The 55,491-nt window shown below is 72.8% G+C and carries 54 protein-coding genes and 4 tRNA genes (1 of these 58 cut by a window edge); 31 read left to right on the top strand and 27 right to left on the bottom strand.

Annotation, left to right across the window (positions count from 1 at the left end; translation table 11 throughout):
• Together AC1C2V_RS07630 and AC1C2V_RS07625 are read right to left on the bottom strand one after the other, a co-directional pair.
• A protein-coding gene (locus AC1C2V_RS07630; RefSeq protein ID WP_495388973.1) for an FUSC family protein crosses the window boundary here: on the bottom strand, nt 1–894 show its beginning. 927 nt of this gene lie to the left of the window's left edge; the window shows 894 of its 1,821 coding nt (coding positions 1–894); its start codon is at nt 892–894; its stop codon lies off the left edge, out of view.
• A 136-nt stretch (nt 895–1,030) separates the two neighbouring features.
• Nucleotides 1,031–1,507: a hypothetical protein gene (locus tag AC1C2V_RS07625; RefSeq protein WP_495388972.1), complete on the bottom strand. Its 477-nt coding sequence runs from the start codon at nt 1,505–1,507 to the stop codon at nt 1,031–1,033.
• 65 nt (nt 1,508–1,572) lie between these two features.
• Between AC1C2V_RS07625 and AC1C2V_RS07620 the strand changes: the two genes are divergently transcribed.
• Entirely contained in the window at nt 1,573–1,971 is a 399-nt protein-coding gene (locus AC1C2V_RS07620; RefSeq protein ID WP_495388971.1) for a hypothetical protein, read from the top strand.
• A 160-nt stretch (nt 1,972–2,131) separates the two neighbouring features.
• On the opposite strand, the gene AC1C2V_RS07615 is transcribed toward AC1C2V_RS07620, so the two are convergent.
• Nucleotides 2,132–4,363 (bottom strand): NADP-dependent isocitrate dehydrogenase, encoded by a 2,232-nt coding sequence (locus AC1C2V_RS07615; protein WP_495388970.1) that lies wholly within the window; start codon nt 4,361–4,363, stop codon nt 2,132–2,134.
• A 150-nt stretch (nt 4,364–4,513) separates the two neighbouring features.
• Here AC1C2V_RS07615 and AC1C2V_RS07610 point away from each other — a divergent pair, with 150 nt between their 5' ends.
• Nucleotides 4,514–6,001 (top strand): RNB domain-containing ribonuclease, encoded by a 1,488-nt coding sequence (locus AC1C2V_RS07610; protein ID WP_495388969.1) that lies wholly within the window; start codon nt 4,514–4,516, stop codon nt 5,999–6,001.
• A gap of 68 nt (nt 6,002–6,069) precedes the next feature.
• On the opposite strand, the gene AC1C2V_RS07605 is transcribed toward AC1C2V_RS07610, so the two are convergent.
• The gene (locus tag AC1C2V_RS07605) at nt 6,070–6,510 is read right to left on the bottom strand and encodes a YybH family protein (RefSeq protein WP_495388968.1); all 441 of its coding nucleotides are present in this window, start codon (nt 6,508–6,510) and stop codon (nt 6,070–6,072) included.
• A gap of 250 nt (nt 6,511–6,760) precedes the next feature.
• Between AC1C2V_RS07605 and AC1C2V_RS07600 the strand changes: the two genes are divergently transcribed.
• The 10 genes from AC1C2V_RS07600 (at nt 6,761) to purM (ending at nt 19,321) form a co-directional block, all read left to right on the top strand.
• Nucleotides 6,761–8,509 (top strand): ABC transporter substrate-binding protein, encoded by a 1,749-nt coding sequence (locus AC1C2V_RS07600; protein ID WP_495388967.1) that lies wholly within the window; start codon nt 6,761–6,763, stop codon nt 8,507–8,509.
• A gap of 130 nt (nt 8,510–8,639) precedes the next feature.
• Entirely contained in the window at nt 8,640–9,632 is a 993-nt protein-coding gene (locus AC1C2V_RS07595; RefSeq protein ID WP_495388966.1) for an ABC transporter permease, read from the top strand.
• On the top strand, nt 9,625–10,662 hold the full coding sequence (locus AC1C2V_RS07590; protein WP_495388965.1) for an ABC transporter permease: 1,038 nt from the start codon (nt 9,625–9,627) through the stop codon (nt 10,660–10,662). Before AC1C2V_RS07595 ends, AC1C2V_RS07590 begins: the two co-directional genes overlap by 8 nt.
• On the top strand, nt 10,659–11,579 hold the full coding sequence (locus tag AC1C2V_RS07585; protein WP_495388964.1) for an ABC transporter ATP-binding protein: 921 nt from the start codon (nt 10,659–10,661) through the stop codon (nt 11,577–11,579). The genes AC1C2V_RS07590 and AC1C2V_RS07585 overlap by 4 nt, the downstream gene beginning before the upstream one ends.
• Nucleotides 11,576–12,403 carry an ABC transporter ATP-binding protein gene (locus tag AC1C2V_RS07580; RefSeq protein WP_495388963.1) on the top strand — a complete coding sequence of 276 codons (828 nt, stop codon included), beginning with the start codon at nt 11,576–11,578 and terminating at the stop codon, nt 12,401–12,403. The genes AC1C2V_RS07585 and AC1C2V_RS07580 overlap by 4 nt, the downstream gene beginning before the upstream one ends.
• Before the next feature lie 140 nt (nt 12,404–12,543).
• Nucleotides 12,544–12,918, top strand: coding sequence for a sterol carrier family protein (locus AC1C2V_RS07575; RefSeq protein WP_495388962.1), 375 nt, complete (start codon nt 12,544–12,546; stop codon nt 12,916–12,918).
• Nucleotides 12,919–13,136: 218 nt separating this feature from the next.
• Nucleotides 13,137–15,971 (top strand): ExeM/NucH family extracellular endonuclease, encoded by a 2,835-nt coding sequence (locus tag AC1C2V_RS07570; RefSeq protein WP_495388961.1) that lies wholly within the window; start codon nt 13,137–13,139, stop codon nt 15,969–15,971.
• 79 nt (nt 15,972–16,050) lie between these two features.
• The gene (locus tag AC1C2V_RS07565) at nt 16,051–16,530 is read left to right on the top strand and encodes a hypothetical protein (RefSeq protein WP_495388960.1); all 480 of its coding nucleotides are present in this window, start codon (nt 16,051–16,053) and stop codon (nt 16,528–16,530) included.
• 48 nt (nt 16,531–16,578) lie between these two features.
• A complete protein-coding gene (gene purF / locus AC1C2V_RS07560; RefSeq protein WP_495388959.1) occupies nt 16,579–18,126 on the top strand; it encodes an amidophosphoribosyltransferase in 1,548 nt (515 codons plus the stop codon).
• A gap of 88 nt (nt 18,127–18,214) precedes the next feature.
• Nucleotides 18,215–19,321 carry a phosphoribosylformylglycinamidine cyclo-ligase gene (gene purM, locus AC1C2V_RS07555; protein ID WP_495388958.1) on the top strand — a complete coding sequence of 369 codons (1,107 nt, stop codon included), beginning with the start codon at nt 18,215–18,217 and terminating at the stop codon, nt 19,319–19,321.
• A gap of 75 nt (nt 19,322–19,396) precedes the next feature.
• Here the strand turns inward: purM and AC1C2V_RS07550 are convergent, their stop codons facing one another.
• Nucleotides 19,397–19,603 carry a DUF3073 domain-containing protein gene (locus AC1C2V_RS07550; protein WP_495388957.1) on the bottom strand — a complete coding sequence of 69 codons (207 nt, stop codon included), beginning with the start codon at nt 19,601–19,603 and terminating at the stop codon, nt 19,397–19,399.
• Nucleotides 19,604–20,005: 402 nt separating this feature from the next.
• On the opposite strand from AC1C2V_RS07550, the gene AC1C2V_RS07545 reads away from it, so the two are divergent.
• Nucleotides 20,006–20,212 (top strand): BldC family transcriptional regulator, encoded by a 207-nt coding sequence (locus AC1C2V_RS07545; RefSeq protein WP_344246829.1) that lies wholly within the window; start codon nt 20,006–20,008, stop codon nt 20,210–20,212.
• Between the two features lie 27 nt (nt 20,213–20,239).
• On the opposite strand, the gene AC1C2V_RS07540 is transcribed toward AC1C2V_RS07545, so the two are convergent.
• The 5 genes from AC1C2V_RS07540 to AC1C2V_RS07520 all read right to left on the bottom strand — a co-directional run bounded on the left by AC1C2V_RS07540 (nt 20,240) and on the right by AC1C2V_RS07520 (nt 21,571).
• Nucleotides 20,240–20,557: a DUF3618 domain-containing protein gene (locus AC1C2V_RS07540; RefSeq protein ID WP_495388956.1), complete on the bottom strand. Its 318-nt coding sequence runs from the start codon at nt 20,555–20,557 to the stop codon at nt 20,240–20,242.
• Complete coding sequence (locus AC1C2V_RS07535) at nt 20,554–20,973, bottom strand: phage holin family protein (RefSeq protein WP_495388955.1); 420 nt, start codon at nt 20,971–20,973, stop codon at nt 20,554–20,556. Before AC1C2V_RS07535 ends, AC1C2V_RS07540 begins: the two co-directional genes overlap by 4 nt.
• Nucleotides 20,974–21,151: 178 nt before the next feature.
• Nucleotides 21,152–21,227, bottom strand: a tRNA-Phe gene (locus AC1C2V_RS07530).
• 50 nt (nt 21,228–21,277) lie between these two features.
• Nucleotides 21,278–21,351 (bottom strand) — tRNA-Asp (locus AC1C2V_RS07525).
• A 147-nt stretch (nt 21,352–21,498) separates the two neighbouring features.
• Nucleotides 21,499–21,571, bottom strand: a tRNA-Glu gene (locus tag AC1C2V_RS07520).
• Between the two features lie 91 nt (nt 21,572–21,662).
• Between AC1C2V_RS07520 and AC1C2V_RS07515 the strand changes: the two genes are divergently transcribed.
• Nucleotides 21,663–22,025, top strand: coding sequence for a metallopeptidase family protein (locus AC1C2V_RS07515; RefSeq protein WP_495388954.1), 363 nt, complete (start codon nt 21,663–21,665; stop codon nt 22,023–22,025).
• A 77-nt stretch (nt 22,026–22,102) separates the two neighbouring features.
• On the opposite strand, the gene AC1C2V_RS07510 is transcribed toward AC1C2V_RS07515, so the two are convergent.
• Nucleotides 22,103–23,341 (bottom strand): M15 family metallopeptidase, encoded by a 1,239-nt coding sequence (locus AC1C2V_RS07510; protein ID WP_495388953.1) that lies wholly within the window; start codon nt 23,339–23,341, stop codon nt 22,103–22,105.
• A 349-nt stretch (nt 23,342–23,690) separates the two neighbouring features.
• Here AC1C2V_RS07510 and AC1C2V_RS07505 point away from each other — a divergent pair, with 349 nt between their 5' ends.
• Complete coding sequence (locus AC1C2V_RS07505) at nt 23,691–25,259, top strand: mechanosensitive ion channel family protein (protein WP_495388952.1); 1,569 nt, start codon at nt 23,691–23,693, stop codon at nt 25,257–25,259.
• On the opposite strand, the gene AC1C2V_RS07500 is transcribed toward AC1C2V_RS07505, so the two are convergent.
• Both AC1C2V_RS07500 and AC1C2V_RS07495 read right to left on the bottom strand, forming a co-directional pair.
• Entirely contained in the window at nt 25,256–26,041 is a 786-nt protein-coding gene (locus AC1C2V_RS07500; RefSeq protein ID WP_495388951.1) for a glycerophosphodiester phosphodiesterase, read from the bottom strand. The genes AC1C2V_RS07505 and AC1C2V_RS07500 overlap by 4 nt on opposite strands.
• A gap of 153 nt (nt 26,042–26,194) precedes the next feature.
• Nucleotides 26,195–26,833, bottom strand: a complete 639-nt coding sequence (locus AC1C2V_RS07495; RefSeq protein ID WP_495388950.1) for a TetR/AcrR family transcriptional regulator — start codon at nt 26,831–26,833, stop codon at nt 26,195–26,197.
• An 88-nt stretch (nt 26,834–26,921) separates the two neighbouring features.
• On the opposite strand from AC1C2V_RS07495, the gene AC1C2V_RS07490 reads away from it, so the two are divergent.
• Complete coding sequence (locus AC1C2V_RS07490) at nt 26,922–27,395, top strand: hypothetical protein (protein WP_495388949.1); 474 nt, start codon at nt 26,922–26,924, stop codon at nt 27,393–27,395.
• Nucleotides 27,396–27,432: 37 nt separating this feature from the next.
• On the opposite strand, the gene AC1C2V_RS07485 is transcribed toward AC1C2V_RS07490, so the two are convergent.
• A tRNA-Lys gene (locus tag AC1C2V_RS07485) sits at nt 27,433–27,505 on the bottom strand.
• A gap of 270 nt (nt 27,506–27,775) precedes the next feature.
• On the opposite strand from AC1C2V_RS07485, the gene AC1C2V_RS07480 reads away from it, so the two are divergent.
• Together AC1C2V_RS07480 and AC1C2V_RS07475 are read left to right on the top strand one after the other, a co-directional pair.
• Nucleotides 27,776–28,060: a Fe-S cluster assembly protein HesB gene (locus tag AC1C2V_RS07480; protein ID WP_495388948.1), complete on the top strand. Its 285-nt coding sequence runs from the start codon at nt 27,776–27,778 to the stop codon at nt 28,058–28,060.
• A gap of 184 nt (nt 28,061–28,244) precedes the next feature.
• Nucleotides 28,245–29,072: a DUF1206 domain-containing protein gene (locus tag AC1C2V_RS07475; protein ID WP_495388947.1), complete on the top strand. Its 828-nt coding sequence runs from the start codon at nt 28,245–28,247 to the stop codon at nt 29,070–29,072.
• Nucleotides 29,073–29,106: 34 nt separating this feature from the next.
• Here the strand turns inward: AC1C2V_RS07475 and AC1C2V_RS07470 are convergent, their stop codons facing one another.
• On the bottom strand, nt 29,107–29,862 hold the full coding sequence (locus tag AC1C2V_RS07470) for a M50 family metallopeptidase (RefSeq protein WP_495388946.1): 756 nt from the start codon (nt 29,860–29,862) through the stop codon (nt 29,107–29,109).
• Between the two features lie 218 nt (nt 29,863–30,080).
• On the opposite strand from AC1C2V_RS07470, the gene AC1C2V_RS07465 reads away from it, so the two are divergent.
• The 3 genes from AC1C2V_RS07465 to AC1C2V_RS07455 all read left to right on the top strand — a co-directional run bounded on the left by AC1C2V_RS07465 (nt 30,081) and on the right by AC1C2V_RS07455 (nt 32,814).
• Complete coding sequence (locus AC1C2V_RS07465; protein ID WP_495388945.1) at nt 30,081–31,529, top strand: DEAD/DEAH box helicase; 1,449 nt, start codon at nt 30,081–30,083, stop codon at nt 31,527–31,529.
• An 88-nt stretch (nt 31,530–31,617) separates the two neighbouring features.
• A complete protein-coding gene (gene msrB / locus AC1C2V_RS07460) occupies nt 31,618–32,022 on the top strand; it encodes a peptide-methionine (R)-S-oxide reductase MsrB (RefSeq protein WP_495388944.1) in 405 nt (134 codons plus the stop codon).
• An 18-nt stretch (nt 32,023–32,040) separates the two neighbouring features.
• The gene (locus tag AC1C2V_RS07455; protein WP_495388943.1) at nt 32,041–32,814 is read left to right on the top strand and encodes a tyrosine-protein phosphatase; all 774 of its coding nucleotides are present in this window, start codon (nt 32,041–32,043) and stop codon (nt 32,812–32,814) included.
• Nucleotides 32,815–32,983: 169 nt separating this feature from the next.
• Here the strand turns inward: AC1C2V_RS07455 and AC1C2V_RS07450 are convergent, their stop codons facing one another.
• The 4 genes from AC1C2V_RS07450 to AC1C2V_RS07435 all read right to left on the bottom strand — a co-directional run bounded on the left by AC1C2V_RS07450 (nt 32,984) and on the right by AC1C2V_RS07435 (nt 37,290).
• The gene (locus AC1C2V_RS07450) at nt 32,984–33,469 is read right to left on the bottom strand and encodes a MarR family winged helix-turn-helix transcriptional regulator (RefSeq protein WP_495388942.1); all 486 of its coding nucleotides are present in this window, start codon (nt 33,467–33,469) and stop codon (nt 32,984–32,986) included.
• Nucleotides 33,470–33,582: 113 nt separating this feature from the next.
• Nucleotides 33,583–35,220 carry an MDR family MFS transporter gene (locus AC1C2V_RS07445; protein WP_495388941.1) on the bottom strand — a complete coding sequence of 546 codons (1,638 nt, stop codon included), beginning with the start codon at nt 35,218–35,220 and terminating at the stop codon, nt 33,583–33,585.
• Entirely contained in the window at nt 35,217–35,660 is a 444-nt protein-coding gene (locus AC1C2V_RS07440) for a MarR family winged helix-turn-helix transcriptional regulator (RefSeq protein WP_495388940.1), read from the bottom strand. Before AC1C2V_RS07440 ends, AC1C2V_RS07445 begins: the two co-directional genes overlap by 4 nt.
• Nucleotides 35,661–35,850: 190 nt before the next feature.
• Nucleotides 35,851–37,290, bottom strand: a complete 1,440-nt coding sequence (locus AC1C2V_RS07435) for a sugar porter family MFS transporter (protein ID WP_495388939.1) — start codon at nt 37,288–37,290, stop codon at nt 35,851–35,853.
• A 129-nt stretch (nt 37,291–37,419) separates the two neighbouring features.
• Between AC1C2V_RS07435 and AC1C2V_RS07430 the strand changes: the two genes are divergently transcribed.
• The 3 genes from AC1C2V_RS07430 (at nt 37,420) to AC1C2V_RS07420 (ending at nt 39,955) form a co-directional block, all read left to right on the top strand.
• Nucleotides 37,420–38,019 (top strand): hypothetical protein, encoded by a 600-nt coding sequence (locus AC1C2V_RS07430; protein WP_495389140.1) that lies wholly within the window; start codon nt 37,420–37,422, stop codon nt 38,017–38,019.
• A 308-nt stretch (nt 38,020–38,327) separates the two neighbouring features.
• Complete coding sequence (locus AC1C2V_RS07425; protein WP_495388938.1) at nt 38,328–38,948, top strand: DUF47 domain-containing protein; 621 nt, start codon at nt 38,328–38,330, stop codon at nt 38,946–38,948.
• Between the two features lie 2 nt (nt 38,949–38,950).
• Entirely contained in the window at nt 38,951–39,955 is a 1,005-nt protein-coding gene (locus AC1C2V_RS07420; RefSeq protein WP_495388937.1) for an inorganic phosphate transporter, read from the top strand.
• 76 nt (nt 39,956–40,031) lie between these two features.
• Here AC1C2V_RS07420 and AC1C2V_RS07415 read toward each other — a convergent pair whose 3' ends face one another.
• From AC1C2V_RS07415 to AC1C2V_RS07395, 5 genes are all read right to left on the bottom strand, one after another.
• Nucleotides 40,032–41,027 (bottom strand): NUDIX hydrolase, encoded by a 996-nt coding sequence (locus AC1C2V_RS07415; RefSeq protein WP_495389139.1) that lies wholly within the window; start codon nt 41,025–41,027, stop codon nt 40,032–40,034.
• Nucleotides 41,028–41,074: 47 nt separating this feature from the next.
• Nucleotides 41,075–43,444 carry an RNA degradosome polyphosphate kinase gene (locus AC1C2V_RS07410; protein WP_495388936.1) on the bottom strand — a complete coding sequence of 790 codons (2,370 nt, stop codon included), beginning with the start codon at nt 43,442–43,444 and terminating at the stop codon, nt 41,075–41,077.
• A gap of 78 nt (nt 43,445–43,522) precedes the next feature.
• Entirely contained in the window at nt 43,523–44,473 is a 951-nt protein-coding gene (mshD, locus tag AC1C2V_RS07405; protein ID WP_495388935.1) for a mycothiol synthase, read from the bottom strand.
• 72 nt (nt 44,474–44,545) lie between these two features.
• Nucleotides 44,546–46,561, bottom strand: a complete 2,016-nt coding sequence (gene acs / locus AC1C2V_RS07400; protein ID WP_495388934.1) for an acetate--CoA ligase — start codon at nt 46,559–46,561, stop codon at nt 44,546–44,548.
• Nucleotides 46,562–46,683: 122 nt separating this feature from the next.
• Nucleotides 46,684–46,935 (bottom strand): hypothetical protein, encoded by a 252-nt coding sequence (locus tag AC1C2V_RS07395; protein ID WP_495388933.1) that lies wholly within the window; start codon nt 46,933–46,935, stop codon nt 46,684–46,686.
• Between the two features lie 154 nt (nt 46,936–47,089).
• Here AC1C2V_RS07395 and AC1C2V_RS07390 point away from each other — a divergent pair, with 154 nt between their 5' ends.
• Entirely contained in the window at nt 47,090–47,659 is a 570-nt protein-coding gene (locus AC1C2V_RS07390) for a GNAT family N-acetyltransferase (protein WP_495388932.1), read from the top strand.
• A 210-nt stretch (nt 47,660–47,869) separates the two neighbouring features.
• On the opposite strand, the gene AC1C2V_RS07385 is transcribed toward AC1C2V_RS07390, so the two are convergent.
• The 3 genes from AC1C2V_RS07385 to AC1C2V_RS07375 form a co-directional block, all read right to left on the bottom strand.
• Nucleotides 47,870–48,409 carry a hypothetical protein gene (locus AC1C2V_RS07385; RefSeq protein WP_495388931.1) on the bottom strand — a complete coding sequence of 180 codons (540 nt, stop codon included), beginning with the start codon at nt 48,407–48,409 and terminating at the stop codon, nt 47,870–47,872.
• 134 nt (nt 48,410–48,543) lie between these two features.
• Nucleotides 48,544–48,939, bottom strand: a complete 396-nt coding sequence (locus AC1C2V_RS07380) for an AlbA family DNA-binding domain-containing protein (protein ID WP_495388930.1) — start codon at nt 48,937–48,939, stop codon at nt 48,544–48,546.
• Nucleotides 48,940–49,049: 110 nt separating this feature from the next.
• On the bottom strand, nt 49,050–49,889 hold the full coding sequence (locus AC1C2V_RS07375) for an HAD family hydrolase (protein WP_495388929.1): 840 nt from the start codon (nt 49,887–49,889) through the stop codon (nt 49,050–49,052).
• 92 nt (nt 49,890–49,981) lie between these two features.
• Here AC1C2V_RS07375 and AC1C2V_RS07370 point away from each other — a divergent pair, with 92 nt between their 5' ends.
• The 6 genes from AC1C2V_RS07370 to AC1C2V_RS07345 all read left to right on the top strand — a co-directional run bounded on the left by AC1C2V_RS07370 (nt 49,982) and on the right by AC1C2V_RS07345 (nt 55,407).
• The gene (locus AC1C2V_RS07370; RefSeq protein WP_495388928.1) at nt 49,982–50,638 is read left to right on the top strand and encodes a winged helix-turn-helix domain-containing protein; all 657 of its coding nucleotides are present in this window, start codon (nt 49,982–49,984) and stop codon (nt 50,636–50,638) included.
• Complete coding sequence (locus AC1C2V_RS07365) at nt 50,635–51,963, top strand: MFS transporter (protein ID WP_495388927.1); 1,329 nt, start codon at nt 50,635–50,637, stop codon at nt 51,961–51,963. The genes AC1C2V_RS07370 and AC1C2V_RS07365 overlap by 4 nt, the downstream gene beginning before the upstream one ends.
• A 90-nt stretch (nt 51,964–52,053) precedes the next feature.
• Nucleotides 52,054–52,878, top strand: a complete 825-nt coding sequence (locus tag AC1C2V_RS07360; protein WP_495388926.1) for a P-loop NTPase — start codon at nt 52,054–52,056, stop codon at nt 52,876–52,878.
• On the top strand, nt 52,875–54,029 hold the full coding sequence (locus AC1C2V_RS07355; RefSeq protein ID WP_495388925.1) for a TadA family conjugal transfer-associated ATPase: 1,155 nt from the start codon (nt 52,875–52,877) through the stop codon (nt 54,027–54,029). The genes AC1C2V_RS07360 and AC1C2V_RS07355 overlap by 4 nt, the downstream gene beginning before the upstream one ends.
• Nucleotides 54,017–54,712 (top strand): type II secretion system F family protein, encoded by a 696-nt coding sequence (locus tag AC1C2V_RS07350; RefSeq protein WP_495388924.1) that lies wholly within the window; start codon nt 54,017–54,019, stop codon nt 54,710–54,712. The genes AC1C2V_RS07355 and AC1C2V_RS07350 overlap by 13 nt, the downstream gene beginning before the upstream one ends.
• Nucleotides 54,709–55,407, top strand: coding sequence for a type II secretion system F family protein (locus AC1C2V_RS07345; RefSeq protein WP_495388923.1), 699 nt, complete (start codon nt 54,709–54,711; stop codon nt 55,405–55,407). The genes AC1C2V_RS07350 and AC1C2V_RS07345 overlap by 4 nt, the downstream gene beginning before the upstream one ends.
• Nucleotides 55,408–55,491: the final 84 nt, after the last annotated feature.

The following is a 55,491-nucleotide window of genomic DNA, read 5'->3' as shown; positions in this document are numbered from 1 at the left end:
TCGGTCTCGATCGAGCGTGACCCTGGTGGTGTCGCGCTTCTGGATCGCCTGCTCGACGGAGTCCAGGGCACGCGAGGCGTCGGTGAAGGGGGTCTCGGTGACCGCTGATGCCGGCGAGGGCAACGGTGCCTTGACGGGCTTGTCCCGCCGGGGCTTGGCCCCCATCTCTTCGGCCAGCTCGTGAGCCCGCCCTCGGAGCGCGGCGTCGTCGGGGCCGCCCGCCGCCGCGAGGTCTGCCGTGTGCAGGGCCAGGCGGTAGCGCGAGGCCCCCTCGAGCGCGTCCGCGAGCCAGCGCCGCCTGCCGTCGCTGAGCCAGGTGCCGAACGCGGTGGCGGTGGCGGCGCTCGGATCGTCGGCGACGAGGACCGCGGCGACCTGCTCGCGGGTCTGCTTGGAAGGGTCCGAGATCCCCATCAGGATGCGCAGGAGGAGCGCCACGGCGACCCCCGCGACGGCCGCCGCGAACACCTGCCGATGATCGGCCCCACCCATCGGCGCGTAGCCGTAGCCGAACACCGTGGCCATCCCCAGCCCCATCCCCGCGTTGCCGAAGCGTGGGCCGAGCAGGGGAAGCAGTGCGGCCACGAACACGAGCACCACGACGAGCGCGATCGCCGCGGGGCGCGAGGTCTCGGCCACCAGGCGCGGGACGGCCGCGGCGAAGATCAGCAGCGGGCCCATCACCGCAGCGATGCGGAGGTCGGCCCGGAGCGGACCGCCCATGAACGCCACCAGTGCGAACATGCCCGTCAGGCCGCCGATGATCCCCACCGAGCCAGCCCCCCATGAATCGGCGAGCAGCACGGACGGGAGGACCACGATGATCATCAGCACGATCAGCATCGGGCTGCCCGGGGGGCGCTTGGGCGTCTCGGTCTTGCCAGAACCCTTCACGGGCCCTCCTCGGAGGTGTTTGTGCCGGTCATCCCTCGAAGGTACGGCGGAAGTGCAGGGGCCGCCATGCGCGGCATCCGGCATCATTCAGGCCATGCCCCGACTCATCGAGCCACCAGGAGTGCCCGAGGAGGTGTCAGGAGCCATTGAGACGATCGGCAACCGTGCGCGGACCGAGATCCTGCACGCCCTCACCACTCGTGGCCCGCTCACCACGACGGAGCTCGGGCAGCACGGTGTTGCAGCAGGCGTCGGTGGCGTCCCAGAACCGGCGGCCGTCGCTGCCTCGGGTGCCGACCGGGAGGGCGTAGAGGATGCCGCGGTCGGCGGCCTCGTCCTGGAGCCCGAGCTGGGCGTCCACGCGGACCGGGTCGGAGCCGAGGCCGTGCAGCACCACGAGCAGCGGCACGGGGTCGGCCGGGTCGTAGCCCGGCGGGACGTGGACCTCGACCCGCCGGCCACCGATCTCCACGCCGCCCGAGACGCCCGCCGCGGGTGCCGCGAGCAGTGGCGCCGGCCCCTGGGCGTGCGAGGGCATGGGAGACGCGCACGCGGACAGCAGCAGCGTCGCGAGCCCGGCGAGCGCCGCCCAGATCCGGCGGGTCACGGACATGTCGCAGATTGTCGCGTGCGGCGCGCTCCCGGCCTAGGCTGAAATCGAGCGGTGGGGGTGCTCCGATGACGTGGCAGCTGGTCTTCCTGGTGGTGGCGACCGTGCTCGTGGCGGCGGTCGCCGCACGGTCGTGGACCAGCTCGGACGCCCACCGCGAGGCCGTGGCGCGGCGCGACCTGCGCCGTCGAGCCGCGACCGCGGACCCGCTGGTCACGCTGGCGCTCCAGGTGCGGCTCGGCGAGCTGGCCGGGGAGCTGCGACGGCTGACCGACGACCCCGACGTCTTCGCCCGGGCGCACCACTGGCGGGCAGTGCAGTGTGCCTACGACGCCCTCCTGCGCGAGGCCTGCCGCCTGTCCGGGCTCACCGTCCAGGACCCGCCGCTGCGGGCCGACCAGCGGGCCGAGGCGGCCGAGCGGCTCCGGGAGGAGCTCGAGCTCAGCTCCCGCGGCTGGAACTGGTGACCCGCCGAGATAGAGAACCCGGAACGCCGAGATAGAGAAGGCGGACCCGCGAGATAGAGAAGCCCGGACGCGACCCCAGCCGGCTGGGGTCGCGTCCGAGCTTCTCTATCTCGCGGGTCCGCCTTCTCTATCTCGGCGGAGGGCCCTCTCTATCTCGGCGTCAGATGGCCTCGAGCGCCGTGTTGAACGTGGCGGACGGGCGCATCACCGCGGTGGCCTTGGCCGGGTCGGGGCGGTAGTAGCCGCCCACGTCGGCGGGCGAGCCCTGCACGCCGACGAGCTCGTCCACGATCGTGGACTCCTGCTCGGCGAGCGCCGCGGCCAGCGGGCCGAACGCGGCGGCCAGCTCGGCGTCGTCCGACTGCGCCGCCAGCTCCTGCGCCCAGTAGAGCGCCAGGTAGAAGTGCGAGCCGCGGTTGTCGATGCCGCCCACGCGGCGCGTCGGGGACTTGTCCCGGTCGAGGAACGTGCCGGTGGCGCGGTCGAGCGTGTCCGCGAGCACCTGGGCGCGCGGGTTGTCGGTGGCTCCGGCGAGGTGCTCGAACGACGCGGCGAGCGCGAAGAACTCGCCGAGCGAGTCCCAGCGCAGGTAGTTCTCCGCGAGGAGCTGCTGCACGTGCTTCGGGGCCGAGCCGCCCGCGCCGGTCTCGAACAGGCCGCCGCCGTTCATCAGCGGCACCACGGACAGCATCTTGGCCGACGTGCCCAGCTCGAGGATCGGGAACAGGTCCGTGTTGTAGTCGCGCAGCACGTTGCCCGTCACCGAGATGGTGTCCAGGCCCTTGCGGATGCGCGCGAGTGAGAACGCGGTCGCCTCGGCCGGCGCCATGACGTGGATGTCCAGGCCGTCGGTGTCGTGGTCGCCCAGGTACTCCTCCACCTTGGTGATGAGCTGCGCGTCGTGGGCGCGCCGCGCGTCCAGCCAGAACACGGCGGGGTCGCCGGTGGCGCGGGCGCGCGTGACGGCGAGCTTGACCCAGTCGCGGATCGCGACGTCCTTGGTGGTGCAGGCGCGCCAGATGTCGCCGGCCTGGACGTCGTGGCTCAGCAGCACGTCGCCGGCCCCGTTCACGACCTCGACCGTGCCGTCCGCGGGGATCTCGAACGTCTTGTCGTGCGAGCCGTACTCCTCGGCCTTCTTGGCCATGAGGCCCACGTTGGGCACCGAGCCCATCGTGGCCGGGTCGAGGGCGCCGTGCACGCGGCAGTCGTCGATGACGGTCTGGTATACGCCCGCGTACGACGAGTCGGGGATGACGGCGAGGGTGTCGTGCTCCTTGCCGTCCGGGCCCCACATGTGGCCGCCGCCGCGGATCATCGCCGGCATGGACGCGTCGATGATGACGTCGGACGGCACGTGCAGGTTGGTGATGCCGCGGTCGGAGTCGACCATGGCGAGCGCCGGCCCGTCCGCGAGGCCCTGCTCGACGGCGGCCCTGATCGCCGCGCCGTCGGGCAGCTTGTCGACGGCGGCGAGGAGCCCACCGAGGCCGTCGTTGGGCGAGATGCCCGCGGCCTTGAGCTGGTCGCCGTACTGCGCGAAGAGGGCGGGGAAGAACGCTTGCACCACGTGGCCGAAGATGATCGGGTCGGAGACCTTCATCATCGTGGCCTTGAGGTGGGCGGAGAACAGCACACCCTCGGCCTTGGCCCGGGCGATCTGCTCGGCGAGGAAGGTGTTCAGCGCGGCCACAGACAGGAAGGTCGCGTCGACGACCTCGCCCGCCTCGACCTTCAGCCCGTCCTTGAGCACCGTGGTGCCCGCGGGGGTGACGAGGCGGATGGTCAGCGTGTCGTCGGCGGGGATGACGACGGACTTCTCGTTGGCGAAGAAGTCGTCGTGGCCCATCGTCGCGACGTTCGTCTTCGACTCGCCCGACCAGGCGCCCATGCGGTGCGGGTGCGCCTTGGCGTAGTTCTTCACCGAGGCGGGGGCGCGGCGGTCCGAGTTGCCCTCGCGCAGCACCGGGTTGACCGCGGAGCCCTTGGTCTTGTCGTAGCGGGCGCGCACGTCCTTCTCGGCGTCGGTCTGCGGGTCCTCCGGGTAGTCCGGGATGTCGTAGCCCTGGGCCTGCAGCTCGGCCACGGCGGCCTTGAGCTGCGGCGTCGACGCCGAGATGTTCGGCAGCTTGATGATGTTGGCCTCGGGGGTGGTGGCCAGCGCGCCGAGCTCGCCGAGGTCGTCGGGCACGCGCTGGTCGTCGGCGAGGCGCTCCGGGAACTGGGCGAGGATGCGCCCGGCGAGCGAGATGTCGCGCGTCTCGAGCCGGACCCCGGCCTGGGCGGCGTACGCCTCGACGATCGGGAGGAACGAGTAGGTCGCGAGCAGCGGCGCCTCGTCGGTGTGGGTGTAGATGATCGTGGCGGCCTCGGGCCGGGACTCGGTGGTCATGCGGCGATGCTCCCTAGGCAGGGCAGTGGTGGACGAAAGATTGTTTGACATCAAGATATCTGTCGGCGGCGGAGCCTGTCGAAAACGGGTCGCGCACACGGCGTCGCGCCCCGCCGCGCGCCGTCGGCGGTGCGCCGTTACCGTCGAGCCGTGCCGACGCGTCAGCTCCATCTCGCCCTCGCCGGGCCGGCCGAGGTCGCCGACGCCCTCGCCGCTCTCCGTGCCGAGGTCGGCCTGCCTGCGATGTTCCCGACCGCCGTCCGGGAGGAGGCCGAGGAGTCGGCGGCCGCCGGGGGATCTGCGCCGGTCGAGGGCGCCGAGCAGGACCGGCGCGACGTCGAGCTCGTGACGATCGACCCGCCCGGCTCGATGGACCTCGACCAGGCCGTGCACGTCGCGTCGTCGGGTAGCGGCTACATCGTGCGGTACGCGATCGCCGACGTCGCCGCGTTCGTGCGGCCGGGCGGCGCCCTCGACGAGGAGACCCATCGCCGCGGCGCCACGGTCTACGGCCCGGACGTGCGTACACCGCTGCACCCGACGGTGCTCTCGGAGGGCGCGGCGAGCCTGCTGCCCGACGAGGACCGCCCCGCCGTCCTGTGGACCATCGGCCTGGACGGGGACGGGGAGGTCACCAGTGCCTCGGTGACGAGGGCGACGGTCCGGTCCCGGGACCGGCTCACCTACGGCGAGGCGCAGGCCGCGCTCGATGCCGGGCAGGCCACGGAGTCGCTGGCGCTGCTGGCCGACGTCGGGCGGCTGCGCCAGGCACGGGAGCGTGACCGTGGCGGGGTGTCGTTGGAGGTGCCCGAGCAGGAGATCCTGCCGCAGAAGGACGGCTCGTTCTCGCTGGAGCTGCGCCGCACGCTGCCCGTCGAGGGGTGGAACGCGCAGATCTCGCTCCTCACCGGGATCGCCGCGGCGGCGATGATGCGGGAGGCGGGGATCGGCCTCCTGCGCACGCTGCCCCCGGCCGACGAGCGCGACATCGCGCGCCTGCGCCGGACGGCCGCGGCGCTCGGCATCGACTGGCTCGAGGACGTCCCCTACGCGCAGCTGATCCCCACGCTCGAGTCGCGACGACCCGCCCACGCGGCCTTCCTCGCCGAGGCGACCACGCTGTTCCGCGGCGCGGGCTACCTGGCGTTCGGTGTGCCGGGGCCGGACGGCGGGGCGCCGGTCGCGCTGCCCGCCGACGCGCGGCACGCCGCGATCGCCGCCGAGTACGCCCACGTCACGGCGCCGCTGCGTCGTCTGGCCGACCGGTACGCCACCGAGGTGTGCCTCGCGCACGCCGCCGGCCGCGACGTGCCCGGCTGGGTGACGGACGCGCTGCCGGGTCTGCCCGCCACGATGACGGAGGCCGGGCGCACGGCCGGCGCGTTCGAGCGCGGGTGCGTCGACATCGTCGAGGCGGCGCTGCTCGCCGGCCACGAGGGCGAGGCCTTCGACGGCGTCGTCGTCGACGTGCACGAGAGCAAGAAGGAGGGCGCCGCGCAGCGCGGCGAGGTGATGCTGCGCGAGCCGGCCGTTCGGGCCCGGGTGGAGGGCGCCGAGCTGCCGCTGGGGGAGCGCGTCCGCGCGACCCTGGCCGAGGCGTCCGTGCCGGAGCGCCGGGTGCTCTTCACCCTGGGCTGACCGCTCTTCCTGCGCGCGGCCTCTCGCGCCATCGGGCCTCGTCCCACCTCCGATCGAGTTCTCGAAGGTCAGGGCTCGAGGTCGGTCACGCCCGCGCCGCTCCGGAGGTCGAACGGCACGGAGACCTGGTCGTGTGCGATCAGCCAACGTCCGTCGACCTTGCGGAAGCCGAAGGTGGCGCGGACCCACATGCCGGGGGTCGTCGTCCCGCCCTGCAGGGTGCCGCTGAGGCGGCCGAAGGCGTACCCGAAGGCGACGCGCCCGTCGACGGCGAGGGTCAGGTCGCGGACCTCGTAGCGCACGTCCTGGAAGGCCGTGAAGACGTTCGCCCAGTTCCGCAGCTTCGCGTCGATGCCGACGTGCTGCAGGGGCGGCTCGATGTCGAACGAGACGACGTCGGGCGCGTAGAGCGCCCGCAGCGCCTCGAGATCCTTGGCCCGGAGGCCCTCGGCGATGGCGTCGACCTGCTGGCGGATCGCGGCCTCGTCGGCCTCGTGCTGCACAGACATCGGTGCTCGTCCCTTCCCTCGGGTGGTGGTGCGGGTCCTCACCCGGACGACGACGCAGCCCCGCGGGGTGTGACGCCCCCGCGTGCCACGGCGACGCGCCGGATCCGAGATGACGTTTTGATAACACTCCTGCCTTATAACGATTCAACCTCTAGCGGCGACCCCGGGCCTATTCGTTAGGGTGCCTTCCCTACGGCCATTGCGGTACCACCGCGGCGCGACGGGGCGCCGCCGACCGGAAGGACCCACGATGAACCGACGTACGACGCGAGGCCGGTGGCTGATGGTGGCCGCCGCGCTGACGAGCGTGACCCTCCTGGCAGCCGGGTGCTCCGGGTCCGAGGGAGGCGGCGGCGAGGGTGGCGAGTCCGGCGCCCCCGCGGCCGAGGGCAAGGCCACCGACCAGGAGCTCGTGGTCTGGGCGGGCTCCCAGACCCCGATCACCCCCAACTTCAACCCCTACTCCGTCGGCGTGCTGCACCTGGCCAACGGCGGCATCTACGAGACCCTCTTTGCCTACAACAAGCTGCAGGACGTCGACCCCACGCCCCTGCTCGCCGAGTCGTTCGAGTGGAACGAGGACGGCACCGAGCTGACCGTCAAGATCCGGCCGGACGTGACGTGGAACGACGGCGAGCCGTTCGCCGCGGACGACGTCGTCTACTCGTTCACCAACGAGACGGCCAAGCCGGCGTACCTCAAGGACGCCGTCGCGTCGGACGAGTCCACCGTGGTGTTCTCCTTCGACGGGCCCGCGTACGCGAACGAGTTCGCGATCCTGGGCAGCACGTACATCGTGCCGGAGCACGTGTTCTCCGAGCACGAGGGCGACTCCGCCGAGGACGCCGAGGGCAACGCCCTCACGGGCCTCGTGGCCTGGGACAACGCCGAGGCCCCCGTGGGCACCGGTCCCTACATGCTCGACACGGCGTCCAACGCCGCGTACACCGCCAAGGCCAACCCCGAGTACTGGGGCGGCGAGCCCAAGGTGGCGGCGCTGCGCTACGTCGGCATCGACGCGAACCAGTCCGCGGAGGACCTGCTCACCACGGGCGAGATCGACTGGACCACCATGTTCGTGCCCGACCCGGAGCGCGTCACCTCCACGGGCGGGTTCGGCTACGTCAACACCCCTGTCGACCCGGTGGTGCTCTACACCTGCTCCAACACGGAGCTCGGCTGCAAGGGCGCCCAGACGGACGTGGCCGTCCGGCAGGCGCTCGACGCCGCGATCGACCGCTCGGCGATCACCGAGAAGGCGTTCGTCGGCCTCGCCACGCCCATCTCGCCGACGTACGCGCTGCTCGGTCGTGACGACAAGTGGATCGCCGACGGCATGCCGAAGGAGTCGCCGCAGACCGCCGACACCGCCGCGGCGGCGACGTTCCTCGAGGACGCCGGCTACACCAAGGACGCCGACGGCTTCTACGGTAAGGACGGCAAGCCGATCGAGCTGACCCTCACGTCGGTGGACGGCTGGTCGGACTTCAACAACGCCGCCAAGCTCATCGAGGAGCAGGCCCGCGCGGCCGGCCTCAAGGTCACGGCGTCGACGATCTCCTGGAACGAGTTCGCCGACTCCCGCGTGTCCGGCGAGTTCGAGATGATCATGGGCGGCCTCGTCGGCACCTCGATCGCGGACCCGTTCCAGATCTACCGCGAGTGGTTCAGCGGCGACTACACGCAGAAGGTCGGCACGGCGCTGGAGCCGGGCGAGTGGAACATCTCCCGCTACGACAACGCCGACGTGAACGCGGCCGTCCAGGCCGCGTCCGAGACGAACGACGAGGCCGCCAAGGCCGAGGCGTTCGCCACCGTGCAGGAGAACATCGTCGAGGACCTGCCGTACATCCCGATCGTGGTGAACGCGACCCAGACGTTCTTCAACACGACGAAGTTCACGGGCTGGCCCACGGAGGAGGACATGTACATGTTCCCGCCGTCCTGGCAGGGCCCGTCGTCGGGCGTCGTCCTCAGCAAGCTCGGCGGCACCGAGTAACGGCCGTCCCACACCGGTGACCGGCGGGCGCCCCAGCCCGCCGGTCACCCGCACGCCCGCACCACGACGATGTGACGCACCGACCGAGGAGGAGCCGCATGCCCCGGACACCGAAGGGCGGCCCGACCCCATGAAGTTCTACCTGAGGCGGATCGCCTTCTACGCGGTCACGCTCTGGGCCGCCATCTCGCTGAACTTCTTCATCCCGCGCCTGCTGCCCGGTGACCCGTTCACCATCCTCATGGCCAAGATGCAGCGCGCCGGCGAGATCCCGGCGGGTGTCGAGAACAGCATCCGGCTCCTGCTCGGGGCGGCCGAGGACCAGACCCTGTGGGAGCAGTACGTCACCTACTGGGGCAACCTGCTCCGCGGCAACCTGGGCGTCTCGGTGACGAATTTCCCCACCCCGGTCACCGAGCTCATCGGTGACGCGCTGCCGTGGACCCTCGGCCTGGTCGGCACCGCCACGTTCATCTCCTTCGTGCTCGGCGTCGGGCTCGGCGCCTTCGCCGGCTGGAAGCGAGGCACGTGGGTGGACAGCCTGGTCCCCAGCACCACGATGCTGCAGTCGCTGCCGTACTTCTGGGTCGCCCTCGTGCTGATCTTCGCGTTCAGCGTGAGCCTGCAGTGGTTCCCGATCATCGGTGCCTACGACGTCTTCCACTTCAACGGACCGGAGCTGAGCTGGGCGTTCGTCGGCTCCGTCATCTACCACGCGTTCCTGCCGGCCGTGACGATCGTCATCTCGTCAGTGGGCGGCTGGCTGCTCGGCATGCGCAACATGATGGTCTCGACGCTGTCGGAGGACTACGTCACGACGGCGGAGGCCAAGGGGCTGCGCCCGCGCCGCGTCTTCATGACCTACGCCGTGCGCAACGCGGCGCTGCCGTCGGTGGCCGGCTTCGGGGTGTCCCTCGGGTTCGTCGTCGCCGGGGCCCTCGTCATGGAGCAGGTCTTCACCTACCCCGGTGTCGGCAAGCTGATGATCACCGCGGTGCGCAACAACGACTACGCCCTGATGCAGGGCGTGTTCCTCGTGATCACTCTCGCGGTCCTGGCGGCTCTGTTCCTCATGGACCTCGTCTACGGCTTCATCGACCCGAGGACCCGGCACAATGACTGACCCGCAGACCGTCACGTCGACGCCCCCTCAGTCGACGCCCGCGCGCTCCGGCGCCCGTCAGATGCTGCCCTCGATGTCGGGCAAGCTGCTCGCCGGCCTGATCCTGGTCGGCGCGATCGTCCTCTTCGCCGTCGTCGGGCCGTGGATCACGCAGGACCCGCGCAGCTCGGGCAACGACGCCATGCTGCCCCCGCAGCCCGGCCACTGGCTGGGCACCACCTCGCTCGGCTACGACGTGCTCGCCCAGCTCGCCGAGGGCGCCCGGGGCTCGCTGATCGTCGGCGTCTCCGCGGGCCTCGTCGCGATCGTGCTCGCGCTGTTCTTCGGCGTCGTCGCCGGGTACGTGCGGGGCTGGACCGACGAGGTCCTGTCCCTGATCACGGGGATCATGCTCGTGATCCCCGGCCTGCCGCTCATGATCGTCGTCGCCAGCTACCTGCAGGTGCGCAGCCTGTGGGTGGTGGCGTTGATCCTCGGCATCACGGCGTTCGCCGGACCCGCCGTCGTGCTGCGCTCGCAGGCGCGCTCGCTGCGGGTGCGCGACTACGTCGCCGCGGCCCGCGTGGCGGGGGAGAAGACGCCGCGGGTGATCCTCGTCGAGGTGCTGCCGAACCTGCTGCCGCTGCTGGCGGCGCAGTTCCTCTTCGCGATCGTGCTGGCGATCCTCGGCGAGGCCGGCCTCTCCTACCTCGGCCTCGGCCCGAACGGCTCGATCACGTGGGGCACGATGCTGAACGAGGCACAGGGCGGCGGCGCGCTGACCCGCGGCGCCTGGTGGTGGTTCGTGCCCCCGGGCGTGATGATCGCCGCGTTCGGGACCGGCCTGTCCCTCCTCAACTTCGCGATCGACGAGATCGTCAACCCGAAGCTGCGCCTCGCGCCGGCGGCGGCCAAGAGCGTCCGCGAGGCCCGCAAGGCCGGCAAGGACAAGCTCGGCCGCGCCGCCGCGGCGCGGGCCGCCGTGGTCGACCAGGCCGATCAGGCCGATCAGGCCGATCAGGCCGACCAGAAGGAGAGGGTCGACGTATGACCGCCACCACCACCGCCCCGCTCAGCTCCGCCACGCACGCGGAGCACGTGGCCAGGCTCGAACCGGTCCTCACCGCCCGCCACGTCTCCATCGAGTACGAGGTGGACCCGCCCGTCGAGGCCGTCCGCGACGTGTCGCTCACGCTGCACCGGGGCGAGATCCTCGGCCTCGCCGGGGAGTCCGGCTGCGGCAAGACCACGCTCGCCTACGGGCTCAACCGGCTGCTCAAGCCGCCCGCGATCCTGCGCTCCGGCGACGTCACCTTCCACGACGCCGGCGGCACCGAAATCGACGTCGTCGGCCTCACCGGCGACTCGTTGCGTGCCTTCCGCTGGGACAAGGTGTCGATGGTCTTCCAGGGGGCGATGAACTCGCTCAACCCGGTGATCAGCGTGCGCAAGCAGCTCGAGGACGTGCTGACCACGCACCGGCCGCAGGTGGGCCGCAAGGAGCGGGCCGAGCGCTCGGCCGAGCTGCTGGAGCTCGTCGGCGTGGACCCGTCGCGGCTCGAGAGCTTCGCGCACGAGCTCTCCGGGGGCATGCGCCAGCGCGTGATGATCGCCATGGCGATGGCGCTCAACCCGCAGGTCATGATCATGGACGAGCCGACGACGGCCCTCGACGTCGTCGTCCAGCGTGGCATTTTGCGCGAGATCATGCGCCTGCGCGAGCGGTTCAACTTCGCCGTCGTGTTCATCACCCACGACCTGCCCCTGCTCCTCGAGATCAGCGACCGCATCGCCGTCATGCGGGAAGGCGAGATCGTCGAGCTCGACACCGCCGAGTCGATCTACGCCCGCGCGCAGCACCCGTACACCAAGCAGCTGCTCGCCTCGTTCCCGAGCCTCACGGGCGACCGTGGCTCGTTCGTCCGCACCGGCGTCTCTCAGGACGACGCAGAGGGGGAGACGTCATGACCAGCCTCGAGGTCCGCAACCTCGTCAAGGAGTTCAAGGTCCGCAGCGGGCTCAGCAGCAGCATCCTGCGTGCCGTCAACGACGTGTCGTTCACCCTGGAGCCGGGCAGGACCATCGCGCTCGTCGGCGAGTCCGGGTCCGGCAAGTCCACCGTGGCGCGGATGATCTCCCAGCTCGAGACGCCGACAACCGGCGAGATCCTGCTCGACGGCGCGCCCATCGGCCGCCGCGGCCGGGCGCTGTCGGGGTACCGGCACCAGGTGCAGATGGTCTTCCAGGACCCGTTCGCGTCCCTGAACCCATACCACACGGTGGCGCACCACCTGGAGCGGCCGCTGAAGATCCACGGCGTCGCGACCGGTAGTGCGACGGACGCGGCCGTGCACGGGCTGCTGGAGCGTGTGAACCTCACCCCGGCCGAGGTGTACGCCGCCAAGCGGCCCCACGAGATGTCCGGCGGGCAGCGGCAGCGAGTCGCGATCGCCCGGGCGCTGGCACCCGGCGCGCGGTTCCTCGTCGCCGACGAGCCCGTGTCCATGCTCGACGTGTCCATCCGCCTCGGCGTCCTCAACCTGATGGCCCGTCTGCAGCGCGAGGAGAACCTCGGCGTCCTGTACATCACCCACGACCTCGCCACCGCGCGGCACTTCAGCGACGAGATCCTCGTCATGTACCGGGGCGACATCGTGGAGCGGGGGCCGTCCGACGAGGTCATCCTCAACCCGCAGCACGACTACACGAAGACGCTGCTCGCCGCTGCTCCCGAGCCGTCGCGGCACGGGCTGCTGCGCGAGGAGGTGCGGGCGGAGCTCGCTGCTTCCTAGTCGTTCGTCGGTCGAGCCTGTCGCGACGGTGTCGTCGGTCGAGCCTGTCGCGACGGTGTCGTCGGTCGAGCCTGTCGCGACCGTGTTCGTCGGTCGAGCCTGTCGAGACCAACCGGTCGTCGCCGTCTTAAAGTTGCGGCATGCCTGCTCGACGACGTACCGACCCGGCCGCTGGGCGCGCCGCCGTGGCTTCCTGGCTGGGCGGGGACTCGTCCCGCGCGGTGACGACGACGGCCGTGCGGTTCACGCTCGAGGAGGTCGCCGACGTGGCCCCCGGGAACTCGGTGGAGGTGCGGGTGCCGCCCGCCGGGGCCGTGCAGGCCGTGACCGGGCCGCGGCACACGCGCGGCACGCCACCCAACGTGGTGGAGACCGACGTCGAGACCTGGCTCGGCCTGGCCACCGGCCGGGTCTCCTGGGTCGACGCCGTGGCCGACGGCCGGGTGCGGGCGTCGGGGGAACGAGCCGACCTCTCCGAGCTGCTCCCGCTGCAGGCCGCCCGCCCGCGCTCCTGACTCCCGCGAGGTAGTCCGGATCTCGGCGAGGTAGTTCGAAACTCGGCGAGGTAGTTCGTGCGGCGCGCGCGTGTCGGCGCCGTCCGCTACGTTCGGCGACACCCGACAGGTGCGCGCGGGTCGGCGGACGGTGTCGTCCGGTGACCTGGGGTTCAACCTCGGTTCACACGAACCTGCTTGGGTGGCCATACCTGCACGTCAGCCGCGAAGGAGCCACCGTGAGCAGCACTCGCCCCGCCCGACGTCGAGGGCCGCTCTCGGCCGCCGTCGCTGCCGTGCTCGTCCTCCCCGCCACCGCGGCCCTCGCCGGCCCTGCGGCGGCCGAAGTCGCACCCGACGCCCCGGTCGTCATCGACGAGATGTACGGGGGCGGGGGCAACAGCGGCGGTGCCTTCAACCAGGACTTCGTCGAGCTGTACAACCCGACCGACGAGGCCGTGTCGCTCGACGGCTGGTCCGTGCAGTACGCGTCCGCGACCGGCGCGTGGGCCAACGGGGCGCAGACGAACCTGAGCGGGGAGGTTCCCGCGGGCGGGTCGTTCCTCGTCGCGCAGGCGACGGGCGCGAACACGTCGCTGCCCGCCCTGCCGCCGCCCGACGCCACGGGCACGATCGCGATGTCCGGCACGGGCGCCAAGATCGCCCTCGTCCGCTCCACCACGCGGCTCGCCTGCTCGGGCGCTGCGTGCGGCGAGGTGGAGGACGTCGTGGACCTCGTCGGGTGGGGCGCGACGGCGAACGCCTACGCGGGCTCCGGCCCCGCGCCCGCCACGACCAACGCCACGTCGGTCGCCCGCACCGACCACGCGAACACCGCCGACAACGCGGCCGACTTCGCGGCGGGCGCGCCGACCCCGACGGCGAGCGACCCCGACCCCGACCCGGACCCGGGGCCCGGCGAGGACGCCACCATCGCCGAGATCCAGGGCACCGCGGCGGCCTCGCCGCTGGCCGGGAAGACCGTGACCACCACCGGCGTCGTCACCGCCACCTACCCCACCGGTGGCTTCGACGGGCTCTACCTGCAGACGGCCGGCACGGGGGGCGACCCGGCGGACGACGCGACGCCCGGCGCCTCCGACGCCGTCTTCGTCTACTCGCGAGCGGCGGCGGCGGCGCTGACCGTGGGCGCCCACGTCGAGGTGACCGGCAAGGTGAGCGAACACGAGGGGCTGACGGAGGTCACCGCCGACTCCTGGACGGCGCTGGACCCTTCGACGGGCTCAGGACGGCGCGAGCCCGGCGAGGTCGAGCCCCTGCGGACCACCTGGCCCGCGAACGAGGCCGAGCGCGAGGCGCTCGAGGGGATGCTGCTCGCCCCGCAGGGCGACTTCACAGTCACCGACAACTACAGCACCAACTACTACGGCACGATCGGGCTGGCGGCGGGCCCGTCGCCGCTGGTGCAGCCCACGTCGGTGGGCCGTCCGGGCTCGCCGGAGGCGAAGGAGCAGGCCGAGGACAACGCCGCGCGCGCCGTCCTGCTCGACGACGGGTCGTCGGTCAACTACAGCTCGTCGGCGAACTCCGGCAGCCCGTTGCCGTGGCTCACAGGCGGGGCACCCGTGCGGGTCGGCGCGGCCGTGACGTTCATGCGCCCCGTCGTGCTCGACTACCGCTACGACGCCTGGGGGCTGCAGCCGCAGCACCGCCTCACGCCCGACGTCGCGGACGACGTGCAGCCCGCCACGGTCGAGGACACCCGCGAGACGACGCCCGAAGACGTCGGTGGCACGCTGCAGGTCGGCACGTTCAACGTGCTCAACTACTTCACCACCACCGGTGACCGGCTCACCGGCTGCACGTTCTATACCGACCGCGCCGGCGACCCGGTGACGGTCCGTGACGGCTGCGACGCCCGCGGCGCGGCCGAGGCCGAGGACCTCGAGCGACAGCAGACCAAGATCGTCGCCGCGATCTCCGCCCTCGGCGCCGACGTCGTCGCGCTCGAGGAGATCGAGAACTCGGCGGCCTTCGGCAAGGCCCGAGACCAGGCGCTGTCCGACCTGGTGGACGCGCTCAACGCGCACGACGGCGCCGGCACCTGGGCCTTCGTGCCCTCGCCCACGGCGGTCCCGGCGGAAGAGGACGTGATCCGCACCGCGTTCGTCTACCGCACGGCCGGGGCGGACCCCGTCGGGGCTTCCCGGATCCTGGACGACCCGGAGGCGTTCGGCAACGCACGTCAGCCGCTCGCGCAGGCGTTCCAGCCCGCCGGAGGCGTCGCCGCCGACCCGGGCGACGACGTCGTGGTGATCACCAACCACTTCAAGTCCAAGGGCTCGGCCGGGCCCTGGCCTGGCGACGAGGACACCGGCGACGGCCAGGGCGCCTCCAACGAGTCGCGCGTGCGCCAGGCGACCGCGCTCACGGAGTTCGCCGACGACGTCGCGGCGGACGCCGGGACGGACGCGGTGCTGCTGGTGGGCGACCTCAACTCCTACGAGCAGGAGGACCCGATCGTCGTGCTGACCGACGCCGGGTACACGGACCTCGGGCCCACGACGGGGGAGTACTCCTACCTGTTCGAGGGCATGGTGGGCTCGCTCGACCACGCCCTCGCGTCGCCGGCCCTGCTCGAGCGCGTGACCGGCACCGACATCTGGAACATCAACGCCGTCGAGCCGATCGCGAACGAGTACAGCCGCTACAACTACAACGCCACGATCCTGTACGACGAGTCGCCGTTCCGGTCCTCCGACCACGACCCGCTGCTCGTCGGCCTCGACCTGGTCCCGTCGGCGCCGGCCTGGAAGGCGGCCGCCACGTACGCCAAGGGCGACCGCGTCGCGTCCGACGGCGGCCTGTTCGAGGCGCTGTGGTGGTCGCGCGGCGACAAGCCCGGCGCGTCCGGCTACGGGCCATGGGCGGAGGTCGGCTCGCCCGTGCTCACCGCGGACGGCACGTTCGCCACCTGGACGGACACCTGGGTGTACGGCAAGGGCGACGTCGCGGTGCACGACGGGCACCGCTGGGAGGCGCGGTGGTATTCCCGCCACGACGAGCCGGGTGCCACGCCGTGGGGCCCGTGGAGCGACCTCGGCGCCGCCTGAGTGACCGTGCTCACGCGACCCGAGGAGCGGCGGCCGGACAGTGCCCGGACAGCGCCGGGAGGTGGCTTACGCTCGAGGGGTGAGCAGCCCCACCCCCGACCGCCCGGCGACGCCCGACCCCGCACCGCGCGCCGCGGCCGACGACGCGCCCACGGGCACGCCGATCGACGACGCCGCCCGGACCGAGCAGCCGCAGGACCCGGCGCCGCAGACCGATGCGCCGCAGGCCGATGCGCCGGCCGACGGGGCGCAGGCCGACGGGGCGCAGGCGGACGACGAGCGCGAGGACGAGCCCCAGGACGTGACGCTGCTCGTGGACCCGGACCGGATCCGCCGCGCTCCGAAGTACCCGGTCTTCCTGTGGGTGGGTGCGCTGGTCGGCGCCGTCGCCGGGCTGATCTTCTCCACGTGGCTCATCGCCGCCACCGACTCCGCCGAGACCCTGATGAAGCCCGGTGTCTACGTGGGCGCGACGGTGCTCGGCGGGATCGCGCTCGGCCTCGGTGTCGCTGGCCTGCTCGCGGTGATCGCGGACCGACGCAGCCTGCGTCGCCGCTGACCCGTCGGCGCAGGTCGTCAGACCGGGGGCCTGTGGGATACTCGGGCCATGCCCTTGCGCCCTGACGGCCGCCTGAACCATGACCTCATGCCCGGCGAGAAGGGCCCACAGGACGCATGCGGCGTCTTCGGGGTCTGGGCCCCCGGCGAGGAGGTCGCCAAGCTCGCCTACTTCGGCCTGTACTCGCTGCAGCACCGCGGCCAGGAGTCCGCCGGCATCGCGACCAGCAACGGCGAGCAGATCCTCGTCTACAAGGACATGGGGCTCGTGTCCCAGGTCTTCGACGAGACCGCGCTCGACGCGCTGACCGGACACCTCGCCGTCGGCCACTGCCGCTACTCGACGACCGGCGGGGTCACCTGGGAGAACGCTCAGCCGACCCTCGGTGCGACGGCGGGCGGCACGGTCGCCCTCGGGCACAACGGCAACCTCACCAACTCCGCCGAGCTGGTCAACCTCGTGGCCGAGCGCTACGGCGCGCAGCGCCGCGGCGAGCTCGCGCGCGGCAACACCACGGACACGGCGCTCATCACGGCCCTGCTCGCCGGCGATGCCGACCACACCCTCGCCCAGACGGCGCTCGAGGTGCTGCCGCAGCTGCGCGGCGCCTTCTCGCTCGTCTTCATGGACGAGAGCACGCTGTACGCGGCGCGCGACCCGCAGGGCGTGCGCCCGCTCGTCCTCGGCCGGCTGGATCGCGGCTGGGTCGTCGCCTCCGAGACGCCGGCGCTCGACATCGTCGGCGCGTCGTACGTGCGCGAGGTCGAGCCGGGCGAGCTCATCACGATCGACGCCGACGGCCTGCACTCCGACCGGTTCGCCGAGCCGGAGCGTGCGGGCTGCGTCTTCGAGTACGTGTACCTCGCCCGCCCGGACAACACGATCAACGGTCGCTCCGTGCACGCGTCGCGCGTCGAGATGGGTCGCACGCTGGCCCGAGAGCACCCGGTCGACGCGGACCTGGTCATCCCGACACCGGAATCGGGCACCCCGGCGGCCGTGGGCTACGCCGCGGAGTCCGGCATCCCGTTCGGGCAGGGCCTGACGAAGAACGCCTACGTGGGCCGCACCTTCATCCAGCCGTCGGACACCCTGCGCCAGCTCGGCATCCGGCTCAAGCTGAACCCGCTCAAGGAAGTCATCCGCGGCAAGCGGCTCGTGGTGGTCGACGACTCGATCGTGCGCGGCAACACCCAGCGCGCCCTGGTCCGGATGCTGCGCGAGGCGGGTGCGGCCGAGGTGCACGTGCGGATCTCGTCCCCGCCGGTCAGGTGGCCGTGCTTCTACGGCATCGACTTCGCCTCGCGGGCCGAGCTCATCGCCAACGGCCTCTCGCCCGACGAGATCGGGCAGACCCTGGGGGCCGACTCGCTCGGCTACATCTCGGTCGAGGGCATGATCTCCGCGACCGAACAGCCGGCCTCGCAGCTCTGCGCGGCCTGCTTCACCGGCAAGTACCCGATCGAGCTGCCCACCGCGGACCAGCTCGGCAAGCACCTGCTCGAGCAGGCCGAGCTGCCGCTCGGCGCCCCGGAGGACGGCCTCGCCCAGGTCTCCGTCGGCGCCGGAGCGTCGACCGCCCTCGACCACCCCTGATCAGATCCCGGTGGTCGAACGTGTCGAGACCACCGACCGACGACCGATGGTGGTTTCGACGAGATCGACCACCGGCCTGGGAGCCAACGTGACCAACGAACCCCTGACCTACGCCGCGGCCGGCGTCGACACCGAGGCCGGCGACAAGGCCGTTGAGCTGATGAAGGACGCGGTACGCCGTACCCACGGCCCCGCCGTGCTGGGGGGTGTCGGCGGGTTCGCCGGCATGTTCGACCTGTCCGCGATCCGCGAGTACCGCCGTCCGCTCCTCGCGACGTCGACCGACGGCGTCGGCACCAAGGTCGCGATCGCCCAGGCGCTCGACAAGCACGACACGATCGGCTTCGACCTCGTCGGCATGGTCGTGGACGACATCGTCGTGGTGGGCGCCGAGCCGCTGTTCATGACGGACTACATCGCCACGGGCAAGGTCGTGCCCGAGCGGGTGGCCGACATCGTGCGCGGCATCGCCCAGGCGTGCGAGGTGGCGGGCACCGCCCTCGTCGGGGGCGAGACCGCCGAGCACCCCGGCCTGCTCGAGCCGGACGAGTACGACGTTGCGGGCGCGGCCACAGGCATCGTGGAGGCGGACGCCGTCCTGGGCCCGGAGCGGGTGCGGGCCGGCGACGTGCTGGTCGCGATGGGCTCGAGCGGCCTGCACTCCAACGGCTACTCGCTGGTGCGCGCCGTCGTGAAGCACGCCGGCTGGGCGCTGGACCGGAACGTGGAGGAGTTCGGCCGCACCCTGGGGGAGGAGCTGCTGGAGCCGACCCGCGTGTACGCGCGCGACGTGCTCGCGCTCGCCGAGAACCAGGCCGCCCAGGTGCACGCGTTCACGCACGTCACCGGTGGCGGGCTTGCCGCGAACCTGGCGCGCGTGCTCCCCGAGGGCACGGTCGCGACCGTGGACCGCGGGTCGTGGGAGGTGCCCGCCGTGTTCCGCACCGTGCGCGAGCTCGGGTCGGTGCCGCGCCGCGACCTCGAGAACACCCTCAACCTGGGCGTCGGCATGGTGGCCGTGGTCGGGGCCGACGGCGTGGATGCCGCCCTGGCGACCCTCGCGGCCCGCGGCGTCCCGGCGTGGGTGCTGGGGTCCGTGGCGGACCTGGACCCGGCCGGGTCGGCCGAGGACCTGGTGGCCGGCACCAAGGGCGTGCACGGCGGCGCCGTGCGGATGACCGGCGACTACCGCTGACGAGCGCACGAAAGGGCCGGACGGCGACTGCCGTCCGGCCCTTTCTGCATGGTGCGAGAACTCAGCCCGACCGCGTCAGCGGTCGTCGTTCCACCCCGTGTATTGATTGTCGTACTCACTGTCCTCGGCGGAGAGGTGTCGATCCTCCGTCGCGACGTCCGTTCGACCACCCTCGCTGCCCTTGAGCTCTTGCTCGAGCGCGTGGTAGTTCGTCTCGGGGCTGAAGTACTTCAGCTCGCGAGCGACCTTAGTCTGCTTTGCCTTCTGACGGCCGCGGCCCATGGCTGAGACCCCCTCAACGTAGGAGCGGGGCAGGCGACGTCCCAGACGGCGGCCCCGTGCGTAAGTAGTCTGTTCAGATGCCAACGGTACATGCTCGCGCGCCATTCCCTCCACTCCGCAGGGTGTGCCGGTCGCAACCGAGGACGTCGGAGCGCGGACGGGCGGTGTGATCGTGTCGCAGGTCACGGCGCGACCGGCGGTGCAGCGGCCCGATCGGGCGGCGCGGCGACGTGGACCGGGCAGAACGGACGTACGGGACGTCTCGGCCATCAGGACAGGATCCGGACGATTTCATCCTCTCCCAAGTCGCCTCAATCCCGCTTTCTGCCCACAATGGATGAGCGAGACCGTGTAGCACTCTGGGCGCCGCCCGGGCCGGTCGCGCACCAGGAGGTGCAGGGGATGTCGCTCCACGGAGAGTCCGAGGTTCTGCTGACGCCTGCCGAGGTGGCCAGCCTCTTTCGGGTCGACCCGAAGACAGTGACGCGCTGGGCGAAGGCGGGGAAGCTCTCGTCGATCCGCACCCTCGGTGGGCACCGTCGCTACAAGGAGTCGGAGGTGCGCGCGCTGCTCGGCGCCGCCTCCGAGGAGGCGACGCCGGACAAGTAGCCGGCCCCCGCTGTCGACCGGGGCCGGTCAGCGGCGGCGGGCGCGGACGACGACGATCACGACCAGGGCGAGACCTGCCGCGGCCACGCCGAGGAGCACCTGGGCGTTGAGCCGGCGACGCGGTTCGGCGGCCGGCAGGCCGCCACCGGTCACGAAGGTGCCGGCATCGGACGCGGCCTCCTTGGTCGCCCGTACGAACTGGTTCGCCTGGTACGACGGCGACAGTCGGGTGGTGAGCTGGTCGAGGGTCGCTCCCAGCTCCGCGCGGGAACGTGCTACCTCGTCCTTGAGCTCCCGCTCGGTCGGTGCTGGGACCCCGTTCTGCGGCGTCGTGGGCTCGGTCACCGGCGCACCCCCTTCTTGATCGTCTCCACGTCGTCCTTGACCCGGTCGATCGTCTCGGGCCGGCGCGCCGCCTTCTTGAGCTGCCTGACGGCGATGGCGGCGGCCAGCGCTGCCACGAGCAACATGGCGACGCCGACGACGAGGGCCGACAACCACAACGGCCACGCCTCGGCGAGGCCGATGATCCCGGCCCAGATCAGCACGCCCACCGCGTAGAGCAGGATGACGACCGCCGCCGTGATGAGGCCGATCCCGATGCCGGACCGCTTCGCCTTCTCCGTGGCCTCGGCCTTCGCGAGCGTGAGCTCGGCGCGGACGAGCCGCGTGGCCTGTTCCGACAACTGCTCCATGAGGCGCCCCGTGGTGGGCGGCTGCTCGGTGGGCGGTGGAGTCCGTCCGTCGTCCCAGTCCGTCATCGGCTGCTCCGATCCCCGTCTTTTCGATCGTGCGTGCGGTCCCACTCAACCGGTACCTGCTGGTCCAGGCAATTCCTACGGCGTCCGGCCCGGCCAGGGACGTCCGAAGTGGGCCCGGGACGGTCAAAAGAGGGCCGGGAACGACGAAACCCCCGGGCCTGGGGCACGAGGGTTTCGGTGGTGGCTCCGACCGGCGTCGATCCGGTGACCTTTCGATTTTCAGTCGAACGCTCTACCAACTGAGCTACAGAGCCGTGACACGAACGCCCGGGCGCCGTTGCCGACGAACCGGGCGCATCATGCGCGACCCTGACGGGACTTGAACCCGCGACCTCCGCCGTGACAGGGCGGCGCGCTAACCAACTGCGCTACAGGGCCATGGTGGGGGAGAAAAACCCTCACCAGGAAGCTCGTTTCGAGCCGAGAAGAAGCGTACCCCATGGTCGAGGGGATCCCGAAATCGAATCCTGACCAGGAAGAACGGCCTCAGATCGCGGGCCGACGGCACTCGCCGACTCGCAGACGTACCCCCAACGGGATTCGAACCCGTGCTACCGCCGTGAAAGGGCGGGGTCCTAGGCCGCTAGACGATGGGGGCTGGACCGAGCAAGCATACCCAGCCGTCGCGCCCGGTCCGTGACCGACGGCGGGGCGCACCGGGGCGGGCGCGGTAGCCGGGGTGGGCGAGGATGGGTCCCGTGGTGGAGATGACGCGCGAGGAGTTCGAGGACGCCGTCCGGGACGGCCTCGACCAGGTGCCGGCCGAGCTGGCGGCGATGATGGACAACGTCGTCGTCCTCGTCGAGGACGACGCCCCGGCCGACGACCCCGAGCTCCTCGGGCTGTACGAGGGCGTCCCGCTCACCGAACGGGACCTGCACTGGGCCGCCGGCTCGCTGCCCGACCGGATCACCGTCTTCCGCAACCCCACCCTCGCCATCTGCGACACGCGGGACGACGTGGTCGAGGAGGTCGCGATCACCGTGGTGCACGAGATCGCGCACCACTTCGGCATCGACGACGACCGGCTGCACGAGCTCGGCTGGGCCTGAGCAAGTTCGCTGGTCGAGCTTGTCGAAACCCTGGGTCTCGACAGGCTCGACCACCGGGTTGCGTCGACGTGGTGGCGTCAGCCGAGCGGGCTGTACTCCCAGTGCCACGCCTCCGGCTTGCGCCCGTCGGCCTTGGCCCAGTCGGGGTTCTCCCAGCCGAAGCCGGCGGCGTGGGCGACGAGCCACTCGTGCTGGGCGGACTCGTACTTCTCCACGCCACCGTTGATGTCGAGGGCCACGGCCCAGCCGTGGTTGGAGTAGCCGGGCACCGCGGCGAAGTAGCCGCGGGAGGCCTTGGTGGCGACCTGTGAGTCGTACGAGCGGTAGGAGTCGCGGATGCTGAGGTGCTTGCCGAAGCGTGCGCGGTATGCGATGTCGAGCCGCTTGAGCTGATCGGCGGCGTCGCAACGCAGCGTCTCGCCCGAGGCGAACGACACCTCGCACAGGTCGCCCGACGGGATCCGCCCGTTGTCGTGGGCGTCGGTGTCGGTCGCGTGCTTCGCGAGCGCCGCCGCGGCCTTGCGGGCCTCGGCCCCCTGCACGTGCAGGATCTCGCCGGGGGTCGCCGGTGCGGGCTTGATGCTGACCGCGCTGGTCTCGGCCTTGTCGAGCAGCGTGGTGAGCGACGTGGTCGCGTCGGTGATGCCGGGCGCGTCCGCGGCGCCGCCGCGCTCGGTCAGGGCGGTGCGCTCGCCCGCGCGGGACGCGGTGTCGCCGGATCGCTCGACGACGAGCTCCTTGAGCTCCGCGGCGCTCTTCGCCACCGCCTTGCGGTTGTCGGCGGGCACCGCACGGGACTCGGTGGTCACCTGCTCGGCGCGGGCCAGGACGACTTGCGCGGACGCCACGGCCTCGTCGGCGGACGTGGCGGCGGCGGTCGCGTCGGCGGCGGCAGCCTCGCTCCCGGTGCCGGAGGCGGTGGAGCCGACGGCGCCCGCGGCCGCCGACGCCGCGCCGATGAGGGAGGCGCTCGCCATCGCCTTGGCGGCCGGGGTCGTCGTGCCGAAGGCGCTCGCGGCGGCGATGGTGCCGTCCGAGCTCGCCGCAGGCGTGGTCGCCTCCGTGCGGGTCGCGCCGGACGCCGGGGCCAGTCCCGTCGCGACGCCGGTCGTCAGGGCCATCACGATGAGCGCGACCGGCACGCCGGACCGCAAGGAACGGCGGCGGGTGCGCTGCTGCGCGTCGCGGCCGGTCCGTCGTGCGCGACCGGCGTGACGGTCGGTGCTCTGCTCGGTACGGTCGGGGCAGTGGATGTCGCGGCGCCTGGGGGGCGACGCCGGGGCGAGCGAAACGGTCGGCAGGTCGTGCTGAGTCAAGTCAAAGGTCCTTGGGTAGGGGGGCTCATTCCATCGTCGGGGTGGCCGACGGGTGCCCCGGACGATTTGGTTGACCAATCAACAGAAGTCCCGTGCGGACCGCGGGGACGCGATGTGAAGACCGGGACATCCCGGGGCGATTGCGCACCGTGCGTCCCGCGCGATCCGGATGCTGGGACGCGTCCTCCCGCGGGAGTGATCGTCGCCACGACGGGCCTCGGCGCACCTCAGGATGCGTGGAGGAGGCTCTCCGGCTGGCTGCGCGGCTGACGTCCTGACTGCACGTGAGGCAGCAGCACGTGAGGCCGCCCGCGAGGCCGTCCCGGCCGGTCCTCCCTAGTCTGGACGCATGCTCCGCACCGACGACCAGTCCGGGCTCGAGGAGACGGCAGAGGCGACCGCCAGCCTGGCGGTGACGCTCGCCTGGGCGGTCGGGGCCCTCGTCGTCGCGTACGTGCTCGCCACCGTGGCGTCCGTCCTCATCCGGCGCCTCGGGCGTCGCAACCCGCTGGTGCGCGACATGGGGCTGCGGATGCGTCGCCCCATGCGGGTGGTGCTCATGGTGGTGGCGGTCTGGATCGCCGTGCACCTCACGGCCGACCAGGGGGAGCCGTGGTTCGACGCCGTCAGCCATGCGCTGCTGATCGCCACGATCCTCTCGGTGGCGTGGCTGGTCGGGGCGGTCGCGTTCGTCGTCGAGGACCGCACGCTGGCCCGGTTCTCCGGCGAGCACGCGAACGACCGCCACGCACGGCGGGTGCGCACGCAGGTGAACCTGGTGCGGCGTGTCACGGTCGCGGTGCTCGTGGTCTGCGCGATCGCCGCCGTGTTCCTGACGTTCCCGACCATGCAGGCGGCGGGCGCCAGCATCCTCGCATCGGCCGGCCTGCTGTCGATCGTGCTCGGCGTCGCAGCCCAGTCATCGCTGGCCAACGCGTTCGCCGGCATGCAGATCGCGTTCACGGACGCGATCCGCGTGGACGACGTGGTGGTGGTGCTCGACGGCGAGTTCGGGCGCATCGAGGAGATCACGCTCACCTACGTCGTCGTGCACGCCTGGGACGACCGGCGGCTGATCCTGCCGTGCACCTACTTCACGACCACCCCCTTCGAGAACTGGACGCGGCGCGCGGCGGACCTGCTCGGCACGGTCGAGATCGACCTGGACTTCCAGGTGCCGATGACGGCGGTGCGCGCCGAGCTCGACCGCCTGCTCGCCGCGACGCCGCTGTGGGACCACCGCACGGGGGTGCTCCAGGTGACCGACGCCGTCGGCGGGGCGGTGCGGATGCGCGCGCTGGTGAGCGCCGCCGACGCGCCGACGCTCTGGGACCTGCGCTGCTTCGTGCGCGAGGGACTCGTCGAGTGGGTGCAGCGCGAGGCGCCCGAGGCGCTGCCCCGCACGCGGTACGAGACGGGTGTCGACGGGCCGCGGCCGGTCGGCGACGCGGGGGCGGCGGACGATACCGGGCCCGACGAGGGCGGCGCCGAGGGCGCAGGTACGGCCATGGCCGCGCCCGCCGTCGTCCCGGCCCGCGCCCCCGTGCGACGCCGCGTCCTGCCGGCACCGGCCCGGTCCACCGTGCGGCCCGCGCCGCCGGCGGGCAGCCAGGACCGCACCATTGCTCTGCCGACCACCGTCCGGGACGACGCCGACGCGACCGTGATCCTGCCCGTCGCTGAGGACGAGGTGAGCTCCGCGGCGCGGTCGGCGCTCTACAGCGGGAGCGCCGACGCGGAGGAGCGGTCCACGTACTTCCAAGGCCCGGGCCAGGACGTCATCGACGAGCGCGAGCACACGGCGCTGCTGCAGCTCGGCGACGAGGACGACACCGACGAGGACGACAACGACGAGGATGACCCGGACGACCATCGGGACGCCGAGCGCGAAGAGACGCACGACGTCGAGAAGAGCTAGCCGACGGCGCCGTCGAGCCAGGCCCGGAGCTCCGCGGGGCGGTCGGTGATGATCCCGTCGACCCCGGCGCCCACCAGAAGCTCCCAGGTGGGCTCGTCGTTCGCCGTCCACCCGAAGACCTGGAGCCCTGCGTTGTGGCTGGCCGGCACGAGCGCCGGGTCGGCGGCGATCATCGCGGCGGACGGGCTGACCGCCGCCGCGTCGAGCCGGGCGAGAAGGTCGGCCAGGTCGTCGCGGGGGTTCTCGACCAGCAGGGAGCGCGGCACCTGCGGCGCGACGTCGCGCAGCGCGGCGACCGTCGTCGGGTCGAAGCCCTGCACCAGGAGGCGGTCCTCGAGGCCGGCGTCCGCCACCACGCGCATCGTCACGGCGACGTCCTCGGGCGACCAGGCGCCCTTGTACTCGCACAGCACGTCCAGCCCGGGGCGGGCCGCGATCAGGTCGAGCACCTCGGCGAGCGTGGGGATGCGCTGCCCGGCGAACTCCGGGGAGAACCAGGAGCCTGCGTCGAGGGACCGCAGTTGGTGGGTGGTGAGCTCGCCGACCGCGCCCGACCCGTCGGTCGTGGCGTCCACCGTGCCGTCGTGGATCACCACGGGGACGCCGTCGGCGCTGAGGTGCACGTCGATCTCGAGCAGGCCGGCGCCCGCGCGTCCGGCCGCGTCGAACGCGGCGAGCGTGTTCTGCGGGGCGTCCGCGGACGCCCCGCGGTGGGCGATGACGACGGGACGGTGGCGCCCGTGGGCTCGCGCGTCCCGGGTCGGCGCGGGGATCGTGGGCACGTCACTCTCCGTTCTGGCCGGCGTCCGGGCCGGCGGCTGGCGGGCAGGTGCGCACGCGGCGGGCCACGGCGCACCGAGCATCGTTGCACGCGGACCGGTCGGGCTGCCGGTCGGGATGCCGGTCGGGATGCCGGTAGGGCGGCGGCTGGGGTGTCAGCCGGCGGTCCCGTCCCGCCGGGCCTCGAAGCCGGCGACGAGGGCGGTCACCGTGAACTCGAGCCGGGCGTCGGCGGTGACCGGGCCCTCGGCGAAGGCCGCGGCGAGGACGTCGGAGCCGGTGGAGGTTCGTGCGAGCAGCTCGTCGGGGGCGAGGCCGGACGAGGTCGGCGCGAGGTGCTGCACGATCACCGCTCCGGCGACCGCGTACACCATGAGCAGCGCGGTGCGCGGCGCAAACCCGGCGTCGTGCAGGATGCGGAGCAGCTCGTCGAGCTCGGCCATGTTGCGCTCGGTCACGGCGGGGCGGGTGGCGAAGAGGGGGACCGCACCGGGGTGGTCGAGGAGTGTGTGGTGCAGCTCCTGCGCGAAGTCGGAGACGACCTGCGCCCACGGCGCCGTCGGGTCGGGCGCGCGCACCAGCGTGGACACCACGTGCTCGACGACGGCGTCCTCGAGGGCCTGCTTGCTCGGCACGTAGTGGTAGAGCGTCATGGCCTCGACGCCCAGCTCTCGCGCGACCTTGCGCATCGACAGCGCCGCGGCCCCGTCCCGGTCGGCGAGGCGGGCGGCCGCCCGCACGACGTCGTCCCTCGTCAGGCCGGCATGCCTGCCCTGCGCGCGCTGGTCCGTCACGGTCACCTCCGGGTATCTCTTGCTTGTCTTACGCCGTAAGGCTACCGTCAGAAGAGTTCTCTTACATCGTAAGACAGGAGGGATCCTCATGACCGAGACCCGTACGGCCGCACCGGTCGTCACCGATGGCGGGCGCTGGACGCTCGTGACCCAGGCCCTGCAGGTCGGGCTCGCGCTGCAGGTCGCCTGCCTGATGCTCCCGCTGCTGGACCTCTGGGTGTTGGGCACCGTCGAGGCCGGCGTGCGCGCCGCCTACCCGCAGTGGAGCGGCGCCGACGTCTCGCTGGACCGCGGCGCGATCATCGGTGCCCTCGTCGGGGTCGCCGTCCTGGGCGTCGGCGCCTGGCTGTTCGCGCTGCGCGCGGTGCGCCGCGGCCGGCGGGTGCGCGGCACGGTCACGACGCTCTTCGTCGTCGGCATCGGCGTGCTGGGCTGGTGCGCCTCCCTGAGCGGCGGCGAGTACGACCTCGTCGTGCCGCTGTGGCTCGGCCTGACGCTGCTGTTGCCGGGGCTGCCCGGCCTCGCGGCCGTGGTGGCGGCCTGGACGGCGCCGCGTCGGTGATGCGCTGGTGAGGTGCGGCGACGTGGCGCCGCGGGGGTGGGCCCCCCGGGGATCGAACCCGGAACCCGCGGATTAAAAGTCCGCTGCTCTGCCAATTGAGCTAGAGGCCCGCCGCCGTCCGCCGGAAGGGCAGTCGGTGGCTGCGGACAGCGTACGCGGGAGCACGTGGGGACCCGCCCGCGTCCGGCCCGGCGTTGCTCACCCGGCACCCGCGAGGTCACGATCCGGTCACGGGGGCAACCTATCCGCGTGACGACGCGGCTGTCACGCGGGGTCTCACCTACCGGGAGATATCGTCCCGATCGCGTCTCAGCGTTGCGTTTCGCCCCCCGTTCCTGTTTCGGTGGACAGGTTCGCAAGGACCGACGAGAGGAGCGTCCATGCTCACCGTGACCGACAACGCCCGCACCGCCGTCCAGGATCTCGCGCAGGAGGCCGGGGTACCCGACGAGGGTGGGCTGCGGATCGCGCAGTCCGCCGGCCAGCCCGGCAACTTCGAGCTCGCGCTCGTCCCGGCGCCCCAGCCCGACGACCAGGTGGTCGACGAGGAGAGTGAGACCCACGTCTTCGTCGAGGCGCAGGCAGCCCCTGCGCTCGACACCCTGACGCTCGACACCGACCCGGCGGCGCAGGGCCCGGGCTTCGTGCTCACGCCGCAGGGGTGAGCACGCTGTAGAAGGTCCCCGGCGTACACGACGGCCGGTCGCGGGAATCGTCCCGCGGCCGACCGTCGCTCGTTCCCGGGCGACGGCATTCTCCGCCATACTCAAGGGCCCCCGGCTCCGGCCCGGGGTCGACGGTGACCCGGTGCCCGTGCCGCGGGCCGTCCATCCGCCTGGGAGGCCACCCGTGTCGTCCGCCCCCGCTCGTACTGCCGAGCATGCCGCCCGGCGCGCCCGCCGCAGCACCGCGCTGCAGATGCTCGCCCGGTCGGGCTACGCCGCGTCCGGCCTCGTGCACCTGCTGCTCGGATACCTCGCCGTCCGCCTCGCCTTCGGGTCCACGCCCGGGGGGAGCGCCGACCAGGACGGCGTGTTCCACCAGCTGGCGAGCGCCCCGGGTGGCGCGCTGCTGCTCTGGGCCGTCACCGTCGGCTTCGGTGCCCTGGCCCTCTGGCAGCTCGTCGAGGCGCTCCTCGGCGTGCCGGGAGCCGACGCGGCGAAGCAGCTGGCGGCCCGGGGCAAGGCAGCGGCGAAGACCCTCCTGTACGCCGTGCTGGCCGGTGCGGCCGTTCGCTACGCGCAGGGCGGCTCGGGTGGTGGCAGCGGCCAGCAGGAGGGGCTGACTGCCGAGCTCATGAAGGCTCCGGCCGGGCGCTGGCTCGTGGCGGCGGTGGGCCTCGTCGTCGTCGGCGTGGGCGTGTTCCACGTCGTCAAGGGATGGCGCAAGAAGTTCCTCGAGGACCTGTGGGGCACGGGCGGCGCGGCCGTGGGGACCGCCGTCGTGCCCCTCGGCCAGGTGGGCTACGTGGCCAAGGGGGTCGCGCTCGGGGTGCTCGGCGGGCTCTTCGTCGCCGCGGCGTGGACGTCCGACGCCGAGAAGGCCGGCGGCCTGGACGACGCCCTGCGCACCATCCGCGACCAGCCGTACGGCACGGTGCTGCTCGTGGTCACCGGAGTCGGAATCGCCGCCTACGGCGCGTACTCGTTCGCCCGGGCCCGGTACGCGCGGCTCTGACGCGCGACGACCCGCGTCGTCCGACGGTGCGCGCTCAGGCCCCGGCCGTCGCGGGCCCCACGATCCAGCCCGCCCCGAGGACCAGGCAGCCGACGGTGACCAGCAGGAAGACCACCACCCACAGGATCCCGGTGGTGTGCGTCAGAGCCCCGAGCTGGTCGGCGTCGGACCGTCTGGCTCGGCCCCGGGTCCGCTGGGCCTGCAGCTCGAGGACCGGCCGCACCGACCCGAACAGCAGGAACCACGTCACGGCGTAGGCGACCGCCGACTGGGTGGCCGGGTCCAGCCACCACGAGACCGCCACCAGGGCGGCGCCGCTCACCAGGATGGACCACAGGCCGAACCAGTTGCGGATCTTGAGCAGCAGCAGGGTGAGCAGCACCACCAGCAGCCACAGCAGGCCCACGGCGTACCCGTGGCGCAGCAGCCAGGCCGCACCGAGGCCGGTGAGCCCCGGCCCGACGTAGCCCGCGAACGCCGTCACGATCATGCCGAAGCCGCGGGGGCGCCCGGCGGAGACCGTGAGGCCGGAGGTGTCCGAGTGCAGGCGGATCCCGTCGAGCCGCCGCCCGGTGAGCATGGCCGCCACCGCGTGGGCGCCCTCGTGCGCGATGGTCACGAGGTGGCGGGCCACCCGCCACACCGGGGTCGCGAGCACGACGGCGAGGGCGGCCAGGCCGACGGCCAGCACCACCGCCTGCGGCGGGGGCGGCACGGGGGTCGTGGCGGCCGTCCAGATCTGCGTCAGCACGTCGCCGGCGGTCGCGAGGAAGTCGTCCACGGCGGACATTCCACCACGACGACCTGAGAGCCGGCCGAGGCGCCCGCCGCGCGTCAGGGTGACGCACGACTCGCGTGCGGGCTTGGGGGTGACGCCGCCGGACGTGCGACAATGCTTGAGGTGGCCGCGCGTCCGCGCGCCCCACGTCGTGGAGATCCCCCCGGATTGCGTGCGGCGGACCCCGACCTTCGACGTCTCTGACGTCCCAGCCCGAGAGGCCCTCTTTCTTGACTACCTTTGCCGATTTCGGCCTGCCCACCCCTGTCGTCCGTGAGCTCACGGGCCAGGGCATCACTGCCCCGTTCCCCATCCAGACGGCGTCCCTCTTGGACACGCTCGCCGGCACCGACGTGCTCGGCCGCGGCCGCACGGGCTCCGGCAAGACCCTCGCGTTCTCGCTGCCGGTCGTGACCCGGCTCGCGACCTCGGCCGCCCAGGCCGCCGCCGCCGGCCGGCCGCGCCGCCGCGCCGCCCGCCCCCGCGCGCTCGTGCTGTGCCCGACGCGCGAGCTGGCCAACCAGATCAACGCCGTCATGGAGCCGCTGGCGAAGACCCTCGGGCTCGTCACGACGACCGTCTTCGGCGGCGTCGCCCAGTCCCGCCAGGTGACCGCGCTGAACGCGGGCGTCGACGTGCTCATCGCCTGCCCGGGCCGGCTCGAGGACCTCCTCAGCCAGAAGCACCTCACGCTCGACGACGTCGAGATCACCGTGCTCGACGAGGCCGACCACATGGCCGACCTCGGCTTCCTGCCCGGCGTGAAGCGGATCATGGACCGCACCCCGCGCGAGGGGCAGCGCCTGCTGTTCTCCGCGACGCTGGACAACGGCGTCGACGTCCTGGTCAAGCGCTACCTCAAGAACCCGGTGACGCACTCGGTCGACGACGCGGCGGCCCCGCCGCCCCAGATGACGCACCACATCCTCGCGGTGGCCGACGCCGACGCGAAGAAGAACGTCGTGCACCAGCTCGCCTCCGGGACGGGCCGACGCGTGCTGTTCATGCGGACCAAGCACCAGGCGAAGAAGCTCGCCAAGCAGCTCACCGGTGCGGGCGTGCCCGCCGTCGACCTGCACGGCAACCTCGGCCAGGGCGCGCGCGAGCGCAACCTCGCGGCCTTCTCGTCCGGCGCCGTCAGGGTGCTCGTGGCCACCGACATCGCGGCCCGTGGCATCCACGTGGACGACGTCGAGCTCGTGGTGCACGTGGACCCGCCCGCCGAGCACAAGGCGTACCTGCACCGCTCGGGCCGTACGGCCCGTGCCGGCTCGGGCGGCGACGTCGTGACCGTGATGCTCCCGGAGGAGCGCGGCGACGTGCGTGACCTGACCCGCAAGGCGAAGATCTCCGCCCGCCCGCAGCAGGTCGTGGCCGGCGACGCCGTCGTGTCCGCCCTCGTGGGCGAGGTCGCGCCGTACGTCACGCCGCCCGCTCCCGTCGCCCCGCCGGCTCCGCGCCAGAAGGGCACCCCCCGGTCCCCTCAGGGCGGCCAGGGCGGTCGTCAGGGCCAGCGTCAGGGCCAGCAGGGCCAGAGCCAGCGTGGCCGCACCGTGGGCCAGGCCGGCCCGTCGTACGGCGAGCAGGCCCACCGCACCGTCCGCGCGGACGGCACCGCCGCGCCGGCGCGCCGTCGGCGCGGTCGCGGCGGTCGCGGTCACGGCCCGGCCGCAGCCTGACCCCTGGACCGGGCGGGCGGCGACCCGCCCGCCCGGTGACCCGGAACAGCCGCGACCGGAACTGGGTTGTGTTTCACGGAGGTGACGGATGACCTACGAAGTGAGGAAGCCCGACGACCAGTGGCAGGTGGAGCTCTCCCCGCAGGAGTTCGCCGTGCTGCGCCAGGCGGGCACGGAGCGGCCCTGGACCGGTGAGCTGCTCGACGAGAAGCGCGTCGGCGTCTACCGCTGTCGCGCGTGCGGTCACGAGCTGTTCCGCAGCGAGACCAAGTTCGACTCGCACTGCGGCTGGCCGTCGTTCTACACGCCGCTGGCCGGCGAGGCAGTCGAGCTGCTGGAGGACCGGACGCACGGGATGGACCGCACCGAGGTGCGGTGCGCCCGCTGCGGTTCGCACCTGGGGCACGTCTTCGACGACGCGCCGCAGACGCCCACCGGAGACCGGTTCTGCATGAACTCGCTCAGCCTGACGTTCGAGCCCGTCGAGGGCTGACCGGGCTAGGGTCGTCGGGTGCCCGACTCAGCACCCGACCCCCTGCCCGACGCGGTGACCGAGATCCTGGCCGCCACCACGCGGCCCGTCCCCGATCATCTCGTCAACCTGCGCGACGTCGCGTCCTCGACGCCCGGGCTGCGGGCCGGAGTGCTGCTGCGCTCCGACGCCCCGCGCTCGGGCGACCGGGAACCTGACGACGTCGCTTGGCCCCCGCGCACCGTGCTCGACCTGCGCGACCCGGGGGAGAGCGGGGAGGCACACCCGTTCGCTGCGGATGCCCGTGTCGTGACTCTGCCCATGCTCGACGGCACGGCGATGGCGAGCGCCGGAGCACCCGCCGCCGTCCCCGGCCTCGGGGCGCTGTACCTGCAGATGCTCGACGAGCCCGGCGCGGGCCACCTGGTCGAGGTCGTGCGCCTGATCGCCACGGGCGAGGCGCCGGTGCTTGTGCACTGCACGGCCGGCAAGGACCGGACGGGTGTCGCGGTCGCGCTGGTCCTGTCGCTGCTGGGGGTCGACCGGGCAGCGATCGTCGCCGACTACGAGCGGACCGGGCCGCACATGGCGCAGGTGGTCGTGCGGGCGGCAGCGACGGCGAAGTTCGCCGTGCCCGGCGCGCACGTCCTCGCCGCGCTGCCGCCCGAGCTCGTGACCGCCCCAGGCTGGGCGATCGAGGCGGTGCTCGACCATCTGGGCGCCCACGATGGCAGCGCGGTCGGCTGGTTCCTGGCGCACGGGGGCACGGCGGAGACCCTCGAGACGCTCCGAGGTCGCCTGCTCGTGGGTTGAGCCGTCGGGACATCGCTGGTCGAGCCTGTCGGGACATCGCCGGTCGAGCCTGTCGGGACATCGCCGGTCGAGCCTGTCGGGACCTCGCCGGTCGAGCCTGTCGAGACCTGGGTTTCGACAGGCTCAACCAGGGAGTACGTGTTCGACAGGCTCAACCAGCGAGTACGTGTCAGGAACGCGCGTCGCGCCAGCGGACGAAGTCGTCCGAGTAACGGTGCAGCAGTGTGGCGAGCTCCGCGACATCGGACTCCTGCCAGTCGCCGAACGCGTCCTTGTACATCTCGATCCGGCTGTCACGGGCCCGGGCGAACCGGCCTGCCCCGTCGGCGGTGAGTGTGATGCGCTGCCCGCGGGTGTCCTCCGGGTCCACCTCGCGGTGCACCAGACCCAGCTCGACGAGCCGGCTCAGCTGCCGCGAGACGGTCGCCCGCCCCACACCGAAGTGCGAGGCGAGGTCCGACCCGCGGATCCCGGGGTGGGAGTCGATGTGTGCGAGCAACGGGTAGGCGGACGCGTCCAGCTCCGGGTGCACCCGGCGGGCCGTCTGGGCGGCCGAGGACTGGGCGCGGCGGATCAGGACCCGGATCTCGCGCTCGAGAGCACCGAACGGATCGGTGGCCGGGTCGGGCAGGGGCTGGGCGGCTACGTCGTGCATGCGCCCATCATGAGGCTTCGCCGAGGCAAACGGGAGTGGCAGCGAAGGGTGGATTTGCGCCCGGACGGGGCCAGAGCGGGTGAAATCGGCCCCGTCCGTGTGATGCACAGGACTCAGGCCCGCTCGACGACCGCGTCCCGACGCGTCTCGTCCGGCTGCGTCTCGTCCTGCTGCTCCTCGTCGAGCACCTGCTCGATGCCCGAACGCTGACCCAGCGGGATCTCCTTCATGAACAGCACCGCGATCAGGGAGATGACGGCCATCGGCACGGCGTACAGGAAGATCGTCGTGATCCCGTGCGCGTACGCGCCCTCGATCACGGCCTGCACGGGGGCGGGCACCTTCGAGAGGTCGGGGACACCGCCCGAGCCGGAGGCGAGCGCGTCCGCCGGGACGCCGAGCTTCGCGAGTCCGGAGACCAGGTCCGTCTTGACCTGCGCGGCCATCACCGCACCGAGGGCCGAGACGCCGATGGCGCCGCCCAGGGAGCGGAAGAACGCGACGCCGGAGGTGCCGGCGCCCATCTCGTGCACGTCCAGCGTGTTCTGCGTGGCGAGCACCAGGTTCTGCATCAGGGCGCCCACGGACAGGCCCAGACCGCACAGGTAGACCGAGATGAGCACGAAGCTCGTGTCGACCTCGATGGTCGACAGGCCGAACAGCGACACGGTCAGGAGGCCGGCGCCGCTCACCATGATCGCCTTGTAGCGACCGGTGTTGGAGATGATCCGGCCGAGCACGATGCCGGCGGCCATCGTGCCGATCACCATCGGGATCGTGAGCAGCCCCGACTCGGTCGGCGTCTTGCCGCGCGCGAGCTGGAAGTACTGGCTGAGGAAGACCGCGGTGCCGAACATGGCGACGCCCACGGAGGCGGACGCGATCACGGCGAGCACGAAGGTGCGGTTCTTGAACAGGTGCAGCGGGATGATCGGCTCGGCGGCGGCGCGCTCGACGAAGCCCGCGACGATCAGCGCGACCACGGCGCCGCCGACCATCGCGGCGGTCTGCCACGACGCCCACTCGAACTGGTCGCCCGCGAAGGTGACCCACAGCAGCAGCAGCGCGACAGCGACCGCGATGAGGACGGCGCCCGCGTAGTCGATCTTCACGGCGCGCTTGACCACGGCGGGCAGGTGCAGGGTCTTCTGCAGCACGACGAACGCAGCAATCGCGAAGGGCACGCCGACGAAGAAGGTGAACCGCCAGCCGACGGAATCGGTGAGCACGCCGCCGAGCAGCGGGCCGCCGATCTGCGCGACGGCCATGACACCGCCCATGAGGCCCATGTACTTGCCGCGCTCACGGGGACTGATGATGTCGGCCATGAGGACCGTGGCCAGTGCGGTGAGGCCGCCGGCGCCGATGCCCTGCAGGGCGCGGAAGCCGATGAGGGTCTCGATGTTCGGCGAGAGGCCCGCCGCCGCGGCGGAGATCACCGTGATGCCGAGGCCGACCTGCATGAGGACCTTGCGGTTCGTCAGGTCGGCGAGCTTGCCCCACAGCGGGGTCGAGATCGTCATCGTCAGCAGCATGGCCGTGACGACCCAGGTGTACGAGTGCTGGGAGCCGCCGAGCTCGTTGACGATCTTGGGCAGCGAGGTCGAGACGATGGTGGTGGCCAGCAGCGACACGAAGACGCCGAGCAGGATGCCCGAGAGCGCTTCGAGCACCTCCCGGCGGGACATGGCCGGCGCGGCCGGGGCGAGAACGCCCTGCGCTGCGGGCGCCGGGGTGGGGGACTGACTCATCGGGCGGGGATCTCCTCGAACATCTGTGCGCGGTCGTGGGTAGTGGTGAGGGCGGCCGCGACGCTGCGGATCCGTGTGATGGCATCGGCGAAGTCCTGGTCCGACCAGTCGGAGAAGGCCTCGGAGATGAGGTCGTCGATGCTGCGGAAGGACTCCTCCGCGAAGTCCCGGCCCGCGTCCGTGAGCTCGAGCGTGCGGGCGCGCCGGTCGTCGTCGTCCACCGTGCGACGGACCAGGCCGGCGTCGACGAGGGCGCTGACCTGACGGCTCGCCACGGACACGTCGACGCGGAGCTTGGCCGCGAGGTCGGTGAGCTGGACGCGACCGCACCGGGAGAGCAGGTGGAGGGCGCCGAGGCCGGCGCGGGGGAGGTCGAGCTCGCGGGCCACTCGCGTGGCGGCCTCGCGCTGGGCGCGGGAGAGCTCTTCGAGTGTCTGCACGAGCTCTCGGGCTGACGTGCGGGCAATGGGCATACGGGGGCCTTCGGTGAAAGGGGTGGGGGCCGGGCGACGCCCGGCGGGTGCGGCCCGCGGACGGGGTCGACTGTTTGCAGAGCACAACTATACGTCTGGTGCTTGCAGCAAGCAACTGTCCTGGTGAAGGGGGCGGACGGCGGCCCGGCGGGCGCGCTCAGGCGCGGTGGTGCGCCTCGCCCTCCATGTCCTCGAGCTCCACGCCCTTGGTCTCCGGGATCTTGCTGAGCACGAAGAAGAACGACAGCGCCGCGAACACCGCGTACATGAGGTAAGGGATCGCCGGGCCGAAGGACGAGAGCATCGGGGGGAACGTCAGCGTGATGGCGAAGTTGGCGATCCAGTTCGCGGCTGCTCCGACGCCGAGCGCGGCCGCGCGGATCCGGTTGGGGAACATCTCGCCCAGGAGCACCCACATCAGCGGACCCCACGTCGCGCCGAAGAACACGACGAACCCGTTCGCGGCCACCAGCGCGACGATGCCCCAGGCGCCGTCGAGCGACACGTTCTCGCCGCTGCCGGTCGCCTGCGTGAAGGCGACCGCCATGAGCCCCAGGGCGACGGCCATGCCGGCGGAGCCGACCAGCAGCAGGGGCCGGCGACCGACCTTGTCGATCAGCGCGATGGCGATGAACGTCACCGCGACGTTGGTGACGGCCGTGATGGTCGACACGAGGAACGCCTGCGACTCCTCGAAGCCGACTGCCTGCCACAGCGTCGTGGAGTAGTAGAAGATCACGTTGATGCCGACGAACTGCTGGAAGATCGCCATCACGATGCCGACCCACACGATCGGCTTGAGGCCGAACCGGTCGCCCCGGAGGCTTCCCAGCGAGGCGTTCTCCTCGTCCATGTGGATCGAACGCTGGATCTCGGTGATCCGCTCTCCCACGTCCTCGTCCGGGCCGAGCACGCTCGAGAGCACTCGTCGCGCCTCGTCGTCCTTGCCCTTCGTCACCAGGTAGCGCGGCGACTCCGGCATCCCGAGCGCCAGGAAGCCGTAGACGGCCGCCGGGACCACGGCGACGAGGAACATCCAGCGCCACGCCTCCCAGCCGAACCACAGCTCGTTCGCCGCACTGCCGGCCGACGTGGCGAGGATCTGGTCCGACAGCAGTGCCGCGAAGATACCGACGGTGATCGCGAGCTGCTGCAGCGAGCCGAGGCGACCTCGCATGGCAGCGGGCGCGATCTCCGCGATGTAGGCCGGGGCGATCACGGACGCGATGCCGATGCCCACGCCCGCCATGAAGCGCCAGAGGGCGAGGTCCCACGGGCTCCACGCGATCGCCGAGAGGATCGACGAGGCGAAGAAGAGCACCGCGCCGAGCACCATGACGTGGGTGCGGCCCCACCGGTCGGCCAGCTTGCCGCCGGCCCAGGCGCCGAGGGCGCAGCCCAGCAGGGCGATCGCGACCACGAGGCCCGTGACGGTCGAGTTCAGGTCGAACTGCCCCTGGATCGCGTCGACGGCGCCGTTGATGACCGACGAGTCGAAGCCGAAGAGGAAGCCGCCGACGGCCGCCGCGACGGCGAGTCCCGTCGCCTTGCGGTGGGCGCTGTGCGCCGCTGCCGACATCGGAGCCGAGCTCGTCATGATCGTCCTCGATTCTGCGCAGGAGACGTTCGCTCTCGATGCTAGGTCCGACATCGCAGGTCGGCGCGTCGGGGGCAGACTGGGTGGGTGAACGACGCACCCGAACCTCGCCGGCATCGCCGCCCCGCCATGCTCGACCCGCAGGACGCGGAGCAGCTGCCGGGCGACCTCGACCCCGCGCTGCGCGACGAGGTCGCGCACACGACGGCCCGCGCCGTCGTGCACCAGGCCCGGGCGGCGGAGGACCCGGAGGTGGTCGACCGGCTGGTGCGGCTCGTCGAGCGCGAAGGGCTCGACGTCGTCGCCGCGCTGTGGGCCGACGCCGCGCCCTCCTCGCTGCCCGGCGCGCTGTGGCGGCTGTACGTGCTCCGGGAGTGGGTGCGGCGCGACCCCCGCACCGTGACCCTGCGCTACCGCCTCGGCGTCGACGCGGCGCCCGTGCACGAGGCGGTCGCCGGCGTGCCGCGCCCGCCCGCACCGGAGGACCTGCGGGCGCTCGTGGACGACGTCCTGTCCGGCGTCTTCGCCGGGGACCTCGCGGTCGCCCTGGAGCGTGCGGGGTCGTTCTGCCGGATCCTCGCGACCGGGGCCGCCTTCGACGCCGACGCGCGCGAGGTCGCCGACCCCGACGGCGCCACCCGGATGACCCGGGGCGCGGCCGATCTGGTCCGCACGGCCGAGGAGCTGGAGCACGGCGCCGCGCTCTGGCGCGCGGGCGCACTGGAGTAGTCGTCGGTCGAGCCCGTCGAGACCACGGGCCTGGGTTTCGACGACAAGCTCAACCAGCAGGTTCGGAACCCGGCGACGCGGGGGCTTACGATGGCTGCGCGACGTCGGGCCGCGGTAGCCCCGGGCTCCATCTTCAGCCGCTACGAGCGGCCACGCGCCGAGAGGCGCTCCCGGTCCGGCGTCGCTTACCACCAGGGCAGATCCCAGGTCGTGGCATGTGATCTTTCAGCGCATGTTCAACTGGTCGCGCCATGATGGCCACCTCTAGTCTGAGTAACGTCTCACGACCTCAACCCCAGGAGCGTCACGTGCGCCTGCGCCTGACACCGCGCGACACCACCTACTTCGACATGCTGGCGACGCTCGCGCAGCACAACGTGACCGGGGCCTCCCTCCTCGCGGAGCTGCTCGGAGCGTCCCGGCAGGAGCGGGAGGAGATCGTCCGTCGGCTCTCGGATGCCGAGCACGTCGCCGATGACGCCACGCACTCGATCATGCGGCGCCTGAACCAGACGTTCGTCACCCCGTTCGACCGGGACGACATCTACGGCCTGGCCTCGGCCCTGGACGACTGCATGGACGCCATGGAGGAGGCCGGCGACCTCATCGTCCTGTACAAGGTCGACGAGCTCCCGCCGCGGGTCTCGGAGCAGGTGCAGGTGCTGCAGCGCTGTGCCGAGCTCACCGCCGAGGCGATGCCGCGGCTGCGCTCCATGGACCAGCTCTCGGAGTACTGGATCGAGATCAACCGCCTGGAGAACCAGGGCGACAAGCTGCACCGCGAGCTCATCGCCCAGCTCTTCGACGAGCTCACCGACCCGATCCTGCTGATGAAGCTCAAGGAGATCGTCGACATGCTCGAGGAGGGTGCTGACGCCTTCGAGCGGGTCGCGAACATGGTCGAGACCATCGCGCTCAAGGAGTCCTGACGGTGGAGGCGGCTCTCGTCGTCCTCGTCGTCGCGATCGCGTTCGGCTTCGACTACACGAACGGCTTTCACGACGCCGCCAACGCGATCGCCACCTCGGTCTCGACCCGGGCGCTGACGCCGCGTGTCGCGCTGCTGATGGCGGCGGTCATGAACTTCGTCGGTGCGCTGCTCGGCACGGAGGTCGCGGAGACCATCGCGACGTCGATCGTCGACCTGCAGGACGCCTCGAACCACACGGCTCTCGTGGTCGTGCTGTGTGCGCTTATCGGCGCCATCGCCTGGAACCTCATCACGTGGTGGTTCGGGCTCCCCTCGTCCTCGACCCACTCGCTGATCGGTGGCCTCGTGGGGGCCGGCCTGGCGGCCGGGCTGCCCATCTACGGCCAGGCGATCGTCGACAAGGTCGTGCTGCCGATGGTGCTCTCACCGCTCGTCGGCTTCATCGGTGCCTACGCCGTGATGGTCGCCGTCCTGTGGATCTTCCGGAACGCCGCGCCGTCGCGCGTGACGCGCCGGTTCCGGCTCGCGCAGACGGCGTCCGCCGCGGCCATGGCCCTCGGCCACGGCCTGCAGGACGCGCAGAAGACCATGGGCGTCATCTTCATGGCCCTCCTCACGGTCGGCTGGGCCGACCCGGACGCCGGCATCCCGCTGTGGGTCAAGCTCGGCGCGGCCGCCGCGATCTCGCTCGGCACGTACTCGGGCGGCTGGCGGATCATGCGCACGCTGGGCCGGCGCATCATCGAGCTCGACCCGGCGCGCGGCTTCGTCGCCGAGTCCGTCTCCGCCCTGGTGCTGTACGCCAACGCGTTCATCCTGCACGCGCCGGTCTCCACGACGCACACGATCACGTCCGCGATCATGGGCGTCGGCGCCACCCGGCGGCTGTCGGCCGTGCGCTGGGGCGTGGCGAAGAATATCGGCGTCGCGTGGGTGCTGACCATCCCCGCCGCCGCGCTCGTCGCGGCGTTGACCACCCTGATCCTGCACCCGTTCCTCACCTGACCCGGCTCTCTCGCCGGTCGAGCCTGTCGAGCCCACACGAGGGTCTCGACGGGCTCGACCGGCGAGAGGCCCGGGGTCAGTAGACGGGCGGGGTGACCTTCTCGACGGCGACGACGCGGGGGCCCTTGCCCGTGGTGGCGACGTGCGCCACCAGCATGTCGCCGGGCTCGAGGAACGGGTCGCGCGCGGGCAGCGCGTTCGCGACTGCCCGGCGCGAGTGCTGCCCCAGCACGTCCAGCACCGTGGGCAGGACCGGGCGGTGGGTGCACAGCACGGACGACCGGCCCCCCTCGAGCAGGTCCCGCACGGTCGCGGCGACGCGGGACGGCGAGCGCTCGTGCTCCGCCTCCCCGAGCTGGTCGCTGAGCTCCGGCCGGGCCTGGGAGGCCCGCACGTAGGGCTCGATCGTCGCGGCGCACCGCTCCCACCGGCTCGAGAGCACCGTCGTCACGCCGTACGACGCGAGCACCGGGACGAGGGCGGCGCCCTGCGCGTGGCCCACCGGGGTGAGCGGGCGGTCCTGCTCCCCGCCGTGCCAGGCGGCACGGGGCACGGCCTTCCCGTGCCGCACGATGGCGACGGCGTGGGTGGCGAGCCGCCCCTGGGCGTGCGCCTCCACGAGGGCGTCGAGGGGCCCGCAGTCGGCGTCGCGGGTGAGCCGGTCCGCCGCGTCGTCGACGTCCAGCCACGCCTTCTGGTCGACCTCGTCGGGCGAGGGCGGCTCCACGGGGAACCGGGCCGTCAGCGCCCGCGCGTCGTCGGCCCGGGACGCCCGCCGGGCCGCCCAGTAGTGCACGCGCTTCACGCGGCTCTCGGGGGTCAGGTACTGCAGGCCCGGCAACGGGATCCCGAGGACCACGGGCTTGCCCGTCTCCTCCGCGACCTCGCGCGCCGCCGTCGTCGGCAGCGCCTCGCCCGGCTCGAGCTTGCCCTTCGGCCACGACCAGTCGTCGTAGCGCGGCCGGTGCACGAGCCGCACCTGGAGCCGCCCTTCGCGCTCCCGCCACACGAGCGCCCCCGCCGACTCGATCACCGGTGCGTGCTGCACCGTCGTCGCCCCCAGCGCGTCCACGAGCGGGGCTGCCGCCGCGACAGGGGACCGCCGCGCATTCCCCGCCGTCACCGGGCCCGCTCGGGCCGGCGGCGGTGGTGGTCGACGAGGCTGGCCTGGAGGTCCTCCAGCGGCTCGCCGTCGGGGCCGACGGCGTGCCGCACCCACGTGTCGTCGGGCTGCAGGTGCCACGTCGAGGTCTCGTCCGACATCGAGCGGTCCATGAGCTCCAGCAGCTCGGCGACCTGGCCCTCGTCGGTGATCCGCACCAGGGCCTCGACGCGACGGTCCAGGTTGCGGTGCATGAGGTCGGCCGAGCCGATGTACACCTCGGGCCCGGACTCGGGGCCCTCGCCGATGGCGGGGCCCACGGAGTTCGCGAACGCGTAGATCCGCGAGTGCTCCAGGAACCGGCCCAGGATGGAGCGCACCCGGATGTTGTCGCTCAGCCCGGGCACGCCGGGCCGCAGCGCGGAGGTGCCGCGAACCACGAGATCCACCTGCACCCCGGCCTGGGACGCGCGGTACAGGGCGTCGATCGTGGCCTCGTCCACGACCGAGTTCACCTTGATCCCCACCCAGGCCTCGTGCCCCGCCCGCGCCGCGTCGGCCTCGCGCTCGATGCGCTCGATGAGACCGGGCCGCACGGTGCGCGGCGCCACCAGCAGGCGGTGGAACCGCGACTGCGGGGCGTACCCGGAGAGCTGGTTGAACAGGCGGGTGAGGTCCTGGCCGACGTCGCGGTCGCACGTGAGCAGCCCGTGGTCGGTGTACATCCGCGCCGTCTTCGGGTGGTAGTTGCCGGTGCCGATGTGGCAGTAGCGGCGCAGCCCGTCGGCCTCCTGGCGCACGACGAGCGAGAGCTTGCTGTGCGTCTTGAGCCCCACGATCCCGTACACCACGTGCACACCCGCCTCCTCGAGCTTGCGCGCCCAGGAGATGTTGGCCTGCTCGTCGAAGCGGGCCTTGATCTCCACCAGGGCCAGCACCTGCTTGCCCGCGTCGGCGGCGTCGATGAGGGCGTCGACGATGGGGGAGTCGCCGGACGTGCGGTACAGCGTCTGCTTGATCGCCAGCACGGCCGGGTCGGCCGCGGCCTGCTCGAGGAACGTCTGCACGGACGTGGAGAACGAGTCGTACGGGTGGTGCAGCAGCACGTCGCGCTCGCGGATGGCGGCGAACACGTCCCGCGCCGTCGCGGACTCGACCTCCGCGAGCTGGCGGTGTGTCGTCGGCACGAACGGCGGGTAGTGCAGCGAGGCGCGCTCGATGTCGGCGATGACGTTGAGGCCGATGAGGTCCAGCGGGGCGGGCAGCTCGTAGACCTCCTCCTCCTCGACGCCCAGCTCGCGGACCAGCAGGTCGCGGATGCGCGCCGAGATGCCGTTCGCGAGCTCGAGCCGCACGGGCGGGCCGAAGCGGCGGCGCAGCAGCTCCTTCTCCATCGCCTGCAGCAGGTTCTCGGCGTCGTCCTCCTCGACCTCCACGTCCTCGTTGCGGGTGACGCGGAACGTATGGTGCTCGCGGACCTCCATCCCGGGGAACAGGTGGTCGAGATGCTGCGCGATGACCTCCTCCAGCGGCACGAACGACCGCTGCGTGCCGCCCTTCTGCGTCGGCGTCGGGGCGCTGGGCCGGCCGCGGTCGTCGACCGCGATGAAGCGCGGCAGCAGGGGCGGCACCTTGACCCGGGCGAAGTGCTCCTTGCCCGTCAGAGGGTTCGCGACGACGACCGCCAGGTTGAGCGAGAGCCCCGAGATGTAGGGGAACGGGTGGGCCGGGTCCACCGCCAGCGGCGTGAGCACCGGGAAGATCTGCTTGCGGAAGAACTTGTGCAACCGCTCCTGCTCGCGCTGCTCGAGCTCGTCCCAGTGCACGATCGTGATGCCCTCGGCGTCGAGAGCCGGCTGCACGTCGGAACGGAAGACCGTCGCGTGCCGCTCCATCAGGCGGTGCGCGCCGTCCCCGATGGCCTCCAGCACCTGCCACGGGCTCATGCCCGACACGGTCGTCACCGCGATGCCGGTCGCGATGCGGCGCTTCAGGCCCGCCACCCGCACCATGAAGAACTCGTCCAGGTTGGACGCGAAGATCGCCAGGAACCGCACCCGCTCCAGCAGCGGCAGTGTCGTGTCCTCCGCCAGCTCCAGCACGCGCTCGTTGAACGCCAGCCAGCTCAGCTCCCGCTCCGCGAACCGGTCCTCGGGGAGCGGCACGACGTCGCGCGCTGCGACCGCGCCCTCGGCGTCCGGGTCCTCCGCGATGTGCTCGGCGATGTGCGCCGCGAGCTGCGGGTCGATGGTGCGGGGCGGCGTGGCGACGGTGGTGCGGGGACGGCTGTCCGTCACCTCGGCGGCCGCCACGGAGGCGGGCTCGGCGGGGGAGAACCGGCCCCGGCCGTCACGGCTCCGGGTCGGTCGAGGGCGTGACGCTGTCATGCCCCCATCCTGACACCGTGGGGTGAACGGCGGGTGACCGAACCGAGCGTAAGAACCGAGCGGCGGGCGCCCGGCGGACTACGGCGTCTCCGCCCGGGCGTACTGCACGTCGACGGCCGCGCGGTCGAAGCCCGCGCCGGCGTAGGTCGCGAGGGCGGCGGCGTTGTCCCCGTCCACGTACAGCACCGCGCGGTCGCAGCCGGTGCGGGCCAGGTGCGCGAGGGCCGTCGCGGTCAGGGCGCGGCCCAGGCCGCGGCCCTGCGCGGCCGGGTCGACCCCGACGGCGTAGATCTCGCCGTCGCGCGGCTCGCCCGGGCCAGGCTCCACGACCTTCGTCCACAGGGACGCGACCAGGCCGTCGTCCGACTCGACCAGGAAGAAGCCCGCGGGGTCGAACCACGGCTCCGCCTGACGGTCGCGCAGGTCGTCCACCGTGAGGCGGCCCTGCTCGGGGTGGTCGGCGAACGCGCGGGCGTTGAGGCGCACCCAGGCCTCGTCGTCTGCGCCGGGGCGGAACGGGCGCACCGTCAGGCCCGGGAGCTCGGGGGCGGGGGCAGCCGCGTCGTCGGGGCCGAGCGGGCGGGCGAGGAACAGCAGCTCCCGCACCACCGCGTAGCCGCGGGCCGCCGCGAACGCCCGCGCCGCGGGGACGTCGCCGTGCGCCCACACGCGCAGCGGCTTGCCGCGCTGCCCTGGCGCACCCGAGAACATCGGCAGCCGCGCGTCGCGCTCCGCCGTGCGCAGCAGCACGCTCCCCACGCCCCGGCGGCGGTGCTCCGGGTGCACGACGAGCTCCGCGCTCGCGTCCTCGCCGCCGCGGTCCACCTGCACGTAGCCGACGGCCGCGCCGTGCTCGTCGTGCGCCACGGCGTGCGTCAGCCAGTCGGAGTCGGTGCCCAGGTGCAGCAGCGGTTGCTCCGACAGCGGCGCGACGCCGTCGGAGTCCGTCGCGGCCGCGGCGAGCGCGCGGACGGCGTCCTGCGCGGCGGGGTCGAGGGGGCCGATGGCGAGGGGGATCGAGGTGGGCACGGCCCCATTGTCGCCGAGGGCGGCCGTCTCCGTGCGGAGGCGGCCGCCCTGGTGGGTGCGAGGTTTGTCGCGTCAGTCCTCGGAGCCGGGCGCGGTGGAGGCCAGGCCCGCCGAGATGAGGTCCATCACCGAGGAGTCGGCGAGCGTCGTCGCGTCGCCCACGGTGCGGTTCTCGGCGACGTCGCGCAGCAGGCGCCGCATGATCTTGCCCGAGCGCGTCTTGGGCAGCTCGGGGACCACGAGGATGCGGCGGGGCTTGGCGATAGGCCCGATCTCCTTGGCCACGTGCCCGCGCAGCTCCTCCTGTACCTGGGCCGCGCCCTCGGGCGTCGCCCCGCGGTCGGCGTGCTCGCCGCGCAGGATGACGAAGGCGACCACGGCCTGCCCGGTGGTCTCGTCGTTCGCTCCCACGACGGCGGCCTCGGCCACGATGTCGTGCGAGACGAGGGCGGACTCGATCTCCGTGGTCGACAGCCGGTGCCCGGAGACGTTCATGACGTCGTCCACGCGGCCCAGCAGCCAGATGTCGCCGTCCTCGTCCTTCTTGGCGCCGTCGCCGGCGAAGTACAGGCCCTCGAACCGCGACCAGTAGGTGTCCTTGAACCGCTGCGGGTCGCCCCAGATGCCGCGCAGCATCGCCGGCCACGGCTCGGCCAGCACGAGGTATCCGCCACCGCCGTGCGGCACGGAGTGTGCCTCGTCGTCGACGACGTCCGCCACGATGCCGGGCAGCGCCACCTGCGCCGAGCCGGGCTTGGTCGCCGTGACGCCCGGCAGCGGGCTGATCATGATCGCGCCCGTCTCGGTCTGCCACCAGGTGTCGACGATGGGGGCGGCGTCGCCGCCGATGACGCGGCGGTACCACATCCACGCCTCGGGGTTGATGGGCTCGCCGACCGAGCCGAGCACGCGCAGGCTCGAGAGGTCGAAGCTGGCGGGGATGTCCTCGCCCCACTTCATGCAGGTACGGATCGCGGTGGGCGCCGTGTACAGGATCGAGACCTTGTACTTCTCGACCAGCTCCCACCAGCGGCCGCGGTGCGGGGAGTCGGGCGTGCCCTCGTACAGCACCTGGGTGGCGCCGTTGGCCAGCGGGCCGTACACGACGTACGTGTGCCCGGTGACCCAGCCGACGTCGGCCGTGCACCAGTACACGTCGGTCTCGGCCTTGAGGTCGAACACGTTCTTGTGGGTGTAGGCCGCCTGGGTGAGGTAGCCGCCCGTGGTGTGCAGGATGCCCTTGGGCTTCCCGGTGGTGCCCGAGGTGTACAGGATGAACAGCGGGTGCTCGGCGTCCACGGCCACCGGCTCGTGGATCGTGTCGGCGTGCTCGAGGGCGTCGTGCCACCACACGTCGCGGCCCTCGGTCCAGGCGGTGTCCTGCCCGGTGCGGCGCACGACGAGCACGTGCTCGATCGTCGTCGCCGGCGCGCCGTCCTTGGGGGCGATCGCTTCGTCGACGGCGGGCTTGAGGGCCGAGGGCGCGCCGCGGCGGTAGCCGCCGTCGGCGGTGATGACGAGCTTGGCCTCGGCGTCGGCGATGCGGCTGCGCAGCGCGTCGGCGGAGAAGCCGCCGAAGACGACGGAGTGCGGGGCTCCGATGCGGGCGCACGCGAGCATCGCGACGACCGACTCGACGAGCATCGGCAGGTAGATCACCACGCGGTCGCCCTTGGTGACGCCGAGCGCCGTGAGGGCGTTGGCCGCGCGGGAGACGTCGCGCTGCAGGTCGGCGTACGTCACCGTGCGGGTGTCGCCCGGCTCGCCCTCGAAGTGGATCGCGACCCGGTCGCCGAGGCCGGCCTCGACGTGGCGGTCGACGGCGTTGTAGGCGGCGTTGAGCTTGCCGTCGGCGAACCACTTCGCCACGGGCGCCCCGGACCAGTCGAGCGTCTGCGTGAACGGCGTGGACCAGGAGACGAGCTCGCGCGCCTGGGCGGCCCAGAACCCGAGCCGGTCGGCCGCGGCCTCGTCGTACATGGACGGCTGGGCGTTGGCCTGTGCCGCGAACGCGGCGCTCGGCGGGAACGCTCGCGTCTCGTGCAGCAGGTTCTCGAGGCTGGGGGCGGTGGTCTCGTTCTCTGGCACGCTTACCTCCGGTTGCGCATCGTCGCTGGTGCGGTCCCGTGGGCGTGACGCGTCGCGCCCGGGGGACGGCAGGCCCCGCGGGGCCTCGCCGTCGGGAGTCTAGACCTCGCGCGTGACCGGGGTCACGCCGTCCCAAGGTTTGGCCGTGGTCCTCGCAAAAGGGCCGTCGACAGCGTTGCGGTGGACGACCCCGTGAGCTTCGACAGGCCGATGGTCTGCGCTCCCGACGGAAGGCTGCCGTCGGCGGTGACGGTGAGGACGAGCGTGACGTCCTGGCCGCCATCGGCGTCGGAGGCGGTGCCCTTGATCGGCGTCGGGTCGGAAGTGACGGCGACGTGGTCCTCGATCGCGGCCGGTACGTCTGCGCCGGACATGAACACCATGGGTCGGCGTCGTCGCGCGTGGTGCAGTAGCGGGGCCGGTACTGAGGGGGGTGCTACCGAGGGTGAACAGCCTCGCCGGGCAGTGGGTTTCGACAGGCTCAACCAGCGTTTGGGGTGTCACGACGCGTGCTGGTAGACCTCCACCATGACCACTCCGTATGTGACCTGGCCGCGCGAGGCGGGACTCCTGCGCCTGCGACAGCCGACGAGCCGGGACCTCGACCGCGTGCTGGCGTGGCGCAACCTGCCCGAGGAGACGCGCTGGATCCTGCGCACCGCGGTGGACGCCGACGGCCTCCGGGACAGGTGGCGCCGCGACCTGGACGACCCGCGCGAGCATTCCGTCGTCGCCGACCTGGACGGCGCCGTCGTCGGCACCGCGAGACTGTCCGTGCACGACGGGATGGGGCAGTCGCACGGCGACGACTGGCGCGACGCCGAGGGCTCGCTCGGCTACCTGATCGACCCTGCGTACGCGGGGCGCGGGTTCGCGACCGCCATCGCGGGCGCGCTGCTCGAGGTCGCGTTCAACGACCTGAAGTTGCACCGCGTCACCGCGGGCTGCTTCGCGGCCAACGAGGCGTCGTGGCGCGTCTTGGAGAAGCTCGGCATGCGGCGCGAGCAGCACGGTGTCGAAGACTCGTGGCACGCCGAGCTGGGCTGGATCGACGGCTACACGTACGGCATCCTCGCCCGGGAGTGGCGCGAGAACTGAGGAACGAGCGGGCACGAAGACGGCGCCCAGGAGACGTGTCGACCGAGCGCCGTGCTCGCCAGTCCGGACGCGGGTATCAGGCGCTTGATCCGATCACTGGGTGGGTCCATTCCCACCGAGTGGGTCCTCAACCGTGGACTTCCTGTGCGTGGGTCCCTCGTCCGGCTGTCTCTTTCCATGGAACGTCCAACGAGCCTCAGGCGCAAGCGGTCAACGGCGTGGTCCGGATGTACCCGTGCGTCGATATCTGGCGCCCGGGCTCTTGGGTGAGGCGCCGCCGACGATCTCCACCTCGCCGGACTGGCGGAGGATGCGGAGCCAGCGCGTGACGACGCTGTTGCTGAGCCCGCTTCGTTGGGCGATCTGAGCCCTGGAGAGGTCCGCCGCGCCGAGGGTGTCGAGGATCTTGTGGCACCGGTCCGCGCGCACCTGTGGGGTCGGCCCGGTGCCCGCAGGGAGCCCGGCGTCGGGAGCAAGGGTGTAGGTGGCCCAGCGTCGTGACCCCGACTGGTCGACGAGTCCGCGCGCGACGAGATCCTGCAGTTCGGCGGTCGCCACCCGGCTGTCGATGCTGGTGGCGGTGCGGTAGGTCAGGTTGTCGAGCGACTGCCCGCCCCGCAGGATGGCCAGAGCAATCACCTGCGATTCGGTCAGGTCCGTATGGCTCAGGGTGCGGAGCCACTCGACGACGTCGTCATTGAGCATGCCCGCGAGCGTGGGCCGCGGGCCGTCGGTCGTCGTGACGAGCACGCCGGTGCGCAGAAGGACGGTGTCGTCGCTCGCTTCGCCGAAGATGTGCGGACGGTCGCGGCGGAGCCGAGCTGCATAGGTGCCGACGAGCTCGGGGTCCAGGTCGCCCTGATCTGCACCTCAAAGCTCGTCGCTCACCCGCACGTAGTGCCCCGGTTCATGCCGGCCCCTGTGTAGAAGGACGGCCGCTGTGCTGCCTCGAGCTGCGGGATCTCGGCGACGACGATCTGGGCGCCGTCGACCTCGTGAGTGGCGATGAGCGGCCGCACCGGCGGGTCCATCTCCTGCGCACACAGCGACGCGAGGTCGGAACAAAGCTTCGCGGGATCGGCGACACCGACGGCTTCGAAGCCTGCCACTTCGTCCAGCCCGAGGATCAACACTCCGCCGTAGGTGTTCTGGAAGGCCGAGACGGTCTCACGCACGCTCTTCGGCAGCGCCGTCCGGGCGGCTTTGGCCTCGACGTCGCTGGTGTCATCGCCGATAGCTCGGAGGCGGTCGATGACTTCGATGAGCTCGTCGTCTGTCATGCTGCGGTCATCTCCGTCGACCCCACATGACCATGAACATAGTTACTAGCATCGGCACTGTCGATGCTAGTAACTATGTTTGTTCAGGTGGCAGGCATCGAGTCCGATGGTCAGGCCCGACGACGCATCCACCAGCGCCGGAGCAACCACGCCGCGACACCTGCCGCGGCGACGCCGCCGGCGGCGAGCGCGACCGTGGGCGGGCGCAGCGCCGAGCGCAGCGCCACGGGCCGGGAGAACGTGAGCACGCCCCACCCGTTCTCGGCGGCCGCGCGCCGCAGCGTCTTGTCGGGGTTGACGGCGAACGCGTGCCCGACGGCGCCCAGCATCGGGGCGTCGGTGACGGAGTCGGAGTAGGCGTAGCTGCGCTCGAGGTCGTACCCGCGCGTGGCGGCGAGCTCCAGCACGGCCTCCGCCTTCTGCTCGCCGTAGGCGTAGAAGTCGATCTCGCCGGTGTACCGGCCGTCCTCGACCGCCATCCGGGTGGCGATCACGTGGTCGGCGCCGAGCACGGTGGCGATGGGCTCCACGAGCTCGGCGCCCGAGGCGGACACGATGACGACGTCGTGCCCGAGCTCGTGGTGCTCGGCGATGAGGTCCACGGCCTCGGCGTAGACGTACGGGTCGATGAGGTCGTGCACCGTCTCGGCGACGATCTGCTGCACCTTGCTAACCTCCCAGCCGGTGGCGAGCTCGCTGAGGTGCTTGCGCATCCGCTCCGTCTGGTCGGCGTCGGCGTTGCCGGCGTAGAAGAGCAGGTGCGCGTACGCGCTGCGCAGCACGTCGCCGCGGGTGATGAGGCCGCCGGCGTAGAACGGCTTCGAGAACGCGGCCGACGAGCTGGTCGCGATGATCGTCTTGTCCAGGTCGAAGAACGCGGCCACGCGCGCACGTCCGCGTCGCGTCGTCGCCGGAGCCGCCCTGCGGGGGTCCGGTCGCTGGTCGGTCACGGGCCCGAGCCTATCCGGGCCAGCCCGCCCGGCTCATCCAGTCTCATGCACAACTCTTGTGCACAAGAGTTGTGCAGAGCTACTGTGCACGCATGGACCCGACCCCGGACCGCCCGTACACCCACCTCGAGCTCACCGCCGAGGCGGCGAAAGTGCTGGCGCACCCGCTGCGCTCCCGGCTGCTCAGCGCACTGCGCCGCGGTGGGCCGGCGACCGCGACCGCCCTGGCGACCAAGCTGTCCACGAACACGGGCGCCACCAGCTACCACCTGCGCAAGATGGAGTCCGTCGGCCTCGTGGCCGACACCGGGGACGGGCGGGGCAAGGAGCGCATCTGGGAGGCGGCGACCCAGAGCCACGGCTGGCGGGAGTCCGACTTTCGCGGCGACGAGGACGCGCAGACGGCGCTCGGCTGGCTGGTGCGCGACTACCACCGGCAGTTCGACACGAACTACAGCCACTGGCTCGACGTCGCCGACGAGTGGCCGGCCGAGTGGCAGCACGTCTCGGGGATGACCGACACCTGGCTCGAGGTGACGCCCGAGCAGGCCCGGGCCATGCAGGACGAGTTCGAGGCAGTGGCCAACCGCTACCTGCGCGCTGGTACCGGCGACCCGCGCGCCCGCCGCCTGCACCAGTGGCGGTTCACCTTCCCGCTCGACGCCGACGACATCCCTGGGCCCGAGGACCTCCCCGCGCCCGGCGACGAGGCGACCGGCGGTCCCACGCAGGAAGGCGACCCCGCGTGAGCCCGCAGCGCGTCTTCCTCCTGCTCACGGCCACCCGTTGGTTCCCGGTGGGCCTGGTCATCTCCGTGACCACGCTGCTGCCCCTCGAACGGGGCCTCACCGTGGGGCAGACGCTCACCCTCGCCTCGGTCACCGGGTTCGTCGTCTTCGCGCTCGAGCTGCCCACGGGTGGCACGGCCGACGCCGTCGGACGTCGGCCGATGCTGATCGCCGCCGCCGCGGCACAGGTACTGGCGGCCGGTACGTTCCTCATCGCGCAGTCGATCTGGGCGTTCGCCGCCGCTGCCGCGCTGATGGGCCTGTTCCGCGCGCTGGACTCCGGGCCGCTCGAGTCGTGGTTCGTGGACGCGGTGCACGCCGAGCACCCGGGTGCGGACGTCGACCGCACGCTCGCGCACCAGGGCACGGTGCTGGGTGTGTCGATCGCGCTCGGCGCCCTCGTCTCCGGCGGGCTGGTCTGGTGGCACCCGCTGACCGCGTGGTCGGCGCTCGCGCTGCCCTATGCCGTGTACGCGGTGCTCGCGGTCGCGCACCTGGTGATGGTCACGCTGCTCGTGCGCGAGACGCCGCGGCGCGTCCCGGTGGACGCCGAGGCATCGCCCGGTGAGCCTGTCGGGACCCGGGGTCGACGCCGGTGGGCGACGGCGCTGCGCACCACCGCCGACGCCGCGCGGCAGGCGCCGGCGAGCATCGCGTCCGGGCTGCGGCTCGCCCGCGACAACCGCGTGCTGCGCGGGCTGCTGCTCGTGGAGATCTTCGCGTCCGCGGCGATGGTCGTGTTCGAGTCGCTGCAGCCCGTGCGCCTCGCGGAGCTGCTCGGTGGCGAGGCACAGGCCGGCGCGATCATGGGGCCCGTCGCGTCCGTCGGGTGGGGCGCCTTCGCGCTCGGGGCGGCGCTGTGCGGCGTCGCGTCGCGCCGGTTCGGCGTGGCCCGCACGGCCATGGCGGCGCGCGTCCTCAACGGGCTCGGGGCCGTGTGGATGGGCCTGGCCGGCGGCCCGGTCATGCTGATCGTCGCGTACCTGGTCACCTACGGGCTGCACGGCAGCTCCGGACCCGGGTTCAACGCGCTGCTGCACCGCGAGGCGGTGCGTGACAACAGGTCGACCGTCCTGTCCATGGCGTCGATGGCGGGGTTCGCGTCGTTCGCGATCGCGTCACCGACGCTCGGCTGGATCGCGCAGACGGCGTCGACCCCGCTCGCGATGATGCTCGGCGGCGGGTTCAGCGTGCTCGGCGTGCTCTGCTTCCTGCCCGCGCTGCGTGCGGAGCGTGACCGGGCACGGCAGGTGGCCGTCGGGACGGAGGTCGCACCGGCGCGCTGACGCGGCCGGGAGCCCGCCCCCAGGCGTGCTCCGTCCACAGATCTCGGCGCGACGCGCCGCCACGACCGCAGGGCGCGCCAGCCTGGGCGCATGGACGAGGCAACCAGCACGCTGCGCCGCCCGGCGGCGCCCGATCGCGGCAGCCCGACGGACGATCGGGCCCCGTGGCTCCCCGCCCGGCAGGCCTGGCCGCCGGGGAACGCCAGCCGCACCATCGCCGTCGTCGGCGCCTGTGGCGGGGCCGGCGTCAGCACCCTCGCGGCGGTGCTCGCGCACGGGCTGCGGCGCTCGGGCGAGGGCGCGGTGCTCGTCGACCTCGACCTGCCCGGGCCGGGCGCCGACGTCCTGCTCGGCATCGAGGACGAGGCCGGCGCTCGCTGGCCCGAGCTCGCGGCCGCCCGGGGCGACGTCGACGGCGTCGGGTTGCTCGCCGCGCTGCCGCGATGGCGCTCGGTGCCGGTGCTCTCGGGCGCCCGGTTGCGCCCGGACCGGCCCGACGACGCCGTGGTGGTGGACGTGTGCACCGGCCTGCTGCGCGGCGGCGAGACGGTGGTGCTCGACCTGCCCCGCCCCGGCGCCTGGACCGCCGCCACGAGGATGCTCGTCGCCGCCGCGGACGCGGTGCTCCTGGTGACCCCCTGCACCGCGCCGGGCGTGGCCGGAGCGCACGCCGCGTGCGCCGGGCTCGCCGAGGTCGGGGTGCGCGACCCGTGGGTGGTCGCCCGGCGGCCGGTGCCCGGCCGCGTCGACGCCGCGGCGCTGGAGGCCGCGCTCGGGCTGCAGGTGGTGATCGCGCGGTGGGAGCCGCGCCTGGCCGCCGCCGTGGACCGTGGCGAGGGGCCGCCGGTCGGGAGGCGGTCGCCGCTCGGACGGGCCGTGGACAGCCTGGTCGCGGCGCTGGCGGTCGCGTCGTGACCGCCCTCGTGGACCGGGTGCTGCTGGACGACGTGCGGTCCCGCGTGGGCGCGGCCGGCGCCGCGCTCGACGACTCGGCGGTGCGCGACGCGCTCCGCGCCACCGGGCGCGTCATCGGCTCGGCGGCGCTCACCGAGCTGACCCGCGCCGCGCGCGCCGAGCTCACCGGCGCCGGGCCGCTACAGGCGCTGCTGGACGCGCCCGACGTGACGGACGTGCTGGTCAACGGCCCCCGCGACGTCTGGGTGGACCGCGGCGACGGGCTGCACCGCGTGGACCTCGACCTCGGCACGCCCGCGGCGGTGCGCGCGCTGGCCGTGCGGATGGCCGCTGTCGCCGGGCAGCGGCTCGATGACGCCGCCCCCACCGTGGACGCCCGCATGCCCGACGGCACCCGGCTGCACGCCGTCGTCGAGCCCGTCGCGCCCGCCGGGGCGGTGATCGCGCTGCGGGTGCTGCGCCAGGCGGCACACTCCCTGGACGCCTTGGTGACCGCCGGCGGGCTGCCCCCGCAGTGGGAGCCCCCGCTGCGGTCCCTGGTGGCCGGGCGGGCCAACCTGCTGATCACCGGCGGCACCGGCACGGGAAAGACGACGCTGCTCGCCGCCCTGCTGTCGCTGGTGCCGCCCACGGAGCGGGTGCTCGTGGTCGAGGAGGCGCGCGAGCTCGCACCGCAGCACGAGCACGTCGTGCCGCTCGCGGCCCGCCGCCCCAACGTCGAGGGAGTGGGCGAGGTGACGCTCACCGACCTGGTGCGCGGCGCGCTGCGGATGCGGCCCGACCGGATCGTGGTGGGCGAGTGCCGCGGGGCCGAGGTGCGCGAGCTGCTGCTCGCGATGAACACCGGTCACGACGGCGGCATGGCCACCGTGCACGCCAACGCGGTCGAGCACGTGCCCGCGCGGCTCGAGGCGCTCGCGGCGCTCGCAGGCATGCCGCGGGAGGCCGTCGCCGCGCAGGCGGCCGCCGCCCTCGACGTCGTGCTGCACCTGCGCCGCCACGGCGCGCGCCGCCACCTGGCCGAGATCGGGCTGGTCGACCGGGCTCAGGACGGCCGGCTGGTCGTGCGTCGGGCCGCCACCTGGGCGGCGGACGGCGCGCCGCGTCCCGACACGGCGTGGGACGAGCTGGTGGGGCGGTGGGCGTCGTGACCGGCGCCGCGACCCTGATGCCGGGACTCGCCGCCGGGGGTTGGCTGGCCGTGGCGGTGTGGCTCGTGCTGGCCCCCGGAGGCCGACGGGCCCGCGCGCTCGTGCGGGCGGGTGGTCCGCCGCGCCGGCTCCGGGTGGCCGGGTTGCTGCGCCGCTGGACGCCGGACGGGGCCGTCGGGGCGCAGGCGGTCAGGGTGGCCGTCGCGCAGGTCGTCGCGCTGCTGCGTGCGGGGGCGCCGCCCGCGGCGGCGTGGTCGCGCGCCCTCGGCGTGCCCGTGGACGCGACCGGCGTGCCGGACGTCGGCGCGCTCGCCCCGATGGTGGGCGGCACCGGCCACGCCCGGTCGGTGGTCGCGGCGGCCGTGCTCGCGCGGGACGTGGGGGCGCCGCTGGCCGGGGCGCTGGACGCGGTGTCCGGGGCGCTGGTGGCCGAGGCGGAGTCCCGCGCGGAGCGGGAGGCGTCGCTCGCGGGGCCGCGTGCCACCGCCCGCGTGCTGATGTGGCTGCCGGCGCTCGGCGCGCTGCTCGGCTGGGTGCTCGGAGCCGACCCGCTCGCCACCGCGCTCGACGGCGGGGCCGGTACGGCGGCGGTCGGGCTGGGTCTGATGCTGCTGGCGCTGGGTCAGGTGTGGACGGGTCGGCTCGTCGCGGCGGCCCGCACCGCGGGGGAGGCACCGGCATGAGCGGTGGGCCCTGGGAAGGGGTGGCGGGCGCGCCCCCCGCCGCCGTGGCGGGGGCGGTCGCGGCGGTGATGCTGCTCGCCGGGCTGCCGTGGTGGGCGGCGCGCGCCGCAGTCCGCCGACGCGCGTCGCGGCTCACGACCGACGGGCCGCCTGCCGGGTCGGGTGCGCTCGACCTGCCCATGAGCGAGCGCGTCGACGTCCCCGTGGTGCTCGAGCTGCTGGGCGCTGCCCTGCGCGCCGGGGCCGGCGTGCCGCGCGCGCTCGAGGCGACCGGAGCGGCCCTCGACGGCGCGATGCCGAATGGATCGCCCCTGAACGGCACGGCGTCCGACGGCGGGCCGGGAGCGGTGCGCGACGTCGGGCCCAGCGGCGACGGCGCCGCGCTCCGAGCCGCCGCCTCGGCGCTGCGGCTGGGCGCGGACTGGGACGGCGCGTGGCAGTTCGCGCCCCCGCGCCTCGCCCCACTGCACCGGTCGCTGCGCGGGGCGTGGACGGACGGGGCGTCCCCGTCCGGGGCGCTGCGCGCGGCGGGGGACGAGCTGGTGCGGGAGCGCCGGTCGGCCGCCCGCACCGCGGCCGCCCGCCTGGCGGTGCGGCTGGTGCTGCCGCTCGGGGCGTGCTTCCTGCCCGCGTTCGTGCTGGTCGGGCTGGTGCCCGTGCTGCTCGCGCTCGGCATCGACCTGCTGTCCGGATGACGCCGGACCACGACGGCCCGGGCGACGCCTGGGTACTGCGCCCAGCCGAGCGACCGTGCGCAAGACAAACAAACAGGGAATGTC

The sequence above is a fragment of the Isoptericola sp. Y541 genome (assembly GCF_059445465.1).
This window is presented reverse-complemented; position numbering and strand designations above follow the sequence as displayed.

Bases quoted from the DNA above. Each gene is read 5' to 3' on its own strand.
- AC1C2V_RS07410 (WP_495388936.1), bottom strand. From the start codon at position 43,444: ATGACAGCGTCACGCCCTCGACCGACCCGGAGCCGTGACGGCCGGGGC.
- AC1C2V_RS07360 (WP_495388926.1), top strand. From the start codon at position 52,054: ATGGACGAGGCAACCAGCACGCTGCGCCGCCCGGCGGCGCCCGATCGC.
- AC1C2V_RS07590 (WP_495388965.1), top strand. From the start codon at position 9,625: ATGACTGACCCGCAGACCGTCACGTCGACGCCCCCTCAGTCGACGCCC.
- purF (WP_495388959.1), top strand. From the start codon at position 16,579: ATGCCCTTGCGCCCTGACGGCCGCCTGAACCATGACCTCATGCCCGGC.
- AC1C2V_RS07390 (WP_495388932.1), top strand. From the start codon at position 47,090: ATGACCACTCCGTATGTGACCTGGCCGCGCGAGGCGGGACTCCTGCGC.
- msrB (WP_495388944.1), top strand. From the start codon at position 31,618: ATGACCTACGAAGTGAGGAAGCCCGACGACCAGTGGCAGGTGGAGCTC.
- AC1C2V_RS07490 (WP_495388949.1), top strand. From the start codon at position 26,922: ATGACCGAGACCCGTACGGCCGCACCGGTCGTCACCGATGGCGGGCGC.
- AC1C2V_RS07600 (WP_495388967.1), top strand. From the start codon at position 6,761: ATGAACCGACGTACGACGCGAGGCCGGTGGCTGATGGTGGCCGCCGCG.
- AC1C2V_RS07435 (WP_495388939.1), bottom strand. From the start codon at position 37,290: ATGACGAGCTCGGCTCCGATGTCGGCAGCGGCGCACAGCGCCCACCGC.
- AC1C2V_RS07585 (WP_495388964.1), top strand. From the start codon at position 10,659: ATGACCGCCACCACCACCGCCCCGCTCAGCTCCGCCACGCACGCGGAG.
- AC1C2V_RS07450 (WP_495388942.1), bottom strand. From the start codon at position 33,469: ATGCACGACGTAGCCGCCCAGCCCCTGCCCGACCCGGCCACCGATCCG.
- AC1C2V_RS07505 (WP_495388952.1), top strand. From the start codon at position 23,691: ATGCTCCGCACCGACGACCAGTCCGGGCTCGAGGAGACGGCAGAGGCG.
- AC1C2V_RS07345 (WP_495388923.1), top strand. From the start codon at position 54,709: ATGAGCGGTGGGCCCTGGGAAGGGGTGGCGGGCGCGCCCCCCGCCGCC.
- AC1C2V_RS07430 (WP_495389140.1), top strand. From the start codon at position 37,420: ATGCTCGACCCGCAGGACGCGGAGCAGCTGCCGGGCGACCTCGACCCC.
- AC1C2V_RS07535 (WP_495388955.1), bottom strand. From the start codon at position 20,973: ATGACGGACTGGGACGACGGACGGACTCCACCGCCCACCGAGCAGCCG.
- AC1C2V_RS07395 (WP_495388933.1), bottom strand. From the start codon at position 46,935: ATGTCCGGCGCAGACGTACCGGCCGCGATCGAGGACCACGTCGCCGTC.
- AC1C2V_RS07480 (WP_495388948.1), top strand. From the start codon at position 27,776: ATGCTCACCGTGACCGACAACGCCCGCACCGCCGTCCAGGATCTCGCG.
- AC1C2V_RS07595 (WP_495388966.1), top strand. From the start codon at position 8,640: ATGAAGTTCTACCTGAGGCGGATCGCCTTCTACGCGGTCACGCTCTGG.
- AC1C2V_RS07625 (WP_495388972.1), bottom strand. From the start codon at position 1,507: ATGTCCGTGACCCGCCGGATCTGGGCGGCGCTCGCCGGGCTCGCGACG.
- AC1C2V_RS07580 (WP_495388963.1), top strand. From the start codon at position 11,576: ATGACCAGCCTCGAGGTCCGCAACCTCGTCAAGGAGTTCAAGGTCCGC.
- AC1C2V_RS07470 (WP_495388946.1), bottom strand. From the start codon at position 29,862: ATGTCCGCCGTGGACGACTTCCTCGCGACCGCCGGCGACGTGCTGACG.
- AC1C2V_RS07515 (WP_495388954.1), top strand. From the start codon at position 21,663: ATGGGTCCCGTGGTGGAGATGACGCGCGAGGAGTTCGAGGACGCCGTC.
- AC1C2V_RS07380 (WP_495388930.1), bottom strand. From the start codon at position 48,939: ATGACAGACGACGAGCTCATCGAAGTCATCGACCGCCTCCGAGCTATC.
- AC1C2V_RS07545 (WP_344246829.1), top strand. From the start codon at position 20,006: ATGTCGCTCCACGGAGAGTCCGAGGTTCTGCTGACGCCTGCCGAGGTG.
- AC1C2V_RS07575 (WP_495388962.1), top strand. From the start codon at position 12,544: ATGCCTGCTCGACGACGTACCGACCCGGCCGCTGGGCGCGCCGCCGTG.
- AC1C2V_RS07615 (WP_495388970.1), bottom strand. From the start codon at position 4,363: ATGACCACCGAGTCCCGGCCCGAGGCCGCCACGATCATCTACACCCAC.
- AC1C2V_RS07620 (WP_495388971.1), top strand. From the start codon at position 1,573: ATGACGTGGCAGCTGGTCTTCCTGGTGGTGGCGACCGTGCTCGTGGCG.
- AC1C2V_RS07370 (WP_495388928.1), top strand. From the start codon at position 49,982: ATGGACCCGACCCCGGACCGCCCGTACACCCACCTCGAGCTCACCGCC.
- AC1C2V_RS07605 (WP_495388968.1), bottom strand. From the start codon at position 6,510: ATGTCTGTGCAGCACGAGGCCGACGAGGCCGCGATCCGCCAGCAGGTC.
- AC1C2V_RS07445 (WP_495388941.1), bottom strand. From the start codon at position 35,220: ATGAGTCAGTCCCCCACCCCGGCGCCCGCAGCGCAGGGCGTTCTCGCC.
- AC1C2V_RS07550 (WP_495388957.1), bottom strand. From the start codon at position 19,603: ATGGGCCGCGGCCGTCAGAAGGCAAAGCAGACTAAGGTCGCTCGCGAG.